We start from the raw sequence: 51,335 nt of genomic DNA, 5'->3' as shown, positions 1-51,335 counted from the left end.
TGCAATTGCCTAAAAGTATTCATTCGGTGGTGGAAACCGTGATTGAGGAATAAGCATAATGGCTTAATGAATAGAATCAGAAAGTATAGATTGGGCTGCAAATCCACGCTTATATGCTGCGCCATGATTAAGATGTTAGGACTTGTATAGTTTGTGTCAAAACCAAAGGAAGCAATTTTTTGCGATTATTTGACTGCCGCCCCTATCTTCAGCCCGAGCCAAGTCAGCAGCAGCGAACCTGCCGTGTGTAGGAAAATATTGGAAAGTGCTGAAGCGGGACGGTTCAATTGGAGCAGGGTTACGGTTTCCAGAGAAAATCCGGAAAGCGTGGTCAGGCTGCCGAGAAAACCGGTGATCAGCAGCGGCTTCCATTGTGGGTGGTTGACGGTTTCGGCAAAGATGCCGATGAGCAGCGCGCCCGTCCAGTTGGCAAACAGGTTGCCTGTGGCGGGAGGTATTGATGCGGGAACGGCGAGGTTGAGCAGCCAACGCGCCGTTGCACCGAGTGCCGCACCGATGGAAAGGGGGATGATGTTGGAAAGCATGGTTTTGCCTGTCTATGCCGTCTGAAGGCTACCGCCATATGCCGCGGTCGGACTTAAGATAGCGGTTGTCGTCGAAAGTGTTAATCCAATGGGGCTTCAGTGCAACAAATATGGCAGTTGAAATGCCGCTGAGGAAGGCTTCCGCCCACGCCAGCAGAATAAAGACGGGCAGGGCGGTCGTCCACAATATTTCGGACGGAAAAGCGTTTGCAGCATCCAAAATACCGGTCAGCACCAGCCCGGTCAACAGAATGCCGGCGGCGGAAGCGAGAAAGCCGTTGACGAAAATAAAGATGAAAATATTGGGCGGCAGGCGGTTGACCAGCATACGCGACAGGCGGTTGACGACCAGCGCGGGCAGAATCAGCACCAAAGCGTTCGGCGGATATGCGCCGGCAGAATCGGCAAACAGCAGGCAGTAGGGCAGCATCAGCAGCGCGGCAAGCCAAAAGGCGGCGGAAGTGCCCACCATCAGTGCAACCAGATTGACGGCGAGCAGGTGGTAGTTCATCTGGGCAAGCTGTCCGCCGCCGGCAGAGGCGTTCAGACACCATGCTGCGGAAAAAATTACGGTACACAGGGGAAGGGCGGAACGGTAGCGGGCAAGCGAGCGGAATGCGGACGGCGCGGAAGCTGCCAGTATCAGGATAAGGACAATCCACGAAACCGACAGTACCATATCTGAAAACCAGACTGTTTGGAAAATCATGGCAATGCCGCAAAGATTAAGGGAAAGGACGGCTATTATACTGTCGGCGGGGGCAAACCGAAAGCCGAATCGGTTTCGGCAGAATTGCCGACCGGTTGTTTTTTTTGGGATGGAAACACGTTAAAATAAACCCGTTTAATCGTTTGTCTTGCGGGAAACGGCATATGTTTTGGATAGTTATGATCGTTATTTTGTTGCTTGCGCTTGCCGGCTTGTTTTTTGTCCGCGCACAATCCGAACGCGAGTGGATGCGCGAGGTTTCTGCGTGGCAGGAAAAGAAAGGGGAAAAACAGGCGGAGCTGCCTGAAATCAAAGACGGTATGCCCGATTTTCCCGAACTTGCCCTGATGCTTTTCCATGCCGTCAAAACGGCAGTGTATTGGCTGTTTGTCGGTGTCGTCCGTTTCTGCCGAAACTATCTGGCGCACGAATCCGAACCGGACAGGCCCGTTCCGCCTGCTTCTGCAAATCGTGCGGATGTTCCGACCGCATCCGACGGATATTCAGACAGTGGAAACGGGACGGAAGAAGCGGAAACGGAAGCAGCAGAAGCTGCGGAGGAAGAGGCTGCCGATACGGAAGACATTGCAACTGCCGTAATCGACAACCGCCGCATCCCATTCGACCGGAGTATTGCTGAAGGGTTGATGCCGTCTGAAAGCGAAATTTCGCCCGTCCGTCCGGTTTTTAAAGAAATCACTTTGGAAGAAGCAACGCGTGCTTTAAACAGCGCGGCTTTAAGGGAAACGAAAAAACGCTATATCGATGCATTTGAGAAAAACGAAACAGCGGTCCCCAAAGTCCGCGTGTCCGATACCCCGATGGAAGGGCTGCAGATTATCGGTTTGGACGACCCTGTGCTTCAACGCACGTATTCCCGTATGTTCGATGCGGACAAAGAAGCGTTTTCCGAGTCTGCGGATTACGGATTTGAACCGTATTTTGAGAAGCAGCATCCGTCTGCCTTTTCTGCGGTCAAAGCCGAAAATGCACGGAATGCGCCGTTCCACCGTCATGCAGGGCAGGGGAAAGGGCAGGCGGAGGCAAAATCCCCGGATGTTTCCCAAGGGCAGTCCGTTTCAGACGGCACGGCCGTCCGCGATGCCCGCCGCCGCGTTTCCGTCAATTTGAAAGAACCGAACAAGGCAACGGTTTCTGCGGAGGCGCGAATTTCTCGCCTGATTCCGGAAAGTCAGACGGTTGTCGGGAAACGGGATGTCGAAATGCCGTCTGAAACCGAAAATGTTTTCACGGAAACCGTTTCGTCTGTGGGATACGGCGGTCCGGTTTATGATGAAACTGCCGATATCCATATTGAAGAACCTGCCGCGCCCGATGCTTGGGTGGTCGAACCACCCGAAGTGCCGAAAGTTCCCATGACCGCAATCGATATTCAGCCGCCGCCTCCCGTATCGGAAATCTACAACCGTACCTATGAACCGCCGTCAGGATTCGAGCAGGTGCAACGCAGCCGCATTGCCGAGACCGACCATCTTGCCGATGATGTTTTGAATGGAGGTTGGCAGGAGGAAACCGCCGCTATTGCGGATGACGGCAGTGAAGGTGCGGCAGAGCGGTCAAGCGGGCAATATCTGTCGGAAACCGAAGCGTTCGGGCATGACAGTCAGGCGGTTTGTCCGTTTGAAAATGTGCCGTCTGAACGCCCGTCCTGCCGGGTATCGGATACGGAAGCGGATGAAGGGGCGTTCCCATCTGAAGAAACCGGTGCGGTATCCGAACACCTGCCGACAACCGACCTGCTTCTGCCGCCGCTGTTCAATCCCGAGGCGACGCAAACCGAAGAAGAACTGTTGGAAAACAGCATCACCATCGAAGAAAAATTGGCGGAGTTCAAAGTCAAGGTCAAGGTTGTCGATTCTTATTCCGGCCCCGTAATTACGCGTTATGAAATCGAACCCGATGTCGGCGTGCGCGGCAATTCCGTTCTGAATCTGGAAAAAGATTTGGCGCGTTCGCTCGGCGTGGCTTCCATCCGCGTTGTCGAAACCATCCCCGGCAAAACCTGCATGGGTTTGGAACTTCCGAACCCGAAACGTCAAATGATACGCCTGAGCGAAATCTTCAATTCGCCCGAGTTTGCCGAATCCAAATCCAAGCTGACGCTCGCGCTCGGTCAGGACATCACCGGACAGCCCGTTGTAACCGACTTGGGCAAAGCACCGCATTTGCTGGTTGCCGGCACGACCGGTTCGGGCAAATCGGTGGGTGTCAACGCGATGATTCTGTCTATGCTTTTCAAAGCCGCGCCGGAAGACGTGCGTATGATTATGATCGATCCGAAAATGCTGGAATTGAGCATTTACGAAGGCATCCCGCACCTGCTCGCCCCTGTCGTTACCGATATGAAGCTGGCGGCAAACGCGCTGAACTGGTGTGTTAACGAAATGGAAAAACGCTACCGCCTGATGAGCTTTATGGGCGTGCGTAATCTTGCGGGCTTCAATCAAAAAATCGCCGAAGCCGCAGCAAGGGGAGAAAAAATCGGCAATCCGTTCAGCCTCACGCCCGACGATCCCGAACCTTTGGAAAAACTGCCGTTTATCGTGGTCGTGGTCGATGAGTTTGCCGACCTGATGATGACGGCAGGCAAGAAAATCGAAGAACTGATTGCCCGCCTCGCCCAAAAAGCCCGCGCGGCAGGCATCCATTTGATTCTTGCCACACAACGCCCCAGCGTCGATGTCATCACGGGTCTGATTAAGGCGAACATCCCGACGCGTATCGCGTTCCAAGTGTCCAGCAAAATCGACAGCCGCACGATTCTCGACCAAATGGGCGCGGAAAACCTGCTCGGTCAGGGCGATATGCTGTTCCTGCTGCCGGGTACTGCCTATCCGCAGCGCGTTCACGGCGCGTTTGCCTCGGATGAAGAGGTGCACCGCGTGGTCGAATATTTGAAACAGTTTGGCGAACCGGACTATGTTGACGATATTTTGAGCGGCGGCGGCAGCGAAGAGCTGCCCGGCATCGGGCGCAGCGGCGACGACGAAACCGATCCGATGTACGACGAGGCCGTATCCGTTGTCCTGAAAACGCGCAAAGCCAGCATTTCGGGCGTACAGCGCGCCTTGCGTATCGGCTACAACCGCGCCGCGCGTCTGATTGACCAGATGGAGGCGGAAGGCATTGTGTCCGCACCGGAACACAACGGCAACCGTACGATTCTCGTCCCCTTGGACAATGCTTGATTTTTTGCAAATGGAAATGCCGTCTGAAGACTGTTTCAGACGGCAGTATTATAGTGGATTAAATTTAAATCAGGACAAGGCGACGAAGCCGCAGACAGTACAGATGGTACGGAACCGACTCACTTGGTGCTTCAGCACCTTAGAGAATCGTTCTCTTTGAGCTAAGGCGAGGCAACGCCGTACCGGTTTAAAGTTAATCCACTATATCAGACATTTGAATTCGGATTATTCCCTGACCTGTCCCGTGCCTTGTACGATGTATTTGTAACTCGTCAGCTCTTTCAAACCCATCGGGCCCCGGGCGTGGAGTTTTTGCGTGGAGATGCCCATTTCGCAACCCAAGCCGAATTCGCCGCCGTCGGTAAAGCGCGTGGACGCGTTGACATACACGGCGGCAGAATCGATATGAGTCGTGAAATAGTCCGCAGCGTGGCGGTTTTCGGTAACGATGCCGTCTGAATGGTGTGTGCTGTGGGTTTCGATGTGCCAGACCGCCTCTTCGACCGAAGCGACGGTTTTCACAGCGAGGATGTAGTCTAAAAACTCGGTATCGAAATCGTCTGCACCCGCCGCTTCGCCGCCGATATGCCGCGCCGCCTGCGGATCCAAACGGAAGCGGACGGGCGGCAGTCCGGCTTCTATGCGGTCGCGAACCAACAGCCGTTCGAGCTTGGGCAGGAAGTCGGCAGCAATGTCTTCATGTACCAGCAGCACTTCCATCGAGTTGCACACGGACGGACGGCTGGTTTTGGCGTTGTACACGATACGGAGCGCCTTGTCCCAATCCGCGTCCTTGTCGATATAAATGTGGACAATGCCCGTTCCCGTTTCAATGACCGGCACGACGGCATTTTCAACCACCGCCCGTATCAGCCCCGCCCCGCCGCGCGGAATCAGCAGGTCTAGATAATCTTTCGCCCTCATCATTTCGTAACTGCCCTCACGCCCTGTGTCTTCAATCAACTGGAGCGCGTCGGGGTCGATGCGGGTTTGCGCCAAACCGGCTTTGAGTGCGGCAACGATGGCGCGTGCGGATTGGAATGCATCTTTGCCGCTGCGGAGTACGACCGCGCTGCCGCTTTTCAGTGCCAAAGCCGCCGCATCGGAAGTAACGTTCGGGCGGCTTTCGTAAATAATGCCGATAACGCCCATCGCCACGCGCTTTTTGACGATTTCCAAGCCGTTGGGCAAAGTCGAGGTTTCCAGTATTTCGCCCACGGGGTCGGGCAGCGCGGCAACCGCCCTGATGCCGTCCGCCATCGCGCCAATGCGTTTTTCGTCCAACAAAAGGCGGTCGGTCATGCTTTCGGGAATGTTGCCTGCCGCGGCTTCCAAGTCTTGACGGTTTGCCGCCAAAATATCTGCCGCCGCCGCTTCCAGACTGTCCGCCATAGCAAGCAGCGCGCGGTTTTTTTCTTCCGTATCCGCCGTGTTGACGGATTTTTTTGCCGCTTTGGCAAGGGCAAGCTGTTTTTGTGTGTTTGACATGGGTTTCCTTTTCTAAAATTCGGTCAGAAGCAGGCGTATTTCGGGCGTGATGGAAATCCAGTCGTCCCGATGGATGAACACGCCTTTCGCCTTACGCGATTTGAGCAGGTCTTCGGCGGCGGCAGAACCGAACAGGACGCGCCCTTTGCCCAGGGGCTGTTTGGTTGCCTTGCTGTACACGGTTACGGTGTCCATACGGGAAAAATGCCCTTCGATTCCGGCAATGCCCGACATCAGCAGGCTTTTCCCCTGTTCGGACAAAGCGTGTTCCGCACCTTCGTCCACATAAACGCTGCCCCGGCTTTCGGAATAGAACGCCAGCCATTGCTTCTGCGTCCGCAAACCTTTGGCACGGGGGACGAAAAACGAGCCGTCCGCCTGATGTTCGGCAGCTTCGGCAAGTGCATCGGGTTTGAGCGAGGAACAGATATACACCGGTACGCCGGATTCGGTCGCAATCGTCGCCGCTTTGATTTTGGTCAGCATACCGCCCGTGCCGTTTGCCGAACCCGATCCGCCCGCCATTTCGATGATTTCATGGTTGATGTGTTCGATTTTGTCCAGCCGTACGGCATCGGGATTGCTGTTCGGGTTGCCCGTGTAAAGACCGTCTATGTCGGTCAGCAGCACCAAGAGGTCTGCCTGTATCATCGCCGCCACTTGCGCACTCAATGTGTCGTTGTCGCCGATTTTCAATTCCTCAACCGAAACCGTATCGTTTTCATTGATGATGGGGACGGCGCGGCGTTGCAGCAGCACGGAAAGTGCGCCGCCGGCATTTTGGTAGCGGCGTTTGTCGGCAAAGTCGGCGCGGCTGAGCAGGATTTGCGCGGACACGATGCCGTCTGAAGACAGGTTTGCCGTATATTCTTCCATCAGCAGCCCCTGCCCGACGGCGGCGGAAGCCTGTTTGTCGGCGATTTTGACCGGACGTTTTTTGAAACCCAGCGCACCGAACCCTGCCGCAACCGCGCCGGAAGACACCAAGACCAGCTCGTGTCCCGCATGATGCAATGCGGCAAGCTGGCAGGCGATGGTTTGGATTTTGCCGCGCGAGAGACTGCCGTCCGAATGGGTAATCGAAGATGTGCCGACTTTAAATACGATTCTTTTGTATTTCATTGTTTCCGTCCTTGTTGGTTTGTCCTGTCTCGTTGCCACCTTGTGCCGCCGAATTTGCCCTGTTCTGACGCAATTGTCAACAATCACGCCGCGTCTGCAATAAAATGGACAAAATGTATAAAATTAATAAAATCTATGGCGGCTTATTGAGATTTTTCAAATTTATATTGCCGTTTTGTCCAAAATGCGTATAATCCTGTCCATATTTCTGCTGTAGGCTGATTTATTTTAGACAAGGACTACCATGCAATTAGATATAGACCGCTTGGTTGCTTATTTCGGCGGCGTGAACGCGCTTGCCGAAGCGTTGAAACAGCACGATCCCGAAAATGCCGCGACGACCGCCGCCATCTATAAATGGCGCACGCGCGGCTCGCTGCCTCTGGCGCAACTGCAAAAGCTGACCGCGCTTGCCGAATCGCAAGGCAGACCGCTGGATTTGAATGCTTTTTTACAAAAAAACGAATCTCTGGAGAGAACAGAAATGACACAGACCAACCGCGTAATTATTTTTGATACCACCCTGCGCGACGGCGAGCAGTCGCCCGGCGCCGCTATGACCAAAGAGGAAAAAATCCGCGTCGCCCGCCAGCTGGAAAAATTGGGTGTGGACATCATCGAAGCGGGTTTTGCCGCTGCCAGCCCGGGCGATTTCGAGGCGGTCAATGCGATTGCGAAAACCATTACCAAATCAACGGTCTGTTCATTGTCCCGCGCCATCGAGCGGGACATCCGTCAGGCGGGTGAGGCCGTTGCGCCCGCGCCGAAAAAACGCATCCACACCTTCATCGCCACCAGCCCCATCCATATGGAGTACAAATTGAAGATGAAGCCGAAGCAGGTGATTGAGGCGGCGGTCAAAGCGGTGAAAATCGCTCGTGAATACACCGACGATGTGGAATTTTCCTGCGAAGACGCGTTGCGTTCGGAAATCGATTTCCTTGCCGAAATCTGCGGCGCGGTGATTGAAGCGGGCGCGACCACCATCAATATTCCCGATACCGTCGGCTATTCCATCCCGTACAAAACCGAAGAATTTTTCCGCGAACTGATTGCCAAAACGCCCAACGGCGGCAAAGTCGTTTGGTCGGCACACTGCCACAACGATTTGGGCTTGGCGGTTGCCAATTCGCTTGCCGCATTAAAAGGCGGCGCGCGTCAGGTGGAATGTACTGTCAACGGCTTGGGCGAACGTGCAGGCAATGCTTCGGTTGAAGAAATCGTGATGGCGTTGAAAGTGCGCCACGACTTGTTCGGCTTGGAAACCGGCATCGATACCACGCAAATCGTGCCTTCGTCCAAACTGGTGTCCACCATTACGGGCTATCCCGTGCAGCCCAACAAAGCCATTGTCGGTGCCAATGCCTTTTCGCATGAATCGGGCATCCATCAGGATGGGGTGCTGAAACACCGCGAAACTTACGAGATTATGTCCGCCGAATCGGTCGGCTGGGCAACAAACCGTTTGAGCTTGGGCAAATTGTCCGGCCGCAACGCCTTCAAAACCAAGCTGGCGGATTTGGGCATCGAGTTGGAAAGCGAAGAGGCACTGAACGCCGCGTTTGCCCGCTTCAAAGAACTCGCCGACAAAAAACGCGAAATCTTCGATGAAGACCTGCACGCACTGGTATCCGACGAAATGGGCAGCATGAATGCCGAGAGCTACAAATTCATCTCCCAAAAAATCAGCACCGAAACCGGCGAAGAGCCGCGCGCCGACATCGTGTTCAGCATCAAAGGCGAAGAAAAACGCGCTTCCGCAACCGGTTCCGGTCCGGTTGATGCAATTTTCAAAGCGATTGAAAGCGTGGCGCAAAGCGGCGCGACTTTGCAGATTTATTCCGTCAACGCCGTCACGCAAGGTACGGAAAGCCAAGGCGAAACCAGCGTCCGTCTGGCACGCGGCAACCGCGTCGTCAACGGTCAGGGCGCGGATACCGACGTTTTGGTTGCCACTGCCAAAGCCTACCTTTCCGCTTTGAGCAAACTGGAATTTAGTGCCGCCAAACCGAAAGCGCAAGGCAGCGGTACGATTTGAGCGTGAAAACAGACGATGCCGTCTGAAGCATAAAAAGGCTTCAGACGGCATTGCGGCGATATAGTGGATTAAATTTAAACCAGTACGGCGTTGCCTCGCCTTGCCGTACTATCTGTACTGTCTGCGGCTTCGTCGCCTTGTCCTGATTTAAATTTAATCCACTATAATAGGGCGCAAAACCCATTTGAAAAGGAAAATGATGGATTCCCAAAAATTTACCGAAGCATCCAAACGGCGGTTGAGCGAATTGTTGGATGCCAAAAGCGAACAAGGCAACACGATGCGTTGCGACGAGGTTCAAGGTTTTATGACGGCGCTGTTGAGCGGGCCGGACAAATTGACACCGCTCGACTGGCTGCCCGAAGTGTTGGGCGACGAATCGCAATTTACCGCCGCCGAACGTTCCGAAATCGAACGGCTGGTTTTGGCAATGGCGATGGAAACAACCGCCGCGATGTCGGATAAAAAACTGCCCGATTTGTGGCTGTATGAAAACGAAGACGGCGGCAGCGATTTTTACACATGGTGCAATGCTTATCTTTACGGCTTGGATATTGTGCCGACCGATTGGTTTGAAGCCGCCGATGATGAAGAATTTGAAGAGTTGTTTTATCCCATCATGGCATTGGGCGGTATTTACGACGAAGAGGAAAACGGCGCTATCCGGCTGCAATTCACAGAAGGCGAGCTGGCGGAGCTGGAATCCGAGTTGCCTTACGCGCTGGCGGACATTTACCGCTACTGGCAGGCGGTCATCAACAAGCCGCAAACCGTCCGCAGGGAAGGGGAAAAAACCGGCAGGAACGATCCCTGTCCGTGCGGCAGCGGCAGAAAATACAAGGCGTGTTGCGGTAAGAATTGAAGCGTTTGTTTCCATGAACCAAACGTAAAAATACCGTCTGAAACCGGATTTCCATGTTTCAGACGGTATTTTTCACAGGCGGTCAGTGCTGTTTTTTCATGCCGAACCGGACAAAGCCGACGATACCCAAAACAATCATCGGGACGCTCAACCATTGCCCCATCGACAGCCCCAAGGTCAGCAGCCCGAGATAGTCGTCGGGTTGGCGTGCGAATTCGGCAATGAAGCGGAATATGCCGTAGCCGCCGAGGAAGAGCGAGGCGACTTGTCCGGTCGGCCGCTGTTTTTTAGAGAACAGCCAAACGACGGCGAACAGGCAGATGCCTTCAAGTGCAAACTGATAAAGCTGCGAGGGATGACGCGGCAGCATACCGTATTGTTGCAGCCATTCTGCCCAAAGCGGATTGTGCGCGGCGGCTTCGGCATCTTCGTAACGCGCCTGCGGGAAGCCCATTGCCCAAAATGCGTTGATGTCGGTAACGCGTCCCCAAAGTTCGCCGTTGATGAAGTTGCCGATACGTCCTGAAGCGAGACCCAGCGGAACAAGCGGTGCGACCGTGTCCATCAGTTTGAGGAAGCCGATGCCGTGTTTGCGGCCGAACAACCATATGGCAATAACTACACCCAAAAAGCCGCCGTGGAACGACATTCCGCCTTCCCATACCTTGAAAATATCAAGCGGATGGGCGAGGTAGTCGGAAAACTTGTAAAACAGGACGTAACCCAAACGCCCGCCCAAAATTACGCCCAAAATGCCCCATGTCAGGAAGTCGTCGAGCGATTCTTTGGTAAAAACGGACAAGCCTTGCGCGATGCGCCTTCTGCCGAGAAAGGTAAAAAGAATAAATCCGAGGATGTAGCTTAGGGCATACCAGCGGACGGCAAGCGGGCCGATACTGATAAGGACGGGGTCGAATTGGGGATGGGTAATCATAACGGGCTTTCGTTTTCAAATGCCGTCTGAAAGGCATGATGCTTCAGACGGCATTTCTGCAATAAGGGTTTCAGCGCAAATCGCCGATGATGTTGAGGATGGCGGACAACGCGGCTTCGCCCAAGCGCAACGACCGTTGACCGTTCCATCCGAAATCGTCGTCGGGCAGGTTGGCATTGTCTTTGAACGGCATTTCCAACGTATAGGCAAGGCAGTTGAAACGGTTGCCGACCCAGTTTGTTGCCAAGGTCATGTTTGCCTGACCGGGCGCATCTTTTTCGTAACCGTATTCGTCTTGGAAATCGGGGCTGGCGTTCAAAAGGGCGGTTTTGAACTGTGTTTCCAACGCGGAAATGCGCGGATTGTAGTTTGGCACGCCTTCAGTTCCTGCAACAAAGATAAAGGGCAGCCCTTCGTCGCCGTGGATGTCCAAGAACAAATCCACGCCGGTTTCCAGCATTTTTTCGCGCACGAAGAACACTTCCGGGCTTTTTTCCACAGTCGGATTTTCCCATTCGCGGTTGAGGTTCGCACCGGCGGCGTTGGTACGAAGGTTGCCCAGTGCCGAACCGTCGGGGTTCATGTTGGGGACGATATAGAACGTGGCGCGATCGAGCAGGGTGCGCGCGGTTGCATCCTGAGGGTCGAGCAGCCTGCCGAGCAGCCCCTCGACAAACCATTCCGCCATGGTTTCGCCCGGATGCTGGCGGGCGGTAATCCAGATTTTCAGATCGCTTTCGACCTGATTGCCGATGGTCAGCAGATTGATGTCGCGGCCTTGCACGGTGCTGCCCAAGTCGTCGATGCGGCACAGGCCGCTGCCTTGCGCGTCGCCGAGGAGGTTTAAATGCTGTTCTTCGGAGTAAGGTTCGAAATAGGCGTAATACACGCTGTTGGACAGCGGCGTATGATTGACGGTCAGTACGCCGTTTTCGTAGGAAGTCGGTACGCGGAACCAGTTGCGGCGGTCGTATGAGGCACACGCCTGATAGCCTTCCCAGCCTTTCGGGTAGGCGGCTTCTGCCGCGTTTTCAAAATGCATGATGCAGTTTTGATATGCCGCGCCTTGCAGCCGGAAGTAGAACCATTGTGCAAAATCGGAGGCGTTGTCGGGACGCAGGGCGAGGCGGATGTTGGAAGGGTCGGTCAGGTCTTTGACGACGACCGAGCCGGCATCGAAGCGGGTGCTGATTTTAATCATGGGAAAGTCCTTGCTGTCGCCGGTTTCTCGAACCGGATAAACCGCGATTTTACCGCCCGTATCGCAAGGCTTCAACCTGCCCGAAGGTCTGCCAGATGCCGTCTGAAGATTGTTTCAGACGGCGTTTGGCGTTAACATAAGCCGAAATTGTCAACAATAGGGAGTCGTTATGGAGTCTGAAAACATTATTTCCGCCGCCGACAAAGCGCGTATCCTTGCCGAAGCGCTGCCTTACATCCGCCGGTTTTCCGGTTCGGTCGCCGTCATCAAGTACGGCGGCAACGCGATGACCGAACCTGCCTTGAAAGAAGGGTTTGCCCGCGATGTCGTGCTGCTGAAGCTGGTCGGCATCCATCCCGTTATCGTTCACGGCGGCGGGCCGCAGATCAATGCGATGCTTGAAAAAGTCGGCAAAAAGGGCGAGTTTGTCCAAGGAATGCGCGTGACCGACAAAGAGACGATGGATATTGTCGAAATGGTGTTGGGCGGGCACGTCAATAAAGAAATCGTGTCGATGATTAACACATATGGCGGGCACGCGGTCGGCGTAAGCGGACGCGACGATCATTTCATTAAGGCGAAGAAACTTTTGATCGATACGCCCGAACAGAATGGCGTGGACATCGGACAGGTCGGTACGGTGGAAAGCATCGATACCGGTTTGGTTAAAGGGCTGATAGAACGCGGCTGCATTCCCGTCGTCGCCCCCGTCGGCGTAGGTGAAAAAGGCGAAGCGTTCAACATCAACGCCGATTTGGTAGCAGGCAAATTGGCGGAAGAATTGAACGCTGAAAAACTCTTGATGATGACGAATATCGCCGGTGTGATGGACAAAACGGGCAATCTGCTGACCAAACTCACGCCGAAACGGATTGATGAACTGATTGCCGACGGCACGCTGTATGGCGGTATGCTGCCGAAAATCGCTTCCGCGGTCGAAGCCGCCGTCAACGGCGTGAAAGCCACGCACATCATCGACGGCAGGGTGCCCAACGCGCTTTTGCTGGAAATCTTTACCGATGCCGGTATCGGTTCGATGATTTTGGGCGGTGGGGAAGATGCCTGAAGCAAAGTCGGAAAATGCCGGCTTTGGCGGAAAACCCGTTTGTCCGGTTTCTGTTTTTGGGGTTTCGGGCAATTTCCAAACCGTCATTCCTGAAAAAATATAGTGGATTAACAAAAACCAGTACGGCGTTGCCTCGCCCTAGCTCGAAGAGAACGATTCTCTAAAGGTGCTAAGCACCAAGTGAATCGGTTCCGTACTATTTGTACTGTCTGCGGCTTGGTCGCCTTGTCCTGATTTTTGTTAATCCACTATACGTCCTAGATTCCCACTTTCGTGGGAATGACGGGATGTGGGTTTTTGTGCGGATTTGAACCGGTAAGGGTGGTGTGGGATTGGTGGTTTGCTTAGGATCTTTTGGATTGTAGTTTGTATATACATTTACTTGTTGATAAAAGATAAAATAAAATTAGAAACTAAAAGTGAGAAAAAATTAATAATAATAGGGATGTATAAATGTAAAGGCTCCGTTTCATAGCTAAGGTTATCTGAATATATGGAAAAAAAAGTAAAAGTCCATAAAACTAAAATATATAGATAATGCTAATGATAATAGAATTATCACTTTCCTAGAGTAAGGATAATATTTTTTTATCGTAAAAAAATATAAAATAGGATAAATAATTGCCATATAGATAGATTTTGTAACAAAATTAAAAATAAATAATAAAAATAATGTAATAAAGTATATTTTTTGGCTATGAAATAAAATTGTACATAATTGAACGAGCAGATCAAAAAATGAACTACATATAACAATAAATAATAACGTATTTACCATACTAAATTTAATAGGTCTCATTATCATATTTAATAACCACTTCATAGTATAGTGGATTAAATTTAAACCAGTACAGCGTTGCCTCGCCTTGCCGTACTATCTGTACTGTCTGCGGCTTTGTCGCCTTGTCCTGATTTTTGTTAATCCACTATAAATGCAGAGTGGGTGGAAACACTCACTTTATGGTTTGCTACGCTCTGCTCAATTAGCAACCCGATAACCCAATATGGATAATAGGGTAATTAATCCAATCTAATTTGTCAGCATCCGTTAATTTATTGCAAAATAAAGTATTGAATTATGTCGGGTGCAAATGACGAAATATAAGTTTCCGTGCGGACGGATCAAGATTCCCACTTTCGTGGGAATGACGGTGGAAAGATTGTTGTTTTTCCCGATGAATTCCTGTGTTTTTTGTTTTTCCGGATAAATTCCTGTGGCTTTGAGTTTTTGGGATTTCAGCCCCAATGCCGTCTGAACGCCGAATCGGGCTTCAGACGGCATTGCGTCATTTGAAATTCAAAACCGGCCAGCCTTTTTCTTTGGCTTCTTTTTCCAGCTCGGCATCGGGGTTGACGGCGACGGGTTCGTCGACGAGGCGCAGCAGCGGCAGGTCGTTTTTGGAGTCGCTGTAAAAATAGGTTTTGCCGTAGCTTTCGAGCGTTTCGCCGCGTTCGGCGAGCCATTGGTTCAGGCGGGTGATTTTACCTTCTTTGAGGCTGGGCGTGCCGATGTAATTGCCGGTGTAGCGGCCGTCGGAACCGGATTCGAGTTGTGTGCCGATGATGTTGGTAATGCCGAAAAGGCGGCAGACGGGGGTGATGATGAACTCGTTGGTCGATGAGATGACGAGGGTTTCGTCGCCTGCCATTTGGTGGCTCTGCACCAGCATACGCTGCATAGGCGAGATGTGGGGGATGATGTATTCCGCCATAAATTCGCGGTGAAACTCTGCCAGCTCTTCTTTGCTGTAACGAGCGAGCGGGGCAAGGTGGAATTTGAGGAATGCGTCGATGTCGAGGCAACCGTTTTGGTAGTCGCGGTAGAATTTTTCGTTTTGCGCTTCGGTTTCGGCAGCGTCAACCAAGCCTTTTTTGATGAGGTATTGCGGCCAGGCGTGGTCGGAATCGGTGTTGATGAGGGTGTTGTCGAGGTCGAAGATGGCGAGGTTTTTCATTGGGTTTCCTGTTGTTTCAAAAGCTGGCGCAAAAGCGGCAGGGTGATGCGTTTGCCCATTGTGACGGCGTAGTTGTCCAGCGTGTCGAGCATCATCATCAGGCTGTCCATATCGCGCCGCCAGTGTTTGAGCAGGTATTCGAAAATTTCGGAATCGACGGTTACTTGGCGTGCCGCCGCCATACTGGCGAGCGCGTCGATTTTTTCTTGGTCGGTTAAGGGTTTGACTTCGTAAACGAGGCAGTACGCCATACGCGTCCGCAAATCTTCGCGGATGACAAGCTGCTGGGGCGTGTATTCCGAACCGAGCAGCAAAAAGCCTTTGCCGCTGTTGCGGAAGCGGTTGAAGATGGAAAAAAGCAGGGCTTGTTCTTCGTTGCCCAGTTTTTCGACTTGATCGACGGCGAGGTATTCCGCCTCGAACGCGGCATCGGTCAGCGGCATGGAGGCGGCATCGATATAGGCGGCGTTTTTGCCGGCTTCGAGCGCCTGTGCGACCCACGCCTGCAAAAGATGGCTTTTGCCCGCGCCTTCTTCACCCCAGACATAGATAAACTGTCCGTGTTTGTGTCGGAGGACATAGACCAGTTCCGCGTTTTCCGTGCCGAGGAATTTGTCGAAACTCGGATAGTCGTGTGCGGCAAAGTCGAAAATAAGCTGATTCACGGTTCGGCATTCCGAGGGGTGGTAAACGGGTTTATTGTACGTTGTTTTCGCGCGCCTTTCCAATTTGAACGATGCCGTCTGAAAACGGCTTCAGACGGCATCGTTCAACCGCAGGCAACGTTGCCGACATCGAGGCGCATATTGTGGAACGCGTTGAGCGTGCTTCGGTGTCCGATGCTGATGATGATGCTGTCGGGCAGTTTTTGCTTTAAGGCGCGGTAGAGCGCGGCTTCGGCCGGTTCGTCCAAGGCGGCGGTGGCTTCGTCGAGCAGGACGATTTTGGGCTTGGAAAGCAGGGCGCGGACGAAGGCGACGCGTTGCAGTTCGCCCAGGGAGAGTTTGTGCTGCCAGTCGTCTGTTTTGTCCAATTTGTCAATCAGATAACCCAAGCGGCAGGTGTTCATGGCTTCGATTAGCTCCGGATGCTGTTTGTCGATGTCGGGATAACAAACCGCGTCGCGCAGGCTGCCCTGTGCCGTGTACGGGCGTTGCGGCAGGAAGAGGATGTCTTGATGCGGCGGACGGCTGACTTTGCCGTTGCTGCCGAACGGCCAAAGCCCAGCCAGCACGCGCAGCAGCGAGGTTTTGCCGCAACCGCTCGGACCGCGTATCAGCAGGGAATCACCGCTTTTGAGGTTGATATTGATACCGTCTAATAAAACTTCGCCGTTGTGGCGGAACAGAGCGACGTTTTCCAGTGCAATGCCGTCTGAAACTTCGCTAATCTCGGGTTGCCGCGCGCTGTGTTGTTCTTCGGTACTCAGCAAAAAGCCGTACAGACGCTCCAATCGGGCGCGGTAGGCGGTGAATTTGTTGTAGAACATTCGAAAGAAAGAAAGCGCGTTTTACAGTCGCGCGAAGGCTTGGACGGTTTGCTGGATGTCGCCGATTTTGATTTGTCCGGCAAACAGGCGCGGAGCTTGCAAAATAATCGGGAAGAGTTTGATGCCGTTGGTGAACATATCGTTAAAGCCGCTTAAGCAGACGCTTTGCCGCGCAATGCGCCAACGGTTGCGGATAATGGCTTTAAAGCGGTCGGAAAGCTGGTCGTATTCATGTTTTTCGCCGTTGTAAAACGCCACGCTTTCGGCGTGGTCGCGCACGCGGATGAGGGAATAACGGTAGTCGCCGTTGAGTTTTTCGTTTTCATAATTGTAACGAATCAAAGGGTTGCCTATCCACATGGCGATAAAGGTCGCCAAAATCACAAATATATAGACAAACCAAACGATGCCGTGCGGAATGTCGAAGCCGAACACGGTCAGGATGCCAGCCAAGCCCCGCAAAACAACGGCAAATTCCAGAGAAGTAACGACCGAATTGACCATGCCGCGCACAAATTCGATGGTCGAAGCGATAAATTCCTGCGCGTCCTGTTGGATACGCTGGTCGATGTTGTCTGGCGCGTGGCGGCGCATTTGCAGGCGGTAGTAGTTTTTGTCGGCAAGCCAGCGTGCTGTCAGCACTTCGTTGAGCCGCTCCGACCATTTAATCGCCAAGCCTTGATCGAGGAAGTCGTTGACGACGTTGTTAAACGCCCGTATCAGCACCACGCCCGCGTTCATTGCAGCAAACATCCAAAATGCCGAAGCATTTCAAATCCTGCATCGAGTCGTAAAGCCCTTTGGACATAAAGGTACTCAACACATTCAGCCGCATTTCGGTTAACACCAGCGTAATCATCGCCGTAATCAGCAGCAAGACTTTGACCGCGCTTTTCAGTGTCAGACAAAGCCAAAGCGGTGTGGAATAAAGCTCGGTTTGCCATTTCTGCATGGGAAATTTCTTACGGTATCAATGCCGTCTGAAAAAGACGGGTACAGTTGATTTTTTGATGAAGTTTGGGGAAGTTTTGCAGGTCAGGGCATATTGCGTGTTAATTTACCATACAACCACGCCGGAATTAAGTTTAAATTTGAATAAAAGGTTCGGGTTCTGCAAAATACAGAACCCGAACCTTGTTCGGATATTGAAACCGGCCGCCCGATTTTGGGCGGTGCGGCTTGCAAGTATCAAGATTCGCATATGCCGTCTGAAGCTCGGAGAGGTTCAGACGGCATATGCTTATTTGGGCTGCTCTTCGACGAATCTCGGACCTTTCAAGATGCCGTTGTGAGAATAGGGCGACAGCAGGTTGTATGCGGCGGTTTTGGAAACCTGATAACCGCGGTCGGTCAGGCTGTTGGCAATCTGATTGACCACTGCGCTGACCAAAGCCCCCAACAGGCCGCTGTTGCTGTTGTTGCTGCCTTCGCGGATGCTGGCCGAACCCGACCACAACTCTTTTCCGTTGCGGGAATCGACCAGCCGTGCTTTGGCGGATACGGTCGTCACGCTGTCTAAAATTTGATATGAAGTGCCGTATTCGGTAACCGTAATGTACAAAACCGCATCATTGCCGAAAATCTGATGCAGTTTTTCCGGCCGGACGGCGTGAATATCGGCGGCATTGGTCAAGCCGTTTTGTTTGAAGGTTTCCTCCACGACTGCGGCGGGGAAGACGTAATAGCCGGCTTCGGAAAGCGGCGCGGCGGTCGAAGCCAGTACACCCCATGTTCCGTTGACATCGGGCGATTCGTTCAGCGGCGGAACCACCAAAATTGAAGCCGGTTTGCTTTCCTTGAATGACGTGTAGTCGAAATCGGGAGCTTTTTGAACTTGGCAGGCAGACAGCGCCAACACGGCGGCAAGCCCTAAAATCAAAGGTTTCATCGCTTGCCTCCTTTACCGGTTTTCATCAGGAAGTCCATAAATACGCCCGATTCGGGAAACAGCCTTTTCTCTTCTTCAAACTGGCGGAACGCGCCCTCTTTGTCTCCCGAACGGGAAAGCAGCAGTCCCAGATGGGCGTGCGCACCCGGGGCGGCATTCATTTTTTTGTTGCCGGCTTCCACAAAGTATTTTTCCATCTTTTCGGTCTGCTTGCCCAACGAAGTGTCGTCGTTTTTCAAACCTTCATAGACGGTATCGGGATAGCCGCCGTAATAATACAGGGATTTTTGCCCGTTGTCGCCGCAGGCGGTCAGAGCCAAGACCGCCGCACACAGCGACAAACGGCTCAAGGTTTTCGGATTCATCATTTCTCCTTAACGGTTGGGTTGCCATGCGCCGTTGTCAACAGCCTGAACCAGGCTGTTGACGGCTTCGCGGATTGCCAAGTCTAAAACTTTGCCGTTCAAAGTCGCATCGTAGCCGGAAGTGCCGCCGAAACCGATGATTTCACGGTTGGAAAGTGCGTATTCGCCCGCGCCCTGTGCGGAATAGACGATTTCGGAAGTATTGACGTTGACGATATTCAGAGCCACTTTTGCATAGGCGATTTGCGATTTGCCGCGACCCAAAATGCCGAAGAGCTGATGATCGCCGACATCTCTGCGTCCGAATTCGGTTACATCGCCGGTAACGACATAATCTGCGCCTTTCAGGTTATGCGCTTTGCCGGAAATGCCGGATTCCTGTTTTAATGCGTTCAAATTGGTGCGGTTCAGTACGTTGAAGCGGTTGGTCTGTTGCAGGTGCGTTACCAGAATGGTTTTTGCCTGGCTGCCCAAACGGTCTTCCCCGTCGGAGAAAATGCCTTTTTGGAAGCTGGAGCGGTTGTCGAATGTTCCGACGGAAATCGGGGTACGAACACCGTGATATTGCGTATTGTAGGAGGCGACTTTCTCTACCTCGAGACTGCGTGAGGATTCGGTCGCACAGCCGGTCAGTGAAACGGCAGCGGCGGCAAGGACAACGGCGGTGGAAACGGTTTTCATAAAATTTACCCTAAGGTCAAGTTAAGGAAATAACGGGTTGTCATTATTGTCCTTATGTAAATTTAAGTCAAGGTGTTTGTCTGTGCGGGACGGATGCGCGCGGAAGGTACGGATATTTTTCAAACGGAATCGCGGCGCGGGCGGGATGCCTGCCTTTTCCGGATTTAGAGGTAAACGATTTCGCCACTCCGCCCTTTGCTTTCGGTACTTGCCCACCAGACAAATGCGGGCAGCACGTCCCCGTAGCTTTTGCGTTCGCTTTTGGCTTCGCCCGGATGGGATTTGATGCGTTGCGGGGAATTGATGGGGCCGGGGACGAGGACGTTGGCGCGCAGGTTGCCGAAGCGTTCCCATTCGTCGGCGGCGACTTTGCACAGGTAGTTCAACGCGGCTTTGGACGCGCCGAAGCCGCCCCAGTAGGCTTTGGGTGTTTCGCCGTGGCTTTCGCCGACGAAGATGACGGACGCGTCGGGCGACTGCTTCAGCAGCGGGAACAGGGCGCGGGTCAGCCCCATAGGTGCGACGGTGTTGATGCGGTATTGGTTGACCCATTCGGCGACGGTTTGGAAATCCAGCGGCGAGAGGGCGTAAAAATAGCCGGCGCAGTGGACGATGCCGTCCAGTTTGCCTTGCGTGGCTTCGGCAATGGTGGCGGCGAACTGATTGAATTCTTTTTCTTCCGCGCTAATAAGGTCAAAGCAGATGGCGAATGGTTCGGGGTATCCGGCTTCGACAATCGCGTCATACACTTTTTCCAGTTTTTTCTGATGACGGGCAACCAAAATCACAGTCGCGCCTGCTGCCGCATAGGCTTTGGCAACCTGTTCGCCCAGCCCTTGCGATGCGCCGGTAACTAAGATGGTTTTGTCGGTCAGTGTCGCCATACTTTTTCCTTTTTGGTGGTCGGTCGGGGGTATTTTAGCGTTTTGCCGCACCTTGTAAAGCGTCCTGATGCCGGCCGGCGTTTTCAGACGGCATCGTTCAGGCTTTGCAGGCAGGCTTCCGCGGAAGCGAAACCTGATTGTACGGCGGCTTCGAGCGTGGCGGGGTAGTATGGGTGGAGGTAGTCGCCGGCGGGGAAGATGCGGTGCCGGTGCAGCCACGACAAATCCGGTGGTGGGGCATCGGCTGCGGTTGTGGCGCGTTTTTCGGTGATGACGCGCACGGCTTCGGGTTCGCCCAAATGCGGAAGGATGCGTTTGAGGTCGGCGTGGGCTTTGTCCGCCCACGCCCGGTTTGCAAACGCGCCGACGCGGTCGGAAACGCTGATGACGGCGGACACTTCGTTTTCAGGCAGTCCGAGCCTGCCCCGGCAAAGCAGCCATTGCACCGTGCCGTCGGCAAGGCCGGTCAGCGGGGCGGGCAGGCGGACGGGTTCGGCGTAGCGCAGATAGACGGTGGTGATGGCGTGATAGCGAAGGTTTTGATATGCCGTCTGAACGTGTTCGGGCGTGCCTTCGGGCAGGAGCGCGGCGGCGTGGTAGGGCGCGGTGGCGGGGACGGCGGCATCGAAAGCTTCGCCGTTGACGAGCACTTTCCCGTCCGGGAGGGGGTTCAGACGGCATACGCGCGTTTCGAGGCGGATGTCCGCGCCGAGCCGTTGAAGCTCCGCCAAGGCGGGTTCGGCGACGATTGCGCCCAAATCCTGCTTGGGTAGGAGATAGTCGCTGCCGGATTTTTTCGTCAGCACGCCGTCGGACAAAACGTTGCACAACACGCGCAGGCTTGCGGTTTCCAAAGGCGTGTTGAGCGCACCCCACACCAGCGGCTGCCAAAACTGCATCACGGCGGCACGCGGCACGTTCCGCTGTTTCAGCCATTGTGCAACTGTCGTGTCGGGCTGTCCGAGGCGTGCGGACTTCTGCAAATCGGACATATCGGCAAGCAGTTTGGCTTTGAATGCAGTCGGTGCACGCCGGGCAAGCAGCACGCCGCCCAAAATATGCAGCGGCGCGGGCAGGGGGAGGGCGCGGAACTGCAAACCGCCGTGCATATGCCAGTGCAGCGGTACGCGCAAAAAGGCGGCACGGGGATCCGAACCGATGGTTTTCATCAGGCGCAACACGCCCCGGTATGCGCCGAGCAAAATGTGCTGCCCGTTGTCCAAAAAACCGAAACCGTCGGTATTTCCGGCCAGTGTGCGCGCCCTGCCGCCCGCCTGCCGGCCGGCTTCAAACAGGGTAACGTCGGCGTGCCGCGCCAAGGTGACGGCGGCGGACAGTCCTGCCCAGCCTGCGCCGATGACGGCGATTTTCGGGCGCGGATGCGGCGTGTTCATCATTTATTCCTCCAATGGTTGAAACCCCGTTTTTCGGGGCGGCGGGGGTTGGGTTTTCCTGAAGGGCGGGCGGTATGCGCCTTATGCCCGTTCCGGCGTGCCGGGGCGCGGTTTGAATCCGAATAACCAGGTTTTCAGGGCAATGCGTTTTTTGCGCGGCGAAGGGAGGGCGATTTTGTATTTGAGGACGTTTTGCGCGCCGTCCCGGTCGATTTCGTTCAATAGCTCGTAATAAACCGCCGCCATAACCAGTCCGACTTTTTGGGCTTTTTTATCGGCAGCCGGCAGCAGCGATACGGCTTCGCGGTAGGTTTCACGGGCGCGTTTGATTTGGAACGCCATCAATTCGGCAAAATTGCCCGTCGGGCTGCATTGCAAAATCACGCTTGCGGGGACATCAAACCGCTGCATTTCCTCCATCGGCAGGTAAATCCGTCCCCTGCGCGCGTCTTCGCCGACATCGCGGATGATGTTGGTCAGTTGCAGCGCAAGTCCCATCTTGTCGGCGTATTCCAGCGTTTTGCCGTCTGAAAACCCCAAAATCCGCGCAATCAGGCAGCCGACTACACCTGCAACACGGCGGCAGTACAGTTTCAATTCTTCAAAACTGCCGTAACGCGCCCGAACCAAATCCATCTGCATCCCGTCGATTAAGGCTTCCAGTTCATATTTCGGCAGCTTGAAGGTTTCCTTAACCTGCCGCAAGGCCTGATTGACGGGGTGTTCCGGCATCGCGCCGCCGAATACCTTGTCCAAATCGCCGCGCCACCAGTTCAATGTCGCCTGTGCAACATCGGGGTTGGAACATTCGTCAACCACATCGTCCAATTCGCGGCAAAAAGCATATAAAACCGTTACCGCATCCCGTTTTTCCTGAGTCAGGAAACGGAAGCCCGACAAAAAACTGGAGCGGCTTTCTTCTGCTTTTTGGCGGCAATAGTCGAGTCCTTTCACGATTTATATTCCTAATGATGGGAGGGAAAGGCGGATTTTATCGGCATTTGGCGGTAGAGGGCAATTTCGGCGGCACGACCCAATCCTTAGCGGTTTGCTCAACTATCGGCGCGAATTCTGTTAAAATGCCGACTTCCTTCCTTTACACACCGCACCGACAGGCAGAATTTATGGCTCTTTTGCAGATTTCAGAACCGGGTATGTCCGCCGCCCCGCACCGACACCGTTTGGCGGCAGGCATCGATTTGGGTACGACCAACAGCTTGGTCGCCACCGTCCGCAGCGGCAGTGCCGCCTGTCTGCCCGATGCCGAAGGGCGCGTTACCCTGCCTTCCGTCGTCCGCTATCTGGAAAACGGCGGCATTGAAGTCGGCAAAACCGCCCTGTCCGCCCAAAAAACCGACCCGCTGAACACCGTCAGCTCCGCCAAACGCCTTATCGGGCGGACGCTTGCCGATCTGCATCAAAATACGCATTACCTGCCTTACCGTTTCGGTGACAATCAACGCGTTATCGAACTGCATACGCGGCAGGGGGTGAAAACGCCTGTCGAAGTGTCGGCGGAAATCCTCAAAACCCTTAAATCGCGCGCCGAAGAAACCTTGGGCGGCGATTTGGTCGGCGTGGTGATTACCGTCCCCGCCTATTTCGACGATGCCCAACGCCAGGCCACCAAAGATGCCGCGCGTCTGGCGGGTTTGAACGTATTGCGCCTGCTCAACGAACCCACCGCCGCCGCAATCGCCTACGGGCTGGACAACGCCTCGGAAGGCACGTTTGTCGTGTACGACTTAGGGGGCGGCACATTCGACGTATCCGTATTGCAACTGACCAAAGGACTGTTTGAAGTCAAAGCCACCGGCGGCAACAGCGCGTTGGGCGGCGACGACTTCGACCATCGTTTGTTCTGCCACCTGCTCGAACAAAACGAGCTCTCCAAACTCAACGAGCAAGACAGCCGGCTGCTGCTTTCCCTTGTCCGTAGTGCCAAAGAAAAACTGACCGCTCAAACCGAAGCCGTCATCGAAACCACACTTTCAGACGGCCATAAAGTTCATACCGTCATTACCCGCCAAGAGTTTCACAATCTGACCCAAAATCTGGTACAAAAAACCATCGAGCCGGTCAAACAGGCTTTGAAAGATGCGGGCGTGGGCAAGGCGGATGTCAAGGGCGTGATTATGGTCGGCGGTTCGACCCGTATGCTGCACGTCCAACAAGCAGTTGCCACATTCTTTGGTCAAACCCCGCTGAACAACCTCAATCCTGACGAAGTGGTCGCGCTCGGCGCAGCCATACAGGCAAACGTCCTCGCCGGCAACAAAGCCGACGGCGAATGGCTGCTGCTGGACGTTACTCCCCTGTCGCTCGGTTTGGAAACCTACGGCGGGCTTGCCGAAAAAATCATCCCGCGCAATTCCACCATCCCCACCTCGCGCGCGCAGGACTTCACCACGTTCAAAGACGGTCAGACCGCGATGACGATACACGTCGTACAAGGCGAACGCGAACTGGTTTCCGACTGCCGCAGCCTTGCCAAATTTACCTTACGCGGCATTCCGCCGATGGCAGCAGGCGCAGCGCGTATCCGCGTAACCTTCCAAGTTGACGCTGACGGATTACTATCCGTTTCCGCACAAGAACAAAGCACCGGCGTACAGGCGCAAATCGAAGTCAAACCTTCCTACGGCTTGGACGACAGCACTATCACCCAAATGCTCAAAGACAGCATGAGCAACGCTGCCGAAGACATGGCCGCACGCGCACGCGCCGAAGCCGTAGTCGAAGCCGAAAGCCTGACCGATGCCGTCAACGCCGCCCTTGAATTGGATGGCGATTTGTTGGAAGCCGAAGAATTGCAACAAATTCAACAAGACATCGCCGATTTGCAAGGCCGTCTGAAAGACGGCAAAGCCGAAGACATCCGCGCCGCCGTCGCCAAACTCGGCAGCATTACCGACAACTTCGCCGCCAAGCGCATGAACCGCAACATCCAACGTGCGCTGGCGGGGCAAAGCGTTGATAATATTTGATGGCAAATGGTTTCAGACGGCACAGATATAACCTGATGCCGTCTGAAGGCTCGAAAACACTTGAAAAACATCGATATGGAAAAGTCAGGCATTGTCTATCTGATGAAAACCGTCATCAAGGGCGTGTATAAAATCGGCATTTCGGACGTAAGCAATTTTGAAGGCAGAATGCGCCATTTGGAAAACAACGGCTATGCGAACGTTGCCAGATTGGAACGCATCCTCGCCGTCAAAACCGACAATTACAAAGAAAAAGAAAACCTGCTCCATGAAATTTTCAGCAAAAGCAGGATAGGCGATACCGAATTGTTCGCCGTGGACGAAAACCTTGTAAAACGTTTGTTTTTATCGCTTCGCGGCGAAATCGTGTTTCCGAAAAACGAAACGGCGGAATCGGAATTTGAAAAAAGCGTCCACGAACGCAGGCAGGAAGGGAATGCCGGGTCCGGCCGCAAACAACTGCTTGATTTGGTACGGCGCGGACACCGGGAATACCCTTACGCGCTGCCCTGGCTTTTGGCGGGCGCGGCATCCTACAAGCCGAAAAAATCGAAAATCCGCCTTTTTAAAGAAGCATATTTCGGCAAAAGCGGCACGAGGCTGACCGACGAAATTGCAGACGGCATCCATATTTACACCTGTTTTTCGCGGGCGGATTTGGAAAAAGCCTATTCCGAATATTTGGAACTTTTCAAATCCGAATCGGATGCCGAAGGCAGAAAGCCGCAGTAAGGTGCAAACAGATACCGTACACGTTGAGGAGCAGATATGATGGGCGATTCCGTCATTTATTATGTAGAACAGGCAGACAAACCGGTAAACCGTGCCGGCGAACGCGCCCGTAAAACATTCAAATATTTTTGGCGCGAGCTTTTTTGGGAACGCCGCCGCATCATTCCCGCCTTAGATTTTGCCATGGTCAAAGCCCCTTTTTTCCAAGACGGCGAAGACGGCGAAATTTGCGAACATATGTGGATCGACGATATTTATTTTGACGGTCTTTACATTTATGGCGTGCTGAACAATGAACCCGGAGAACTGACCAATGTCGAACAAGGCGAAAGCGTTTGCGTTCCGGTTGACGACATCAGCGACTGGATGTTCGTGTGCAACGGCATTCCCTACGGCGGCTTTACCATACAGGCAATGCGTGGACAGATGACGGAAGAGGAGCGTACCGAACACGATGCCGCATGGGGAATCGATTTCGGCGATCCCGGGCAGGTATTGCTGGTGTATGAAGAAAAAGAACATCCCGAAAATCTGGAAGAGCATCCGATGTGCCGGAACTGTATTGACGATTTTCGGCAACAGTTGTCCCAAAATCCGGATTTTCTGCATGAGCAGGACGAAGACGGCTATACGCCGCTTCATCATGAAGCCATCGCAGGAAATGCACTTATGGTTCAAGCCATGCTTGAATACGGCGCAAATCCTGCCTCAAAGACATCGGAAGGCTATACCGCCCTCGATTTTGCCCGCCTGGCGGGCTGGCAAAATGTTGCCGACCTGCTCGAACCGCGACATTAGGCGGACAGTTTTCCGAAAACGAACACAAACACTTTTTACAGAAAGACAATAAAAATGCCCAAAATCACCGTACTTCCACACACGACATTATGCCCCGAAGGCGCGGTTATCGAAGACGCGCCCGAAGGCAAAACCGTCCTCGACGTGCTGCTCGACCACGACATCGAAGTCGATCACGCCTGCGAAAAATCCTGCGCCTGCACCACCTGCCACGTCATCATCCGCAAAGGTTTCGACAGTTTGGAAGAGCCGACCGAATTGGAAGAAGACCTGCTCGATCAGGCTTGGGGTTTGGAAGCCGATTCGCGCCTGAGTTGTCAGGCGGTTGTCGCCGGCGAAGATTTGATTGTGGAAATCCCCAAATATACTATCAATCATGCCCGAGAGGAGCATTGACGCAATGCCGTCTGAAACATCATGCGGTTCAGACGGCATCGGATATGCATAAGCCGGAGCAGAAGGGTAATCCCGTATTTGATAAGGGTAAACCGGAGTTTAGTTTGGACGGCAGATAAACCGTTGTCGGGTAATTTTCAGAGGTGTTTGTGTCTGATTTGCCGCATATTGCTCTATTTTGGCTTTCGTATTGATCATACTCAGGTTTCGACCGGGCTTTTCGGATAGCTTTTTCAATATTGATTGCTGCTGCGTTTTATCTTCCGGATATTCTTGCTGTTGCAGTTTCGCTTCCTTCAATCCAAAAAGAGCGATAGTTTTATCGGCAATATCCAGATAGTATTGTTCAAGTTGGGTAGGATTGGCAGTCTCATTTTCAACTGTTACGGAAATCTGGTCATAACGGTTTGCCATACGTTCGGCAATTTGGGTATAAATATGCCACCGCTTCATACGTATTGTTGCGGCATCGGAATCAGCCCGTGCACCGTCTAGGACAATAAGCCCTCTTTGGTTTTGACAGCGGATGCAAAGTGTCAGCCGGGAAAGGGCATTTTGTTCGTCGAGCATCTGATACAGTCTGCGGACCAATAGGATCAGACGGTCAAATTCCCCTATCTTGGAAAGGAAATCAGGATTGTCCGGAGCGGTATAAACCAGTTTGGAAAGTTTGGCGGTTAAGGCATTATTCATTCAGCTATCCTTGGCGGGTATACATTTGGAACATGTTCTATACGGTTGAAAGACCGGAAAATACAGGAAAATTAATATGAAATGGACAGACACACAACGTATCGCTGAAGACCTTTACGACCTGCACGGCGAAACCATCGATCCCAAAACCGTGCGCTTTACCCAACTGCGCGACCTGATTATGGCATTGCCCGAATTTGACGACGACCCCGCCCGTTGCGGCGAACGTATTCTCGAAGCCGTGCAGCAGGCATGGATAGACGAGGCAGAATAAGTTTCGGGAATGCCGTCTGAAATACGGCGGTACGCGGTTCGTGCTTCTGTTTGCAGTGGGAACGGTTTTACCAGTCTCCTTTTTTCAGCCTATCCAGTTGGCGGCGGTCGCGCTTGGTCGGTCTGCCGTCGGGATGGGCGGAAGTGATGCGGCTGAATTGGTCGAGCTGTTTGCGCTCTTCCCTCAATGCTGCCGTTTTTGCGTCTTCTTCATACAGAAGCCGCGCCTCGGATGCCGGGCGGCGTTGGTGGTTCAAACCTTTAACCTTGATTTTATAGGGAAGGGAATTGAGCGTCAGGTCGATAATATCGCCGATGTCTATGGTTTTACTGTTTTTGACCTTCGAGCCGTTTACTTGAACCCTACCCAGTTCGATGTGCTTTTGCGCAAGGGAACGGGTCTTGAAAAAACGTGCCGCCCAAAGCCATTTGTCCAGCCGCATGGCGGAAGAATCGTGCTTGTCTTTCATACGATTTTGTTTGAAATAATTGAATTTGTTTCAAGTTTAGCATAAGATACGCCGCCTATAACTAGTATATATGCACTAATCCACTGTTTTCCATGCTGTCCGAACACAAAAAGAGGGTGTGGAAAAGCCGTTTTGGACAATAAATTAACTGCGGAATATGCACAAATAGCGTATGATAGCGGCAGAATCTGTTGATGAGAGCTTCATTCTATGAAACCTGTTTTTTTGGATTTTGAACAACCCATAGCCGAACTGACCAACAAAATCGATGAGCTGCGTTTCGTCCAAGACGAGTCTGCCGTCGATATTTCGGACGAAATACACCGTTTGCAGAAAAAAAGCAACGACCTGACCAAATCGATTTTCAGCAAACTTACGCCCGCCCAGGTTTCACAGGTTTCCCGGCATCCGCAGCGTCCCTATACTTTGGATTACATTGATGCGCTGTTTACTGATTTTGAAGAGCTGCACGGCGACCGCCACTTTGCCGACGATCATGCGATTGTCGGCGGATTGGCGCGTTTCAACGGACAAAGCGTGATGGTCGTCGGGCATCAGAAAGGGCGCGACACCAAAGAAAAAATCCGCCGCAACTTCGGTATGCCCCGTCCTGAAGGCTACCGCAAAGCCCTGCGCCTGATGAAGACGGCAGAAAAATTCGGCTTGCCCGTCATGACCTTTATCGATACGCCGGGCGCGTATCCCGGCATCGGCGCGGAAGAACGCGGGCAGTCGGAAGCCATCGGCAAAAACCTGTACGAACTGACGCGCCTGCACGTCCCCGTTTTGTGTACCGTCATCGGCGAAGGGGGCTCGGGCGGTGCGTTGGCGGTCGCCGTAGGCGATTACGTCAATATGCTGCAATACTCGACCTATTCTGTTATCTCCCCCGAAGGCTGCGCTTCGATTTTGTGGAAAACCGCCGAAAAGGCGGCGGATGCGGCTCAGGCTTTGGGCATTACTGCTGACCGCCTGCAAAAGCTGGACTTGGTCGATACCGTCATCAAAGAACCATTGGGCGGCGCGCATCGGGATTTTGGGCAAACCATGAAAAACGTGAAAGCCGTTTTGGAAAAACAACTGCACGAAGCGCAAAGCATCCCGCTTGCCGATTTGCTTTCGCGCCGTTTCGACCGCATTATGGCTTACGGCAAATTTTCGGAACAATAATTCAGGTAGAACAAGCAGCAAGCAGTTTGTCTGAAACTGCTTGCTTTTTCTTTATCGGGACGGAACCGTGCTGACTTTAGATGCGTTTGAGCAATGCTTGAAGGATTGTTTTCCTCAAGGTCTGAATGGAAAAAAAACAGCGGTGGCATTAAGCGGCGGCTTGGATTCCGTCGTTTTGCTGCATCTGCTTGTCCGCGCCGGAAAAAAGGGCGGTTTTATTCCGGATGCATTGCATATCCATCACGGCTTGAGTCCCCGTGCCGACGATTGGGCAGATTTCTGCCAAAACTATTGCGATATGCTCGGGGTGGGGCTGGAAACGGTTAAGGTCTGCGTGGAAAAAAACGGTTTGGGCATCGAGGCGGCGGCGCGGCAAAAGCGTTATGCCGCGTTTGCCGAAAAAGGCTTTGACGTTTTGGCGTTGGCGCACCACAGGGACGATCAAATCGAAACCTTTATGCTGGCAGTCGCTCGCGGCGGCGGTTTGCGCGCTTTGGCGGCTATGCCCACCGTCCGCCCTTTTGGGGAAAAAGGCATCATCTGGCGGCCTTTGCTGCCTTTTTCGCGCCAAGACATATGGGATTATGCCCAAAAACACGGTTTGCCGAATATCGAGGACGAAAGCAATAGCGATACGGCTTATTTGCGAAACCGCTTCCGGCACCGTATTTTGCCCGAACTTTCGGCGCAGATTCCCCATTTCGGGCGGCATGTACTGAACAATGTCCGCGCTTTGCAGGAAGATTTGGCTTTGTTGGACGAAATCATCGGTCAGGACTGCCGTTGGGTCTGTGAGGAAGGCAGTTTCGATACGGTGCGTTGGCAGGCGTTTTCCCCACGCCGGAAAACCCATATTTTGCGGTATTTTTTGAAGGAAAACGGCATCCCCATGCCGAATCAGAATGCCCTTGCCGACATTGCCCGGGTTTTGACGGAGGCAAAAACCGGACGTTGGAACTTGCAAGGCTTTGAATTGCATCATTATGCAGGCAGGCTGTTTGTGTTCCGACTGGAAAAAACGGATAAACTGCGGTTTTTGAAAGACAGGCAGATAAGCGGAAATTTAAGGGAAATATTGACGGGGCAGGGATTTGTTTTAAAACGTCATCCGTTTGGGCTTCCTGAGCATCTTTTGGAGCAGGACGGAATTTTGAGGACGGTAGCGGTATCGGATACGTTGGCTGTCGGCGGCATCCATAAGGATGTGAAAAAAATCCTTCAGGGGAAACGGGTTTTGCCTGTCCTGCGCCCAATTTGGCCGCTTGTTGCCGACAGCGGAAACCGTCCATTGGCGTTGGCAAACTGTTGTGCGGATTTTCAAATCTCGGTTTCAGACGGCATTTTGCCCTTCCATCCTGACTTTCCCATTTTATTTTGATAATATCGCAAACAGATTTCGGCGGCGTTCAGTCGGGTATTGTCCGGTTGCATATTTCTAAAAGGCTTGTGAAGTGAGACACATCAGTTCGACCAATAATGAACACATCCGGCACCTGCACCGCCTGTTGTCGCAAGGAAAGTTCAGACGGCAATACGCCCAAACCGTTTTGGAGGGCGTGCACCTGCTTCAGGTTTTCCTGCAATCCGGCGGGATGCCGGTCGGGGTATATATTCCCGAGGGCAAAATGCCGTCTGAAGAAATCCGCAGGCTGAGGGCGGTTGTGCCGGAAGGCAGGATTTTTTCCGTTTCAGACGGCATATTGAAAAAAATCAGTAGCTTGAGTTGTGCAGACGATATACTTGCACTGATTGATATCCCATTGGGCGGAACCTTGCCGGACAAAGGCGACTGTGTGGTTTTGGACGGCGTGCAAGATCCGGGCAATGTCGGCACCGTCTTACGGAGTGCGGCGGCGGCAGGGGTAGGTACGGTCGTTTTGGGCAGGGGTTGCGCGGACGCGTGGTCGCCCAAGGTATTGCGCGCGGGGATGGGCGCGCATTTCTTGTCGGGCATTTATCCGCAGGCGGATTTGGAAATATGGTTGGCGCGCTATAAAGGCCGTGTGTTTGCCACCGCCTTGCGCGAGGAAAAGCAGGCGGTTTTGTACGGCGAAGATTTGTGCGGACCGACAGCCTGGGTGTTTGGCAACGAAGGCGCGGGGGTCGGTAAAGCGGTTTTGGACAGGGCGGACAAGTGTGTCAGGATTCCGATGCACGATGCAACCGAGTCTTTAAATGTCGCGATGGCGGCGACAATCTGCCTGTTTGAACAGATGCGGCAGCGGTCGGCGTATTGAGGAAAAGAAATGCCGTCTGAAAAAATCTATTACGGCGTATTGATTTTCTTATGTATCGCTTCTATGCTGCTGTCGCCGTTTTTTTATGCGGGTGCTTTGAAGCCCAAGAAGGCGGCATTGCGGAAGGACGGGCAGTGGAAACTCATCTTATTGTCCAATACCGTGGCGGCGGCGGTTTTGGCTTGGGTGTGGTGGAAATGGTTTTGACAGATATTGCTCAAAATCGTGCTAATGGAATCCGAACAAATAAAGAATTTGGTAAAAAATTTGTTAAATCAACGAATTAAAGTTTTGTGGAAAACAAAACAGCTCTAAGCAAATAGGGCGTTTGTCGGTAAATACGGAAGAGTTGCGGCATTATCGGGCATCTTTAACAAGTAGTGCCGTCTTGGCAGGCAATCGGTTTTTATGGGCAGCTTGCAAAATCGCGGATATAAAATTGCGAATCGGTTAAAGTGTGGGGACGCTATGAAAAATTGCGAATTTTTTTATGACCCGACAAGGGCAATCTATGATAGCGGTGCAGATTACTTAACTAGGGAAAAACATAGATTAGTCGTAATTGCAAATAGTGCTTGGGGGCTATTACTTAATTTATCTTGTTATTATGACGAGGTTTTGGAAAAGCGGAAAATACCGTTCGGCAAACAGGAAATTGATGACGATATGGACAAAGTGTCCGCCCTTAAGCGGAAGTTTAAAGATATTTCTGAAATCAAAGTAGGGGATGGTTGGGAATACCCGTTCAATTATGAGCAGGGAATGAAAGAATTAGATGAAGTGCTATTGAAATACATTCCCTTTTTTGAAGAAGAACGATAAAGGAGGTTGATATGCGCGTATCTAAAATAATTGGAAGTATGTTGCTTGTTACAGCGGTTCAGACCGTATTTTCGGCAAATGTTTACGCGTGCCGCCATAATGGTAAAACCAGTTACAGCCAAACTCCGGGAAAACATTGTACCAACGCGGGTTTGGGGCGGGACCGGGTGTACAGTTCGGTTAGACCGGCAGTAAAAGACAGGGCGGAAGACGCAGGGGTCGGCGATTATTCGGACACGGTGAGGGACGAACACGTCCAAAATCCGAGAGAGAATACGCATAAGGATGCTTCGAATACCGGTGCAAAGACGCATTGATTGAAACCGAATCAGCCATGACGGCGTTGAATAATAGAATTTGAACGATTAGGGAACTCTGATGAAACACATCCACATTATCGGTATCGGCGGCACGTTTATGGGTGGGATTGCCGCCATTGCCAAAGAAGCAGGGTTTGAAGTCAGCGGTTGCGATGCGAAGATGTATCCGCCGATGAGCACCCAGCTCGAAGCCTTGGGCATAGGCGTACACGAAGGCTTCGACGCGGCGCAGTTGGAGGAATTTAAAGCCGACGTTTACGTCATCGGCAATGTCGCCAAGCGCGGGATGGATGTGGTTGAGGCGATTTTGAACCGCGGGCTGCCTTATATTTCCGGTCCGCAATGGCTGGCTGAAAACGTGTTGCACCATCATTGGGTACTCGGCGTGGCGGGGACGCACGGCAAAACGACCACCGCGTCTATGCTCGCGTGGGTTTTGGAATATGCCGGACTCGCGCCGGGCTTCCTCATCGGCGGCGTACCGGAAAATTTCGGCGTTTCCGCCCGCCTGCCGCAAACGCCGCGTCAAGACCCGAACAGCAAATCGCCGTTTTTCGTCATCGAAGCCGACGAATACGACACTGCCTTTTTCGACAAACGCTCCAAATTCGTGCATTACCGCCCGCGTACCGCCGTGTTGAACAATCTGGAATTCGACCACGCCGACATCTTTGCCAACTTGGGTGCGATACAGACCCAGTTCCACCACCTTGTACGCACCGTGCCGTCTGAAGGCTTAATCGTCTGCAACGGACAGCAGCAAAGCCTGCAAGACACTTTGGACAAAGGCTGCTGGACGCCGGTGGAAAAATTCGGCACCGAACACGGCTGGCAGGTCGGCGAAGTCAATGCCGACGGCTCGTTCGACGTATTACTTGACGGCAAAAAAGCCGGACACGTCGCTTGGAGTTTGATGGGCGGACACAACCGCATGAACGCGCTTGCCGTCATCGCCGCCGCACGTCATGCCGGAGTCGATATTCAGACCGCCTGCGAAGCCTTGAGCGCGTTTAAAAACGTCAAACGCCGCATGGAAATTAAAGGTACGGTAAACGGCATCACCGTTTACGACGATTTCGCCCACCATCCGACCGCCATCGAAACCACCATCGAAGGCCTTCGTCAGCGCGTCGGAAACGCCCGCATTCTCGCCGTTCTCGAGCCGCGTTCCAACACCATGAAACTCGGCACCATGAAAGCCGCCCTGCCCGAAAGCCTCAAAGGTGCCGACCAAGTGTTCTGCTACGCCGGCGGCGTGGACTGGAACGTCGCCGAAGCCCTCGCGCCTTTGGGCGGCAAGCTGCACGTCGGCAAAGATTTCGATGCTTTCATTGCCGAAATCGTGAAACATACCGAAGCAGGCGACCATATTTTGGTGATGAGCAACGGCGGTTTCGGCGGAATACACACCAAACTGCTGGACGCTTTGAGATAGCCCGGGCGATGCCGTCTGAAAGCCCTTCAGACGGCATCGTCCGGCTGCGCGGCACAAAGGCGGAAAAACCGTTTGCCCCGTATTTTCAAACGCGTTACACTTGCCGCCGCTGTTTTCAGCCATTTGATTACCCGCAACCGCCGTCATTGCGCCGGCGGTTTGCCTGTCAGCGTCATTGCGCCGCTGTAAATACGAAAGAACACATTATGACCGTATCCCCCGTCGCCTTGCGCCGTAAGACCGAGTGCAAGCCTCATCCCACCGCGCGCTATTGGAAAAAATGCGATGTCGAAGCCCTGTTCGGACTTCCCTTCCTCGACCTCATTTACCAAGCCGCCGAAATCCACCGCCAAAATTTCAACCCGCGCGAAATCCAGCTTTCCACGCTGTTGTCCATCAAAACCGGCGGTTGTCCCGAAGATTGCGCCTACTGTCCGCAATCGGCGCACCACAACACCAATCTGGGCAAAGAGCAGATGATGGATGTGGATGAAATCGTCGAAAAAGCCAAAATCGCCAAATCGCGCGGCGCAAGCCGGTTTTGTATGGGCGCGGCATGGCGCGGCCCCAAACCCAAAGACGTGGAGACGGTTTCCGCAATCATCAAAGCCGTCAAGGGCTTGGGTATGGAAACCTGTGGCACGTTCGGTATGCTCGAAGAAGGTATGGCGGAAGACTTGAAAGAGGCGGGCTTGGATTATTACAACCACAACCTCGACACCGACCCCGACCGCTACAACGACATCATCCATACACGCCGGCATGAAGACCGTATGGACACCTTGGGCAAAGTCCGCAACGCCGGTTTGAAAGTCTGCTGCGGCGGCATCGTCGGGATGAACGAAACCCGCGCCGAACGCGCAGGGCTGATTGCCAGCCTCGCCAACCTCGACCCGCAGCCCGAAAGCGTGCCGATTAACCGGTTGGTCAAAGTGGAAGGTACGCCGCTTGCCGATGCCGAGGATTTGGACTGGACGGAATTTGTCCGCACCATCGCCGTGGCGCGGATTACGATGCCGCAAAGTTATGTCCGACTGTCGGCAGGGCGCAGCAATATGCCGGAAGCGATGCAGGCGATGTGCTTTATGGCGGGCGCGAACTCGATTTTTTACGGCGACAAGCTGCTGACCACGGGCAATCCGGATGAAGACGGCGACAGAATCCTGATGGAAAAGCTCAACCTGTATCCCTTACAGTTTGAGCTGGAAGGCGAGGTCGCCGAAGTGGAAAAAGCCTCTGGGATTAAAGTGGATTATTGACGATTGCAAAAATGCCGTCTGAAACCCGAAAAAAGGCTTTCAGACGACATTTGTTCGGACGGTATTTCCAATATCTTTTTACCGGCGCGTGATGTTGCCGTCGGGCGAGACATCCAGCCCGTTCCCGTTGGGGAAGTCGCTGCGGTTCAGATAAATAATCCGCCCGATAACGGTTTTTCAGGGTCGATTTTGGGGATTTTATCGTCGGCTTGGGTAATAGGGATGATAGTTCCGGAAATAAATTTACCCTGTTTGTCGGTGATAATTTTGAAAATCGGCGCAATGCCGCTGATGCCGGAGGTGTTGATTGCGCCGTAGGTGGCAAAGTTGCCGCCGCTGTAGGAGATGAAGCGGTCGCGGTAAAGTTCGACGGCGCGAGTAACGTGCGACCCCTGCCCGAATACGACATCCGCGCCGGAATCGACGGCAAGCCGTGCAAACTCGACGACGTTGCCCCTGTTTTCCCCATAGAAGATTTCGGTATCGAACGGCAGGTGTTCCGCCTGTTTCCCTTCCGCGCCGCCGTGGAACATCACAATGACGATGTCGGCTTTCTGTTTGGTTTTGGTAATCCGTTTTCTAACTTTGGCATAATCGTTCAGTTTGACGGCGGCAAGGTTGGGGGCGAAGGAGACGAAGCCGGATCTTACGCCGTTTTTCTTCAGGATGGCGGTTTCAAACCTGTTTTCGATGCCCGAATATTTGATGTTCAATTCGTCAAGGTTCGCCCTTTATGCCGTTTCCGCACCGCAAACCGCCGGGGTCAAGCCCTCGGCGCATCCTGCCGGAACGGAATCCCCGTGCTGCCGATTGACGGTTCAAACCCCGCGCCCGTTTCAAATACCGGCGATGTGGACGGACAGGATGCGCCTGACGAAAAGACAGCCGATACCGTTTCCATTATCGGCGTGGGCGACATTATGCTCGGCAGCAATTATCCGGTCGATTACCTGCCCGATACCAATATTCTGAAAAACGTCGAATCTGCCTTGCAAGACGCGGACATTACCGTCGGCAACCTCGAAGGCACGCTGTTTGACGAAGGCGGTACGCCGAAAAAATGTGCAAACCCCCAAAATATGCTATGCATTCCGAACGCCCTCCGCATACGGGCAATACCTTGCCGACGCGGGATTCGACTACCTCAGCTTCGCCAACAACCACAGCAACGACTTCGGCGCGCAAGGCATTACGGCAACGGCGGCGAGCGGCAGCTCTTTTACATACTCGATCGCGCTAAAGCCGCTGCCGATAACGAGGCCAAAATTGCGGAAAATACCGCCATCGCCCAGATAAATTTGTCCATCATCAGACCTTTACTGTTCAGACGAGACAGCATTTGCCGCACGTTTTGGGGCTTATCTTTCGATTTGCGCTACGTCGCGCACCGCGCCTTTGTCGGCGGAAGTCGCCATCGCGCCGTAAGCTCTTAATGCGGCGGAGACGTAGCGGTCGCGGTTTTCCGGTTTCCACGCTTTGCTGCCGCGTGCTTCCATTTCGGCACGGCGCGCGGCAAGCTCTTCATCGGAAATGACAAGGTGGATGCTGCGGTTGGGGATGTCGATTTCGACGGTATCGCCTTCGTGTACCAAACCGATCGCGCCACCTTCCGCCGCTTCGGGCGAGGCGTGTCCGATGGACAAACCTGATGTGCCGCCGGAGAAGCGTCCGTCGGTTAAGAGAGCGCAGGCTTTGCCGAGGCCTTTAGATTTCAGGTAGGAAGTCGGATACAGCATTTCCTGCATGCCCGGGCCGCCTTTCGGGCCTTCGTAGCGGATGATGACGATGTCGCCAGCGACGATTTGGTTGCCCAAAATGCCTTCGACAGCGGCTTCTTGGCTTTCAAACACGCGCGCGCGGCCGGTAAATTTGAGGATGCTCTCGTCCACGCCTGCGGTTTTTACCACGCAGCCGCGTTCGGCGATGTTGCCGAACAAGACCGCCAAACCGCCGTCTTGCGAGTAGGCGTGTGCCACGTCGCGGATACAGCCTTTTTCGCGGTCGAGGTCGAGGGTTTTCCACATACGGTTTTGCGAGAACGCTTGGGTGGTGCGTACGCCGCCGGGCGCGGCTTTGAAGCGTTCGATGGCGCGGGTGTTTTCAGGGTTGGTTACGTCCCATTTTTCAATCGCGTCTTTCAGCGTCGGTGCGTGGATAGTGTGCACGTCGGTGTGCAGCTTGCCCGCTTTGTCCAATTCTTTCAGGATGGCGAAGATGCCGCCGGCTCGGTGCACGTCTTCCATATAGTAGTCGTGGTTGTTGGGTGCGGTTTTGCAGATGCAGGGCACAACGCGGCTTAAGCGGTCAATGTCGGCCATTTTGAAATCGACACCGGCTTCGTTGGCAACGGCCAACAGGTGCAAAATGGTATTGGTGCTGCCGCCCATCGCAATATCCATCGTCATAGCGTTTTCAAACGCTTTTTTGGTGGCAATGTTGCGCGGCAGTACGGTTTCATCGTTTTGCTCGTAATAGCGTTTGGTGATTTCGACAATCATACGGCCGGCTTCGAGGAACAATTCTTTGCGGCCGGCGTGGGTCGCCAAATACGAACCGTTGCCGGGCAGGGAAAGGCCGAGTGCTTCGGTCAGGCAGTTCATCGAGTTTGCCGTAAACATACCCGAACACGAGCCGCAGGTCGGGCAGGCGTTTTGTTCGACTTCCTCGACTTGCCGGTTGCTGACATTGTCGTCCGCCGATTCAATCATCGCGTCAATCAAGTCCAAGCGGCGTTCGGGTTGGATGTTTGCCACGCCGATGACTTTGCCTGCTTCCATCGGGCCGCCGGAAACGAAGATGGTCGGGATATTCAGACGCATCGCAGCAATCAGCATGCCCGGGGTGATTTTGTCGCAGTTGGAAATGCACACCAGCGCGTCGGCGCAGTGGGCGTTGACCATATATTCGATGGAGTCGGCAATCAAATCGCGGCTGGGCAGGGAGTAGAGCATACCGCTGTGTCCCATAGCGATGCCGTCGTCGATGGCGATGGTGTTGAATTCTTTGGCGATTGCGCCGGCTTTTTCGATCTCGCGGGCAACCAGTTGGCCCATATTGTGCAGGTGGACGTGGCCGGGCACGAATTGGGTGAAGGAGTTGGCAACGGCGATGATGGGCTTGCCGAAGTCGGTTTCCATCACGCCGGTGGCGCGCCACAATGCGCGTGCACCCGCCATATTGCGACCGTGGGTGGAGGTTTTGGAGCGGTAGTCCGGCATAGTGTGTTTCCTTGTCTGCTATGCCGTCTGAACGGCAAAAGGCTTTCAGACGGCATTTTTGTTGTGTTTTGAAATGAAAAAAAAGGTATTTTATACCAAGTATCGGAATTTTGCGGAATGGAAACGCGTGCGGCAAAAAAGGACATCCCCCGCAGGAATGCGGGGGACGGTTTCAGGCGCGCGCAATCGGGACGGCTTTGGATGCGTCCCAAAAATCGACGGGCGCATCCAACACGGGTTTGACGATGCCCGTCCGTATGGCGAAATCGCCGAAACCTTCGTCGGTATCGCGTCCTGCCGCCCATTTGCCGATCAGGTCGTCTAATTCGGAAAGGATTTCCGGCAGGGTAATGTTTTCTTTGTAGAGGCGGGGGATGCGTACGCCTTCGCGGTCGCCGCCGATGTGGAGGTTGTAGCGTCCGACGGCTTTGCCGACCAGTCCGATTTCCGCCAACATCGCCCGTCCGCAGCCGTTCGGGCAGCCGGTAATGCGGGTAACGATGTAGTCGTCCGACGTGCCGTGTTTCGCCATAATCTTATCCAGCTCGCCGATGAAGTCCGGCAGCACGCGTTCGGCTTCCGCCATTGCCAGCGGGCAGGTCGGGAAGGAAACGCACGACATCGCATTTTCGCGCAGTTTGCTGACACCGTCGTGTATCAGCCCGTATGAGCGGGCGAGCTGTTCGATCCGGGCTTTGCCTCCTTCGGGTACATTTGCCACGATGAGGTTTTGGTTGGCGGTGATGCGGAAGTCGCCTTTGTGGATTTTGGCGATTTCCAACACGCCGGTCAGAAGCTGTTTCCCGCCTTCGTCAACCAAACGCCCGCTTTCGATGAAAAGGGTCAAATGCCAGTTGCCGTCTATGCCTTTCACCCAGCCGATACGGTCGCCGCGCCCGGTAAATTTGAACGGGCGTACGGGTTCGAACGGCATACCCATACGGCGTTCGACTTCGGCGCGGAAGTTGTCCAAGCCCATATTTTGAATGGTGTAGCGGGTGCGGGCGTTTTTGCGGTCGCTGCGGTTGCCGAAGTCGCGCTGCGTGGTTACCACCGCTTCGGCGGCCTTCAGCGCGTGTTCCGGAGGCACGAAACCCAGTTCCAGTGAAATGTTCGGATAGGTTTTGGTGTTGCCGTGTTCCATCGAAAGCCCGCCGCCCGCCAAAACATTGAATCCGGCAAGCTGTCCGTTGCCGTCTGAAATGGCGACAAAATCCAAGTCGTTGCCGTAGCAGTCCACATCATTTAAGGGCGGGATGACGACTGCGGTTTTGAATTTGCGCGGCAGATAGGTTTTGCCCAAAATCGGCTCGTCTTCTTGAAGGAAGTCGTCAGAACTTTGAACTTTTTTGCCGTCCACCCACACATCCAGATAACCGCGCGTGCGCGGCAGCAAGTGTTCGGAAATCTTTTTCGCGTATTCGTAAGCCTGCCGGTGCAGTTCGGACTCGATCGGGTTGGACGTGCAAAGCACGTTGCGGTTCATATCCGCCGCCGTGGCGATGGAATCCAAACCCAGTTTGTGCAAGAGGCGGTGCATCGTCTGCAACTTGGCTTTCGGCACGCCGTGAAATTGGAAGGTTTGCCGGTTGGTCAGCCGGATGGAGCGGTAATGACTGTTTTCCCGGGCAAATTTGTCCAGTTCTATCCATTGGGACGGTTTGATGATCCCGCCCGGCAGCCGGCAGCGCAAAAGCATAAATTTCAAGGGCTCGAGTTTTGCCTCGGCGCGTTCGGCGCGGATGTCGCGGTCGTCCTGCTCATACATACCGTGGAAGCGGATGAGTTGGAAGTTGTCGCCTTTGAAGCCGCCCGTGAGCGGGTCTTTCAAATCGTCCAAAATCGTGCCGCGTAAAAAATTGCTTTCGGTTTTCAGACGTTCGTTGTCGGATAGCGGTTTTTCTTGCCACGCCAAACCTTTTGTCTTGGTCTGTACGGTCATTTTGTGTTCCTCCCGATTATATTTAATCAATAAACATCACGCTGATAGCGTTTTTCTTCGCGCAGCATATCCAAATATTCTTCTGCGCCCTCTTCGTCCAAATGTCCTGCCCCGATAATCACATCCAGCAAGGCGGCTTCCACGTCTTTTGCCATTTTTGCCGCATCGCCGCACACATAGATATGCGCGCCTTCCTGCAGCCATTGCCAAAGTCCTTCCGCCTGTTCGCGGATTTTGTCCTGCACATAGATTTTTTCTTCCTGATCGCGCGACCAGGCGAAATCGTATCTGTGCAGGAAGCCGTCTTTGGCAAACTGCTGCCATTCGGTCTGATAGAGGAAGTCGGCGGCAAAATGCGGATTGCCGAAAATCAGCCAGTTTTTGCCTTCCGCATTTTCTGCGGCACGTTGTTGGACGAAAGCGCGGAACGGTGCGACGCCGGTGCCCGAGCCGATCATCACAATCGGCTTGCGGCTGTCTTCGGGCAGCCTGAAGCCGTCGTTGCGTTCCACAAACACGCGCACCGTGCCGTCCTCTTCCAGCCGGTCGGCAAGGAAACCCGATGCGCCGCCCGCTCTGGCGCGCCCTTCGTGTTCAAAACGCACCGCGCCGACGGTCAGGTGCACTTCGTCCCCCACTTCCGCCTGCGACGAGGAAATCGAATACAGGCGCGGCGCAAGCGGGCGCAGCAGGCCGGCGAATTGTTCCGCCGTCAGTTTTGCAGGGAAGCGGTGCAGCACATCGGCAATCGGCGTGCTTTGCACAAAGCCTTGCAAAACGGCGTTGTCGGCAGCAATACGGTCGAGTTCGTCATCATCGGCGAACGGGGCATAGCCTTTGACAAAGGCGGGGGTGTTTTGCGTGAGTTCAAAATGGGATAACAGTGCGGAGGCAACCGGCAGGGTTTTTCCGCCCGCCTGTATTTCCGTTGCCTGATCGATGCCGAGCAGGTCTAGGATTTCCCTGACCAGTGCCGGATCGTTGTCAAACCAAACGCCGAGCGCGTCGCCCGGGAGGTAGTGCAAATCCGAACCGCTCAAATCGATTTCGATGTGGCGCACGTCTTTATCGGATTGGCGGGCGGTGATTTTCTGATTGGCCAGCAGGGCGGCGGGAAAGGGGGCTGCCTTGCAGTACCTGCCCTCCGATGCCGTCTGAAGGTCGGCGGGGGGCGTTGCCTGCGGCGCGGGCGTTGCCCGGTTTTTTGCGGCTTCTTCTTTTAAGAGTGCGGCGATATTGTCTGTCCAGGCGTTTGCGGAGGCGGTAAAGTCCAAATCCGCATCAACGCGTTCGAGCAGGCGTTTCGCCCCCAATTCTTCAAAACGTTTGTCGAAATCTTTGCCCGCCCGGCAGAAATTCGGATAGGAACTGTCGCCCAAACCCAGTACGGCAAATTGGAGTTTGTCCAATTTCGGGGCTTTTTTGCCGTTCAGCAGTTTGTGCAGCACGACGGCTTCTTCCGGCGGTTCGCCTTCGCCTTGGGTGGACGTAACCAGCAGCAGGCGGCGTTCGCCGGCGATGTTTTTCGCCTTATAGTCTTTCAGTTCGGCGCGACTGACTTGGATGCCGGCGGCTTCCAGGCTGTCCGCCGCTTTGTCGGCAACGGATTTCGCATTGCCGGTTTGCGAGGCGGAAAGGACGGTTACGGAAAAAGGTTCTGCCGTCGGCAATGCCGTCTGAAGCGCGGGCAGTCCTGCAGATGCCCCGTTTCCTGCTTTTGCCCAAGCGTAGCCGGACAGCCACGCCCATTGTGCCGCGTCCAGCCCCGACAGGAGCTGCGTGATTTCGGGCGGCAGAGGCGGTAATGGCGGATTTGTGTTCTGCATATCGTGTTCACTCATAAAATCATACCTGCCGCAACAGTGCCGTATGTCGCTTCGTCTATCAGGATAAACGAACCGGCGGCGGTGTTTTCCGCATAAGGCGTTGCCGTAACGGGTTTTTGAAGGTTGATGCGGACTTTGGCGATGTCGTTCATCTTCAAGGATTCCGCGCCGGCCTCTTGTTCCAGCGTGCGGACATCCAAAACGCTTTCAATTTCCCCGACTTTTGCCGACACGGTTTGCGTGCCGTGCTTGAGCAGGTATTTGCGCGCGGTGTTGAGCGGACGTTCGTCAAACCAGCAAAGCGTGACTTCCAGATGTTTTTGCGGGGCGAGCGGGGAATTTTTATCGACAAAAAGGTCGCCGCGCGAAACATCGATGTCGCGATCCAGCCGGAGGGTTGCCGCCTCGCCGGCAAAAGCCTGCGCCACTTCGCCTTTGGGTGTGATGATTTCGGACACTTCGGCGGTCAGCCCGTTCGGTTCGATGCGGACGGTTTGCCCGACGGCGACCGAACCGCGTTCGATGCGCCCCTGATAGCCTCGGAAATCATCGGCCTTGTCGGCATCTTGGCGGACGACCAGTTGCACGGGGAAATAAAAATCGTCGGCGGTGCGGCTGACTTCGTCCGCCCCCGGCAGGGTTTCCAAAATGGACAATAAGGGTTCGCCTTTATACCAAGGCATATTGCCGCCGGGGTAAACAATGTTGTCGCCCAAGAGTGCGGACACCGGTACGAAATGCGCGTCTTTCAAACCGAGCTGTTCGGCAAGTCGGCGGTATGCCTCCACAATGGCGTTGAATTTGTCTTCGCTGTAATCCAGCAGGTCCATTTTGTTGACCGCCACCACAATATGCGGGCAGTTGAGTTGGCGGAGGATGGCGGAATGGCGTTTGGTCTGCGGCAGAAGCTGCAAGGGCTGCGCGCCGAAATCCAGTTGGGATGCGTCAACCAGCACGACTGCCGCCGAAGCGGTGCTTGCGCCCGTAACCATATTGCGCGTGTATTGTTCGTGCCCCGGCGTGTCGGCGATGATGAATTTCCGTTTCGCCGTGGAAAAATAGCGGTATGCCACATCGATCGTAATGCCCTGTTCGCGTTCGGCTTCCAGTCCGTCGGTCAGGATGGAGAAGTCTATGGTTTCTTTCAAACCTTTGCTTTTGCCGGATTCCAAGGTTTTGATTTGGTCGGACAGCAGGGCTTTGCTGTCGTAGAGCAGTCGTCCGATTAGGGTGCTTTTGCCGTCATCGACGCTGCCGGCGGTAATGAAGCGGAGCGGGGTTTGGTGTTGTGCCGTCATATTTTCTTCCTCATATCTGCTTAAAGGGTTTTTGAAATTTAGAAATAGCCTTCTTTTTTGCGTTTTTCCATTGCCGCCTCGCTTGCCTGATCGTCCAGCCGGGTCGCGCTGCGTTCGGAAATGTCGGCAACCGCTGTTTCTCTGATAATCTCCGTCGGCGTGGACGCGGTGCTTTCTACCGGGCAGGTGCAGCTGATGTCGCCGACGGTGCGGAAGCGGACATCAAGGATTTCGGAGGTTTCAGACGGCATTTTCGGGGTGAGCGGCGTTACAGGGACCAGCAGCCCCCTGCGTCTGACCACTTCGCGCCTGTGGCTGTAATAAATCGGCGGCAGCTCGAGGTTTTCGCGGGCGATGTATTGCCAGATGTCGAGTTCCGTCCAGTTGGAAATCGGGAAGACGCGCATATTTTCGCCTTTGTGCAGCCTGGTGTTGTACAGCGACCACAGCTCGGGGCGTTGCGCCTTCGGATCCCATTGTCCGAACTCGTCTCGGAACGAGAAAATCCGTTCTTTGGCGCGGGCTTTTTCTTCGTCGCGCCGCGCGCCGCCCATCAGCGCGTCAAAGCCGTTTGCCTCGATGGTTTCCAACAGCGTAACCGCCTGCGCCGCATTGCGCGAATCGGTTTCTTTGCGTAAAACTACTGTGCCTTTGGCAATGGAGTCTTCCACGCGCCCCACTATCAGGCGGGCATTGAGTTTTGCCGCCTGCGCGTCGCGGAAAGCAATCACTTCGGGGTAGTTGTGCCCCGTGTCGATATGCACCAGCGGGAAGGGCAGTTTTACCGGCCTGCTGCCCAGCCGGAAGGCTTTGCAGGCGAGGGCGAGCAGGACCACGGAATCTTTGCCGCCGGAAAAGAGCAGGGCGGGGTTTTCGCATTCCGCCGCCACTTCGCGGATGATGTGGATGGATTCGGATTCCAACCAGTCGAGTTGGGCGTTGTTCGGTTCGGTTTTCGTCATACCATATTCCTTATTTCTTCTGTCTGATATTTATGAATTATTTGTGCAGCCCGCATTCTTTGCTGTTTCTGCCTTCCCACCACCACCGCCCGGCGCGGATGTCTTCGCCCGCCTTGACGGGGCGGGTGCAGGGGTCGCAGCCTATGCTGGGAAATCCTTGCCGGTACAAATCGTTGTAAGGCACATTGTTGGCGAGGATGTATGCCCACACGTCGTGTTCCGACCAGTCGAAAATCGGGTTGTATTTGCCGATGCCCCGTCCGGCATCGTATTCGGCAAACGGCAGTTCCGTGCGTGTGGCGGATTGTTCGCGGCGTTGCCCGGTAAGCCAGGCGTCCGCGCCTGCAATGGCGCGGTTGAGCGGTTCGATTTTTCGGATGCGGCAGCATTCGCGGCGCGCTTCAACGCTGTCGTAAAAGGCAAACCTGCCTTTGCTTTCCACATAACGGTCGGCATCTTCTCGAACCGGCCGGAAACGCTTTATCCGCAAATGGGGATATGCGCGTCCGAGCCTGTCCAGCAGGTTTAGGGTTTCCGTGTGGAGCAGCCCCGTATCCAAGGTAAAAATGCCGATATTGAGGTTTTCGCCGGCGATAAGGTCGGTAATCACCATATCTTCCGCAGCAAGGCTGCTGGCAAACCGTGCATCCCGGTGGCTGCCGGCAATCCGGTGCAGGCGTTGTTTGAGGGTTTCCGTTTTTTCCGCCAAAGCTGTTTCACTGCCATTTTCAATCGGCGGAATTTTCCATAAAGCAGGTTTGAAAATTTTCATTTTGTCCGCCTTGCTTTATGCGGCTTGTTGTTCTTGTCCGGTGCCCAGTCCGTCCAATGCAAAATACGCGTGTTCGGCCGGATTGCTTTCTTTTTTGGCGTTTTCGCCGAACCAAGCCAGTTTTTCGTGCAGTTCCACCACTTCGCCTACAACAATTAAAGCCGGCTTCGGCGCGTTTTCGGCGAGGCGGGCGAGGTTGGCGAGCGTGCCGATTGCCGTTGATTGCGTTGATTGCGTGCCGTGGCTGATGACGGCGGCAGGCGTGTCGGGCGGGCGGCCGTATTGTTGCAGCCGTTCGGCAATCAGCGCGGCTTTGAGCGTGCCCATATAAATCACCAAGGTTTGGCGGCTGCGGGCAAGCGTCTGCCATTCGATATCGGGCGCATCCGCCTTGCGGTGGCCGGTAACGAAAACCGCACTTTGGGCATAATCGCGGTGCGTGAGCGGGATGCCGGCATAGGCGGTCGCGCCGACGGCGGCGGTAATGCCGGGGACGACCGAAAACGGAATGTGGTGGCGCGCCAGCACTTCCAATTCTTCGCCGCCGCGTCCGAACACGAAAGGGTCTCCGCCTTTCAAACGCACCACGCGCCTGCCTTCGCGGGCCAGCCTGACCATAAGCGCATTGGTGTCCTCTTGCGGGGTGCGGTCGCCCCGGGCGCGCTTGCCGACAAAAATCCGTTCCGCATCGCGGCGGACGAGGGACAGTATGCCGTCTGAAACCAGCGCGTCGTAAAGCACCACGTCTGCCTGCTGGATTTCCTGCAGCCCTTTGAGCGTCAGCAGCCCCGCATCGCCGGGACCCGCGCCGACCAGCGAGACGGAGCCGCCTTGATCATTTTGACGACTTTGTTCCAATTGGCCTGCCAATTCCCGTTCGGCAAGGGTGTTTTGCCGGTTTTTGACGAGGGCTGCGAAACGTCCGTTAAACTGCTTTTCCCAAAAGCGGCGGCGTTCGGTAACGGATTTCAGTTTGCCCTTGACCGCATCGCGCCATCTTCCGGAGATTTCCGCCATATCGCCCAAAGACGGCGGCAGCAGGGCTTCCAGCCTTTCACGCAGCAGGCGGGCGAGGACGGGCGCGCTGCCGGAGCTGGAAACGGCAATCTGAACCGGGTTGCGGTCGATAACCGACGGGAAGATGAAGCTGCAATGGTCGCGGTCGTCCACCACGTTGACCGGCTTTTGGCAGCTTTCGGCAAGATGGAAAACGCGCCGGTTGAGGGCTTGGTCGCTGCTTGCCGCAATGATGAGGAAAACTGTGCGGATGTGTTCGGCACGAAATTCTTCGGCAAGCCACAGGATTTTGTTTTCCGCCGCCAACGCGGAGAGTTCGGCATTCAGGTGTTTTGCGGCAACCCTGACCTCTGCGCCCGCCTTCAGCAGCAGGCTGATTTTGCGTGCGGCGACCGCGCCGCCGCCTACGACCAATACGGGGCGGCCGGCGAGGTTGGCGAAAATAGGGAAATAATTCACTGGCTGACTCCTTTGCTGTTTGCCCGCACCTTGTTTCCGATACGGTGCGTCGCGGCATTTTTGTCGGAATGCGGGTCATTTTAGACAAAAGGATTTTCCCGGTTAAATAATAAAAAGGCATTTGTTAGAAGCTGAAAGCTATATGAGGGCGGCTGCGGATACGGCGGTTTTCCTTTTTATAGTGGATTAACAAAAACCAGTACGGCGTTGCCTCGCCCTAGCTCGAAGAGAACGATTCTCTAAGGTGCTGAAGCACTAAGTAAATCGGTTCTGTACTATCCGTACTGTCTGCGGCTTCGTCTCCTTGTCCTGATTTTTGTTAATCCACTATAAAACGGTTTGGGACGGAAAAACGGCCTGAAGCCGTTTCGGGCATTCAGACCGTTTGCGCGGAGAGGGGATGCCGTCCGAAGGGCGAAAAGGGCTTCAGACGGCATTGATGTCGGGTTTCAGGACAGGAGCAGGATGGCGGCTGCGGCAAGCGCGGCAACCGATAATGCGGCGGCAAGCGCGGTTTTGCCGGCAAAGCGGATTGAGGTTTTGCCTTCGATGTATTTGAAGCCGGTTATCATCGGGAGGACGAGGTTTTTCTTTTTGAACACGCGGTATGCGGCGACGGCGGCGATATGAATGGCGGAAAAAACGGCGAGCAGCTTGAAAAAGTTGAGGTGGATTTTCCGCATAAGGCTGCCCGTATGCTCGGAAACCAAATGGTTGAGGTAGCCGTTGGTGCTGAAGGTGTTTTCATCGGCGGCAAAAAGCCCTGTGCCGACTTGAAATGAGACGGCGGCCAAAAGCGCGACGACCATCAGTGCGCCCAAGGGGTTGTGTCCGGGTTGGACGTGTTCGGGAATACCGTTTTTCATATACTCTCTGATACCCGACCATCCGCGGACGAAACGGGAGAAACGGGCGGTATCGCTGCCCCAAATGCCCCAGCAGAGGCGGAATACGAGCAGGAAAAGGATAAACAGCCCGACGCGCGTGTGCCATTGCAGCATATCGCCGCCGGTTTTCGCGCTATACCACATAAAGGGTAGGGATGCGGCAAGCAGCCAGTGGGAAAGGCGGGTGGGGAAGTCCCAGACTTTGCTTTTGTTTTTCATAATCGGTTTCCGGCGGTAGAATCGGTTTGTTTTCGAGCCTTAATTTTAACCGATTGGAGGGGAAATGTTTCCCGTTTTCCATCTTTCAGGCGAAAGCCGCCGCCGGATGCTTCAGGCGGCATCGCGTTTTCCCTATGTTTTCAAAGCCCGTGCGGAAGATTCGCACAAAGGGACTTTCGGCACGCTCGCCGTAGTCGGCGGCGCGGTCGGCATGAGCGGCGCGCCCGTATTGGCGGCATCGGCGGCAATGTATCTCGGCTGCGGCAAAGTGTGGGCGGGTTTCAATCAGGAAACGCTGCCTTTCGCCGTCATTGCCGGTTTTCCCGAAATTATGTTGGACACGGCAGACGGTTTGACCAAGCGTCAAGATATAAACGCCTGGGTTGTCGGTTGCGGCTTGGGTACAGGTAGGGCGGCGGTCAGAACGCTTGCCGGAATTTTGGCTGAACACACGGACAAGCCCGTTCTTTTGGATGCGGACGCGCTGAACATATTATCAACCGATGCCGAAACCCGAAATCTGGCACGCGAGTGTAAAAACCTGATTTTAACGCCACACCCCGCCGAAGCCGCGCGCCTGCTTGGAACGACGGTTGCACAGGTTCAGGCGGATCGGACGGCGGCAGTGAGGAAGATAGGGGCAATTTTCGGCGCAACCGTGGTTTTAAAGGGGCACAAAACATTGGTTGCCGCGTCCGATACGGAAATCTATGTCAACGAAAGCGGCAACGCGGGATTGGCAACGGCGGGCAGTGGCGACGTATTGGGCGGCATCATCGGCAGTCTGCTCGCACAGGGCGTGCCGGTTTTTGAAGCCGCCTGCGCGGGCGCGTGGCTGCACGGCGCGGCGGCGGATGTCATAAAAGAATCGGCAGGCATTGCGGCAGGGCTGTTGGCAGGGGAAATCGCCCCGGCGGCAAGGTGGCTGCGTAACCGGATAACTGAAAGTATGTAAGAAGATATAGTGGATTAACAAAAACCAGTACGGCGTTGCCTCGCCCTAGCTCGAAGAGAACGATTCTCTAAAGGTGCTAAGCACCAAGTGAATCGGTTCCGTACTATTTGTACTGTCTGCGGCTTCGCCGCCTTGTCCTGATTTTTGTTAATCCACTATACCGTCTGAAAGGCAAGGGCTTCAGACGGCATCTTCATTTCCCAAATACTGTCCGGTAAAGCGTGGTATAATGCGCAGTTATCTCTTACAGTTTTTGAAAAACATTAATTATGAAACAAATCCGCAACATCGCCATCATCGCCCACGTCGACCACGGCAAAACCACATTGGTCGACCAACTGCTGCGCCAATCCGGCACATTCCGCGCCAACCAGCAGGTTGACGAGCGCGTGATGGACAGCAACGACCTCGAAAAAGAACGCGGCATCACCATCCTCGCCAAAAACACCGCCATCGATTACGAAGGCTACCACATCAATATCGTCGACACGCCGGGACACGCCGACTTCGGCGGCGAAGTGGAGCGCGTTTTGGGGATGGTGGACTGCGTCGTCTTGTTGGTGGACGCGCAGGAAGGCCCGATGCCGCAAACTCGTTTCGTGACCAAAAAAGCCTTGGCTTTGGGGCTGAAACCGATTGTCGTCATCAATAAAATCGACAAACCGTCCGCCCGTCCGAGCTGGGTCATCGACCAAACTTTCGAGCTGTTCGACAACTTGGGCGCGACCGACGAGCAGTTGGATTTCCCGATTGTTTATGCTTCCGGTCTGTCCGGTTTCGCCAAATTGGAAGAAACCGACGAGAGCAACGACATGCGTCCGCTGTTCGATACTATCTTAAAATATACGCCTGCACCGAGCGGCAGCGCGGACGAAACGCTGCAACTGCAAATTTCCCAACTCGACTACGACAACTACACCGGCCGCCTCGGTATCGGTCGTATCTTGAACGGACGTATCAAGCCCGGTCAAGTTGTTGCCGTCATGAACCACGATCAACAAATCGCCCAAGGCCGCATCAACCAGCTTTTGGGTTTCAAAGGTTTAGAACGCGTGCCGCTTGAAGAAGCCGAAGCCGGCGACATCGTGATTATTTCCGGTATTGAAGACATCGGCATCGGCGTAACCATCACCGACAAAGACAACCCCAAAGGCCTGCCGATGTTGAGCGTGGACGAACCGACGCTGACCATGGACTTTATGGTTAACACCAGCCCGTTGGCGGGTACGGAAGGCAAATTCGTAACCAGCCGCCAAATCCGCGACCGCCTGCAAAAAGAATTGCTGACCAACGTCGCCCTGCGCGTGGAAGACACCGCCGATGCCGACGTGTTCCGCGTATCCGGACGCGGCGAGCTGCACCTGACCATTTTGTTGGAAAATATGCGCCGCGAAGGCTACGAACTCGCCGTCGGCAAACCGCGCGTCGTGTACCGCGACATCGACGGTCAAAAATGCGAACCTTATGAAAACCTGACTGTGGACGTACCCGACGACAACCAAGGCGCGGTAATGGAAGAACTCGGCCGCCGCCGTGGCGAACTGACTAATATGGAAAGCGATGGCAACGGACGCACCCGCCTCGAATACCATATTCCAGCGCGCGGCTTGATCGGTTTCCAAGGCGAATTCATGACCCTGACGCGCGGTGTCGGGCTGATGAGCCACGTGTTCGACGATTACGCGCCCGTCAAACCCGATATGCCCGGCCGCCACAACGGCGTGCTGGTGTCCCAAGAGCAGGGCGAGGCGGTCGCTTACGCCTTGTGGAATCTTGAAGACCGCGGCCGTATGTTCGTATCGCCCAACGACAAAATCTACGAAGGTATGATTATCGGCATCCACAGTCGCGACAACGATTTGGTGGTCAATCCGCTCAAAGGCAAAAAACTCACCAACATCCGCGCCAGCGGTACCGACGAAGCGGTGCGCCTGACTACGCCGATCAAACTGACTCTGGAAGGCGCGGTCGAGTTTATCGACGATGACGAGCTCGTTGAAATCACGCCGCAATCCATCCGTCTGCGCAAGCGTTACTTGAGCGAATTGGAACGCCGCCGCCACTTTAAAAAGCTGGATTAATGTTTAAATGATACGCGATGCCGTCTGAAAAATTTCAGACGGCATTTTTTATTCGGACGGGCTTTGCGGCTTCTTGAAGCTGTTTCAGACGGCGTTTTTCCTACCCAATCAAGAAACTGCCGCCATTTTTCCAGCGGCATATCGCCCCGTCGCGTTTCGGTATCGGGTTCGGCTTCCCGGCAGCATGTCGAACAATGCCTTTTGAAGGAATACGCCTTTTGAGTCCTTACAAGCTTAGGAAGAGGATATAGTGGATTAACAAAAATCAGGACAAGGC

The 51,335-nt window shown here is 54.2% G+C and carries 46 protein-coding genes and 2 pseudogenes; 20 read left to right on the top strand and 28 right to left on the bottom strand.

Features of this window, described 5'->3' with window-relative positions; translation table 11 throughout:
* Positions 1 to 185: 185 nt before the first annotated feature.
* Positions 186 to 545 carry a fluoride efflux transporter CrcB gene (locus tag HMPREF2959_RS01290; protein WP_070696255.1) on the bottom strand — a complete coding sequence of 120 codons (360 nt, stop codon included), beginning with the start codon at positions 543 to 545 and terminating at the stop codon, positions 186 to 188.
* A 28-nt stretch (positions 546 to 573) separates the two neighbouring features.
* Complete coding sequence (locus HMPREF2959_RS01285) at positions 574 to 1,254, bottom strand: energy-coupling factor ABC transporter permease (protein ID WP_002243505.1); 681 nt, start codon at positions 1,252 to 1,254, stop codon at positions 574 to 576.
* A gap of 164 nt (positions 1,255 to 1,418) precedes the next feature.
* Between HMPREF2959_RS01285 and HMPREF2959_RS01280 the strand changes: the two genes are divergently transcribed.
* Complete coding sequence (locus HMPREF2959_RS01280; RefSeq protein WP_002243506.1) at positions 1,419 to 4,463, top strand: DNA translocase FtsK; 3,045 nt, start codon at positions 1,419 to 1,421, stop codon at positions 4,461 to 4,463.
* 225 nt (positions 4,464 to 4,688) lie between these two features.
* Here the strand turns inward: HMPREF2959_RS01280 and HMPREF2959_RS01275 are convergent, their stop codons facing one another.
* Together HMPREF2959_RS01275 and proB are read right to left on the bottom strand one after the other, a co-directional pair.
* A complete protein-coding gene (locus tag HMPREF2959_RS01275; RefSeq protein ID WP_002239062.1) occupies positions 4,689 to 5,951 on the bottom strand; it encodes a glutamate-5-semialdehyde dehydrogenase in 1,263 nt (420 codons plus the stop codon).
* A 12-nt stretch (positions 5,952 to 5,963) separates the two neighbouring features.
* Positions 5,964 to 7,073 carry a glutamate 5-kinase gene (gene proB / locus HMPREF2959_RS01270; RefSeq protein WP_002239063.1) on the bottom strand — a complete coding sequence of 370 codons (1,110 nt, stop codon included), beginning with the start codon at positions 7,071 to 7,073 and terminating at the stop codon, positions 5,964 to 5,966.
* Between the two features lie 244 nt (positions 7,074 to 7,317).
* On the opposite strand from proB, the gene HMPREF2959_RS01265 reads away from it, so the two are divergent.
* Entirely contained in the window at positions 7,318 to 9,111 is a 1,794-nt protein-coding gene (locus HMPREF2959_RS01265) for a 2-isopropylmalate synthase (protein ID WP_002239064.1), read from the top strand.
* A gap of 58 nt (positions 9,112 to 9,169) precedes the next feature.
* Here HMPREF2959_RS01265 and HMPREF2959_RS12700 read toward each other — a convergent pair.
* A pseudogene (locus HMPREF2959_RS12700) lies at positions 9,170 to 9,277 on the bottom strand (IS5/IS1182 family transposase); the annotation flags it as partial.
* Positions 9,278 to 9,310: 33 nt separating this feature from the next.
* On the opposite strand from HMPREF2959_RS12700, the gene HMPREF2959_RS01260 reads away from it, so the two are divergent.
* Positions 9,311 to 9,973 carry a YecA/YgfB family protein gene (locus tag HMPREF2959_RS01260; RefSeq protein ID WP_002243507.1) on the top strand — a complete coding sequence of 221 codons (663 nt, stop codon included), beginning with the start codon at positions 9,311 to 9,313 and terminating at the stop codon, positions 9,971 to 9,973.
* An 82-nt stretch (positions 9,974 to 10,055) separates the two neighbouring features.
* Here the strand turns inward: HMPREF2959_RS01260 and lgt are convergent, their stop codons facing one another.
* Together lgt and HMPREF2959_RS01250 are read right to left on the bottom strand one after the other, a co-directional pair.
* Entirely contained in the window at positions 10,056 to 10,907 is an 852-nt protein-coding gene (lgt, locus tag HMPREF2959_RS01255) for a prolipoprotein diacylglyceryl transferase (RefSeq protein ID WP_002225256.1), read from the bottom strand.
* 70 nt (positions 10,908 to 10,977) lie between these two features.
* Positions 10,978 to 12,108, bottom strand: a complete 1,131-nt coding sequence (locus HMPREF2959_RS01250; RefSeq protein ID WP_002234854.1) for a M14 family metallopeptidase — start codon at positions 12,106 to 12,108, stop codon at positions 10,978 to 10,980.
* Positions 12,109 to 12,277: 169 nt separating this feature from the next.
* Here HMPREF2959_RS01250 and argB point away from each other — a divergent pair, with 169 nt between their 5' ends.
* On the top strand, positions 12,278 to 13,174 hold the full coding sequence (gene argB, locus HMPREF2959_RS01245) for an acetylglutamate kinase (RefSeq protein ID WP_002234855.1): 897 nt from the start codon (positions 12,278 to 12,280) through the stop codon (positions 13,172 to 13,174).
* Positions 13,175 to 14,460: 1,286 nt separating this feature from the next.
* On the opposite strand, the gene HMPREF2959_RS01235 is transcribed toward argB, so the two are convergent.
* The 9 genes and pseudogenes from HMPREF2959_RS01235 to hpnD form a co-directional block, all read right to left on the bottom strand.
* The gene (locus tag HMPREF2959_RS01235) at positions 14,461 to 15,129 is read right to left on the bottom strand and encodes a histidinol-phosphatase (RefSeq protein WP_002223806.1); all 669 of its coding nucleotides are present in this window, start codon (positions 15,127 to 15,129) and stop codon (positions 14,461 to 14,463) included.
* Positions 15,126 to 15,794 carry a DnaA regulatory inactivator Hda gene (hda, locus tag HMPREF2959_RS01230; protein WP_002213636.1) on the bottom strand — a complete coding sequence of 223 codons (669 nt, stop codon included), beginning with the start codon at positions 15,792 to 15,794 and terminating at the stop codon, positions 15,126 to 15,128. The genes HMPREF2959_RS01235 and hda overlap by 4 nt, the downstream gene beginning before the upstream one ends.
* A gap of 104 nt (positions 15,795 to 15,898) precedes the next feature.
* Positions 15,899 to 17,570 (bottom strand): annotated as a pseudogene (locus tag HMPREF2959_RS12490) (ABC transporter ATP-binding protein/permease).
* A gap of 288 nt (positions 17,571 to 17,858) precedes the next feature.
* Positions 17,859 to 18,506: a DUF799 domain-containing protein gene (locus tag HMPREF2959_RS01205; RefSeq protein WP_002217218.1), complete on the bottom strand. Its 648-nt coding sequence runs from the start codon at positions 18,504 to 18,506 to the stop codon at positions 17,859 to 17,861.
* Positions 18,503 to 18,871, bottom strand: a complete 369-nt coding sequence (locus HMPREF2959_RS01200; RefSeq protein WP_002234874.1) for a DUF4810 domain-containing protein — start codon at positions 18,869 to 18,871, stop codon at positions 18,503 to 18,505. The genes HMPREF2959_RS01205 and HMPREF2959_RS01200 overlap by 4 nt, the downstream gene beginning before the upstream one ends.
* Positions 18,872 to 18,880: 9 nt before the next feature.
* Positions 18,881 to 19,552 carry a CsgG/HfaB family protein gene (locus HMPREF2959_RS01195; RefSeq protein ID WP_002217215.1) on the bottom strand — a complete coding sequence of 224 codons (672 nt, stop codon included), beginning with the start codon at positions 19,550 to 19,552 and terminating at the stop codon, positions 18,881 to 18,883.
* A 164-nt stretch (positions 19,553 to 19,716) separates the two neighbouring features.
* Positions 19,717 to 20,436, bottom strand: a complete 720-nt coding sequence (locus HMPREF2959_RS01190; protein WP_002243509.1) for an SDR family oxidoreductase — start codon at positions 20,434 to 20,436, stop codon at positions 19,717 to 19,719.
* A gap of 83 nt (positions 20,437 to 20,519) precedes the next feature.
* Positions 20,520 to 21,833, bottom strand: coding sequence for a hydroxysqualene dehydroxylase HpnE (gene hpnE / locus HMPREF2959_RS01185; RefSeq protein WP_002234877.1), 1,314 nt, complete (start codon positions 21,831 to 21,833; stop codon positions 20,520 to 20,522).
* Between the two features lie 78 nt (positions 21,834 to 21,911).
* Complete coding sequence (gene hpnD / locus HMPREF2959_RS01180) at positions 21,912 to 22,784, bottom strand: presqualene diphosphate synthase HpnD (protein WP_002234878.1); 873 nt, start codon at positions 22,782 to 22,784, stop codon at positions 21,912 to 21,914.
* Positions 22,785 to 22,954: 170 nt separating this feature from the next.
* On the opposite strand from hpnD, the gene hscA reads away from it, so the two are divergent.
* The 4 genes from hscA to fdx all read left to right on the top strand — a co-directional run bounded on the left by hscA (position 22,955) and on the right by fdx (position 26,743).
* Positions 22,955 to 24,817 (top strand): Fe-S protein assembly chaperone HscA, encoded by a 1,863-nt coding sequence (gene hscA, locus HMPREF2959_RS01175; RefSeq protein WP_002243510.1) that lies wholly within the window; start codon positions 22,955 to 22,957, stop codon positions 24,815 to 24,817.
* A gap of 75 nt (positions 24,818 to 24,892) precedes the next feature.
* Complete coding sequence (locus HMPREF2959_RS01170) at positions 24,893 to 25,549, top strand: GIY-YIG nuclease family protein (RefSeq protein ID WP_083314114.1); 657 nt, start codon at positions 24,893 to 24,895, stop codon at positions 25,547 to 25,549.
* 36 nt (positions 25,550 to 25,585) lie between these two features.
* A complete protein-coding gene (locus tag HMPREF2959_RS01165) occupies positions 25,586 to 26,347 on the top strand; it encodes a DUF2314 domain-containing protein (RefSeq protein WP_002213571.1) in 762 nt (253 codons plus the stop codon).
* Between the two features lie 54 nt (positions 26,348 to 26,401).
* The gene (gene fdx, locus HMPREF2959_RS01160) at positions 26,402 to 26,743 is read left to right on the top strand and encodes an ISC system 2Fe-2S type ferredoxin (protein ID WP_002219289.1); all 342 of its coding nucleotides are present in this window, start codon (positions 26,402 to 26,404) and stop codon (positions 26,741 to 26,743) included.
* A 99-nt stretch (positions 26,744 to 26,842) separates the two neighbouring features.
* Here the strand turns inward: fdx and HMPREF2959_RS01155 are convergent, their stop codons facing one another.
* The gene (locus HMPREF2959_RS01155; RefSeq protein ID WP_002243512.1) at positions 26,843 to 27,436 is read right to left on the bottom strand and encodes a hypothetical protein; all 594 of its coding nucleotides are present in this window, start codon (positions 27,434 to 27,436) and stop codon (positions 26,843 to 26,845) included.
* Between the two features lie 76 nt (positions 27,437 to 27,512).
* On the opposite strand from HMPREF2959_RS01155, the gene iscX reads away from it, so the two are divergent.
* Positions 27,513 to 27,710: a Fe-S cluster assembly protein IscX gene (iscX, locus tag HMPREF2959_RS01150; protein ID WP_002243513.1), complete on the top strand. Its 198-nt coding sequence runs from the start codon at positions 27,513 to 27,515 to the stop codon at positions 27,708 to 27,710.
* 67 nt (positions 27,711 to 27,777) lie between these two features.
* Here the strand turns inward: iscX and HMPREF2959_RS01145 are convergent, their stop codons facing one another.
* Complete coding sequence (locus tag HMPREF2959_RS01145) at positions 27,778 to 28,179, bottom strand: RNA-binding S4 domain-containing protein (RefSeq protein ID WP_002223779.1); 402 nt, start codon at positions 28,177 to 28,179, stop codon at positions 27,778 to 27,780.
* Positions 28,180 to 28,389: 210 nt separating this feature from the next.
* On the opposite strand from HMPREF2959_RS01145, the gene HMPREF2959_RS01140 reads away from it, so the two are divergent.
* The 8 genes from HMPREF2959_RS01140 (at position 28,390) to bioB (ending at position 35,422) form a co-directional block, all read left to right on the top strand.
* Positions 28,390 to 29,349, top strand: a complete 960-nt coding sequence (locus tag HMPREF2959_RS01140; protein WP_002213565.1) for an acetyl-CoA carboxylase carboxyltransferase subunit alpha — start codon at positions 28,390 to 28,392, stop codon at positions 29,347 to 29,349.
* 67 nt (positions 29,350 to 29,416) lie between these two features.
* Positions 29,417 to 30,727 carry a tRNA lysidine(34) synthetase TilS gene (gene tilS, locus HMPREF2959_RS01135; RefSeq protein ID WP_002243514.1) on the top strand — a complete coding sequence of 437 codons (1,311 nt, stop codon included), beginning with the start codon at positions 29,417 to 29,419 and terminating at the stop codon, positions 30,725 to 30,727.
* Between the two features lie 73 nt (positions 30,728 to 30,800).
* On the top strand, positions 30,801 to 31,586 hold the full coding sequence (locus tag HMPREF2959_RS01130; RefSeq protein ID WP_002223777.1) for a TrmH family RNA methyltransferase: 786 nt from the start codon (positions 30,801 to 30,803) through the stop codon (positions 31,584 to 31,586).
* 9 nt (positions 31,587 to 31,595) lie between these two features.
* The gene (locus tag HMPREF2959_RS01125; protein WP_002219283.1) at positions 31,596 to 31,793 is read left to right on the top strand and encodes a hypothetical protein; all 198 of its coding nucleotides are present in this window, start codon (positions 31,596 to 31,598) and stop codon (positions 31,791 to 31,793) included.
* A gap of 261 nt (positions 31,794 to 32,054) precedes the next feature.
* Positions 32,055 to 32,408: a hypothetical protein gene (locus tag HMPREF2959_RS01120; RefSeq protein ID WP_002217201.1), complete on the top strand. Its 354-nt coding sequence runs from the start codon at positions 32,055 to 32,057 to the stop codon at positions 32,406 to 32,408.
* A gap of 11 nt (positions 32,409 to 32,419) precedes the next feature.
* Complete coding sequence (locus tag HMPREF2959_RS01115) at positions 32,420 to 32,725, top strand: hypothetical protein (protein ID WP_002217199.1); 306 nt, start codon at positions 32,420 to 32,422, stop codon at positions 32,723 to 32,725.
* Between the two features lie 61 nt (positions 32,726 to 32,786).
* Entirely contained in the window at positions 32,787 to 34,163 is a 1,377-nt protein-coding gene (gene mpl, locus HMPREF2959_RS01110) for a UDP-N-acetylmuramate:L-alanyl-gamma-D-glutamyl-meso-diaminopimelate ligase (protein WP_002243515.1), read from the top strand.
* Between the two features lie 206 nt (positions 34,164 to 34,369).
* The gene (bioB, locus tag HMPREF2959_RS01100) at positions 34,370 to 35,422 is read left to right on the top strand and encodes a biotin synthase BioB (protein ID WP_002219279.1); all 1,053 of its coding nucleotides are present in this window, start codon (positions 34,370 to 34,372) and stop codon (positions 35,420 to 35,422) included.
* A gap of 146 nt (positions 35,423 to 35,568) precedes the next feature.
* Here bioB and HMPREF2959_RS01095 read toward each other — a convergent pair whose 3' ends face one another.
* Positions 35,569 to 36,135, bottom strand: a complete 567-nt coding sequence (locus tag HMPREF2959_RS01095; protein ID WP_002235764.1) for a CapA family protein — start codon at positions 36,133 to 36,135, stop codon at positions 35,569 to 35,571.
* A gap of 123 nt (positions 36,136 to 36,258) precedes the next feature.
* Positions 36,259 to 36,498, bottom strand: coding sequence for a hypothetical protein (locus HMPREF2959_RS13110; protein ID WP_014575363.1), 240 nt, complete (start codon positions 36,496 to 36,498; stop codon positions 36,259 to 36,261).
* Here HMPREF2959_RS13110 and HMPREF2959_RS10455 point away from each other — a divergent pair.
* Positions 36,485 to 36,718 carry a CapA family protein gene (locus HMPREF2959_RS10455; protein WP_226892963.1) on the top strand — a complete coding sequence of 78 codons (234 nt, stop codon included), beginning with the start codon at positions 36,485 to 36,487 and terminating at the stop codon, positions 36,716 to 36,718. The two genes, HMPREF2959_RS13110 and HMPREF2959_RS10455, sit on opposite strands and share 14 nt — an antisense overlap.
* A gap of 62 nt (positions 36,719 to 36,780) precedes the next feature.
* On the opposite strand, the gene ilvD is transcribed toward HMPREF2959_RS10455, so the two are convergent.
* The 8 genes from ilvD to HMPREF2959_RS01045 all read right to left on the bottom strand — a co-directional run bounded on the left by ilvD (position 36,781) and on the right by HMPREF2959_RS01045 (position 48,022).
* A complete protein-coding gene (ilvD, locus tag HMPREF2959_RS01085; RefSeq protein WP_021439340.1) occupies positions 36,781 to 38,640 on the bottom strand; it encodes a dihydroxy-acid dehydratase in 1,860 nt (619 codons plus the stop codon).
* Positions 38,641 to 38,812: 172 nt separating this feature from the next.
* On the bottom strand, positions 38,813 to 40,582 hold the full coding sequence (cysI, locus tag HMPREF2959_RS01080; protein WP_002232451.1) for an assimilatory sulfite reductase (NADPH) hemoprotein subunit: 1,770 nt from the start codon (positions 40,580 to 40,582) through the stop codon (positions 38,813 to 38,815).
* Between the two features lie 26 nt (positions 40,583 to 40,608).
* Positions 40,609 to 42,423, bottom strand: a complete 1,815-nt coding sequence (locus HMPREF2959_RS01075; protein WP_002223767.1) for an assimilatory sulfite reductase (NADPH) flavoprotein subunit — start codon at positions 42,421 to 42,423, stop codon at positions 40,609 to 40,611.
* A complete protein-coding gene (locus HMPREF2959_RS01070) occupies positions 42,420 to 43,706 on the bottom strand; it encodes a sulfate adenylyltransferase subunit 1 (RefSeq protein ID WP_002243518.1) in 1,287 nt (428 codons plus the stop codon). Before HMPREF2959_RS01070 ends, HMPREF2959_RS01075 begins: the two co-directional genes overlap by 4 nt.
* 38 nt (positions 43,707 to 43,744) lie before the next feature.
* Positions 43,745 to 44,668, bottom strand: a complete 924-nt coding sequence (gene cysD / locus HMPREF2959_RS01065) for a sulfate adenylyltransferase subunit CysD (RefSeq protein WP_002213549.1) — start codon at positions 44,666 to 44,668, stop codon at positions 43,745 to 43,747.
* Positions 44,669 to 44,705: 37 nt separating this feature from the next.
* Positions 44,706 to 45,440 (bottom strand): phosphoadenylyl-sulfate reductase, encoded by a 735-nt coding sequence (locus HMPREF2959_RS01060; protein ID WP_070696252.1) that lies wholly within the window; start codon positions 45,438 to 45,440, stop codon positions 44,706 to 44,708.
* A 15-nt stretch (positions 45,441 to 45,455) separates the two neighbouring features.
* Entirely contained in the window at positions 45,456 to 46,916 is a 1,461-nt protein-coding gene (cysG, locus tag HMPREF2959_RS01055) for a siroheme synthase CysG (RefSeq protein ID WP_002243520.1), read from the bottom strand.
* 449 nt (positions 46,917 to 47,365) lie between these two features.
* Positions 47,366 to 48,022, bottom strand: a complete 657-nt coding sequence (locus tag HMPREF2959_RS01045; protein ID WP_002243521.1) for a cytochrome b/b6 domain-containing protein — start codon at positions 48,020 to 48,022, stop codon at positions 47,366 to 47,368.
* A 64-nt stretch (positions 48,023 to 48,086) separates the two neighbouring features.
* Here HMPREF2959_RS01045 and HMPREF2959_RS01040 point away from each other — a divergent pair, with 64 nt between their 5' ends.
* The gene (locus HMPREF2959_RS01040) at positions 48,087 to 48,977 is read left to right on the top strand and encodes an NAD(P)H-hydrate dehydratase (protein ID WP_070696249.1); all 891 of its coding nucleotides are present in this window, start codon (positions 48,087 to 48,089) and stop codon (positions 48,975 to 48,977) included.
* Between the two features lie 269 nt (positions 48,978 to 49,246).
* Complete coding sequence (gene typA / locus HMPREF2959_RS01030; RefSeq protein ID WP_002229479.1) at positions 49,247 to 51,058, top strand: translational GTPase TypA; 1,812 nt, start codon at positions 49,247 to 49,249, stop codon at positions 51,056 to 51,058.
* Positions 51,059 to 51,335 lie beyond the last annotated feature (277 nt).

Origin of the sequence: Neisseria sp. HMSC070F02, from assembly GCF_001814225.1 — a bacterium.
Lineage (GTDB): Bacteria > Pseudomonadota > Gammaproteobacteria > Burkholderiales > Neisseriaceae > Neisseria > Neisseria meningitidis.
This window is presented reverse-complemented; position numbering and strand designations above follow the sequence as displayed.

Bases quoted from the DNA above. Each gene is read 5' to 3' on its own strand.
- HMPREF2959_RS01290 (WP_070696255.1), bottom strand. From the start codon at position 545: ATGCTTTCCAACATCATCCCCCTTTCCATCGGTGCGGCACTCGGTGCA.
- HMPREF2959_RS01285 (WP_002243505.1), bottom strand. From the start codon at position 1,254: ATGATTTTCCAAACAGTCTGGTTTTCAGATATGGTACTGTCGGTTTCG.
- HMPREF2959_RS01280 (WP_002243506.1), top strand. From the start codon at position 1,419: ATGTTTTGGATAGTTATGATCGTTATTTTGTTGCTTGCGCTTGCCGGC.
- HMPREF2959_RS01275 (WP_002239062.1), bottom strand. From the start codon at position 5,951: ATGTCAAACACACAAAAACAGCTTGCCCTTGCCAAAGCGGCAAAAAAA.
- proB (WP_002239063.1), bottom strand. From the start codon at position 7,073: ATGAAATACAAAAGAATCGTATTTAAAGTCGGCACATCTTCGATTACC.
- HMPREF2959_RS01265 (WP_002239064.1), top strand. From the start codon at position 7,318: ATGCAATTAGATATAGACCGCTTGGTTGCTTATTTCGGCGGCGTGAAC.
- HMPREF2959_RS01260 (WP_002243507.1), top strand. From the start codon at position 9,311: ATGGATTCCCAAAAATTTACCGAAGCATCCAAACGGCGGTTGAGCGAA.
- lgt (WP_002225256.1), bottom strand. From the start codon at position 10,907: ATGATTACCCATCCCCAATTCGACCCCGTCCTTATCAGTATCGGCCCG.
- HMPREF2959_RS01250 (WP_002234854.1), bottom strand. From the start codon at position 12,108: ATGATTAAAATCAGCACCCGCTTCGATGCCGGCTCGGTCGTCGTCAAA.
- argB (WP_002234855.1), top strand. From the start codon at position 12,278: ATGGAGTCTGAAAACATTATTTCCGCCGCCGACAAAGCGCGTATCCTT.
- HMPREF2959_RS01235 (WP_002223806.1), bottom strand. From the start codon at position 15,129: ATGAAAAACCTCGCCATCTTCGACCTCGACAACACCCTCATCAACACC.
- HMPREF2959_RS01205 (WP_002217218.1), bottom strand. From the start codon at position 18,506: ATGAAACCTTTGATTTTAGGGCTTGCCGCCGTGTTGGCGCTGTCTGCC.
- HMPREF2959_RS01200 (WP_002234874.1), bottom strand. From the start codon at position 18,871: ATGAATCCGAAAACCTTGAGCCGTTTGTCGCTGTGTGCGGCGGTCTTG.
- HMPREF2959_RS01195 (WP_002217215.1), bottom strand. From the start codon at position 19,552: ATGAAAACCGTTTCCACCGCCGTTGTCCTTGCCGCCGCTGCCGTTTCA.
- HMPREF2959_RS01190 (WP_002243509.1), bottom strand. From the start codon at position 20,436: ATGGCGACACTGACCGACAAAACCATCTTAGTTACCGGCGCATCGCAA.
- hpnE (WP_002234877.1), bottom strand. From the start codon at position 21,833: ATGATGAACACGCCGCATCCGCGCCCGAAAATCGCCGTCATCGGCGCA.
- hscA (WP_002243510.1), top strand. From the start codon at position 22,955: ATGGCTCTTTTGCAGATTTCAGAACCGGGTATGTCCGCCGCCCCGCAC.
- HMPREF2959_RS01170 (WP_083314114.1), top strand. From the start codon at position 24,893: ATGGAAAAGTCAGGCATTGTCTATCTGATGAAAACCGTCATCAAGGGC.
- HMPREF2959_RS01165 (WP_002213571.1), top strand. From the start codon at position 25,586: ATGATGGGCGATTCCGTCATTTATTATGTAGAACAGGCAGACAAACCG.
- fdx (WP_002219289.1), top strand. From the start codon at position 26,402: ATGCCCAAAATCACCGTACTTCCACACACGACATTATGCCCCGAAGGC.
- HMPREF2959_RS01155 (WP_002243512.1), bottom strand. From the start codon at position 27,436: ATGAATAATGCCTTAACCGCCAAACTTTCCAAACTGGTTTATACCGCT.
- iscX (WP_002243513.1), top strand. From the start codon at position 27,513: ATGAAATGGACAGACACACAACGTATCGCTGAAGACCTTTACGACCTG.
- HMPREF2959_RS01145 (WP_002223779.1), bottom strand. From the start codon at position 28,179: ATGAAAGACAAGCACGATTCTTCCGCCATGCGGCTGGACAAATGGCTT.
- HMPREF2959_RS01140 (WP_002213565.1), top strand. From the start codon at position 28,390: ATGAAACCTGTTTTTTTGGATTTTGAACAACCCATAGCCGAACTGACC.
- HMPREF2959_RS01125 (WP_002219283.1), top strand. From the start codon at position 31,596: ATGCCGTCTGAAAAAATCTATTACGGCGTATTGATTTTCTTATGTATC.
- HMPREF2959_RS01120 (WP_002217201.1), top strand. From the start codon at position 32,055: ATGAAAAATTGCGAATTTTTTTATGACCCGACAAGGGCAATCTATGAT.
- HMPREF2959_RS01115 (WP_002217199.1), top strand. From the start codon at position 32,420: ATGCGCGTATCTAAAATAATTGGAAGTATGTTGCTTGTTACAGCGGTT.
- mpl (WP_002243515.1), top strand. From the start codon at position 32,787: ATGAAACACATCCACATTATCGGTATCGGCGGCACGTTTATGGGTGGG.
- bioB (WP_002219279.1), top strand. From the start codon at position 34,370: ATGACCGTATCCCCCGTCGCCTTGCGCCGTAAGACCGAGTGCAAGCCT.
- ilvD (WP_021439340.1), bottom strand. From the start codon at position 38,640: ATGCCGGACTACCGCTCCAAAACCTCCACCCACGGTCGCAATATGGCG.
- cysI (WP_002232451.1), bottom strand. From the start codon at position 40,582: ATGACCGTACAGACCAAGACAAAAGGTTTGGCGTGGCAAGAAAAACCG.
- HMPREF2959_RS01075 (WP_002223767.1), bottom strand. From the start codon at position 42,423: ATGAGTGAACACGATATGCAGAACACAAATCCGCCATTACCGCCTCTG.
- HMPREF2959_RS01070 (WP_002243518.1), bottom strand. From the start codon at position 43,706: ATGACGGCACAACACCAAACCCCGCTCCGCTTCATTACCGCCGGCAGC.
- cysD (WP_002213549.1), bottom strand. From the start codon at position 44,668: ATGACGAAAACCGAACCGAACAACGCCCAACTCGACTGGTTGGAATCC.
- HMPREF2959_RS01060 (WP_070696252.1), bottom strand. From the start codon at position 45,440: ATGAAAATTTTCAAACCTGCTTTATGGAAAATTCCGCCGATTGAAAAT.
- HMPREF2959_RS01045 (WP_002243521.1), bottom strand. From the start codon at position 48,022: ATGAAAAACAAAAGCAAAGTCTGGGACTTCCCCACCCGCCTTTCCCAC.
- HMPREF2959_RS01040 (WP_070696249.1), top strand. From the start codon at position 48,087: ATGTTTCCCGTTTTCCATCTTTCAGGCGAAAGCCGCCGCCGGATGCTT.
- typA (WP_002229479.1), top strand. From the start codon at position 49,247: ATGAAACAAATCCGCAACATCGCCATCATCGCCCACGTCGACCACGGC.